This is a genomic window from Burkholderia sp. HAN2018 (assembly GCF_024704855.1).
GTDB classification, from domain to species: domain Bacteria; phylum Pseudomonadota; class Gammaproteobacteria; order Burkholderiales; family Burkholderiaceae; genus Burkholderia; species Burkholderia cepacia.
Genome location: NZ_QOBB01000002.1, coordinates 57,672 through 107,919, shown reverse-complemented (window position 1 = coordinate 107,919; position 50,248 = coordinate 57,672). Strand labels below are relative to the sequence as shown.

Below are 50,248 nucleotides of genomic sequence, written 5' to 3'. Positions count from 1 at the left end.
AAAATCGGTTTGGCAACGAGCTGCATACGCCGTCCGAAATCGAGTGGCTGAGCGACAACGGTTCGGGCTACACGGCCGACGACACGCGTCGGTTCGCAGTGGCCATCGGCCTGAAGCCATTGACCACGCCGGTATGCAGCCCGCAAAGTAACGGGATGGCCGAGAGCTTCGTGAAGACGATGAAACGCGACTACGTCGCCTTCATGCCGAAGCCGGACGCAGCGACTGCTGCACGCAACCTGGCCATCGCGTTCGAGCATTACAACGAGAAGCATCCCCATAGCGCGTTGAAATACCGCTCGCCTCGCGAGTTCCGGCGCTCGATGGATTCAGCAACCTTAGTGTGATGCTGTGTCCGGTATTACAGGGTCAACTCCAGACGGACCACGGCGGTGTTGTTCTGGAGGGCTTCTCTGGTGCCGACTTTAGTGGCAGACCTGCCGCCGGACCCGGCCATATGGTGTCTTGTCCGAAGTGGGGCGGTATATACGCATGCTGCGCTGCCAGGCTCGCCGCCTTGGTCTCGAGCGCTTCACGCAACGAGTACAGTTCTATGATCATTTGATGCGTGGGCCGCGCGACGGTCAGCGCCTCACCGCGGCTCGTACGTCAACAGGATTTCCGCCTCGACACCTGACGCATGGCGACAGAGATCCCGGATTCGACCGAGCATGTGCCCCTATCACCCGGGCGACCTGAGAGCAGCGATCCGTTCTGGATGTCGGTCGCGTCGAAGCGATCGGATAGCGCCTGTCGGCCCGGCGGCTGATCAAACGCAGCCTGTCGCAAGACGCCTGACGCGACCATTTTCCAGTGTACGACCTGCTAAATCGCTTGCGCCCCAGATCCTTGGATATGGGGCAAGACCGATCAGGTGAAGACCGAGCGTACCTCCCCCAGGGATCGTGCATGTGGAGCCGATTCGTCCGCGCGGCGTGGCGCAAAACTTGTGAATCCTTCCCCCAAGACGCCTAGAATTCAATCATGGCTGCATTCCACATCCACAAGGAGGCTGTCATGACTCAGTCGATGATTGGTTGGGTGGTTGGTCTTGCGGTGGTCGCGGTGGTTGCAGTCGCGTTGGCGCGCCGTTACCAGAGCGAACATTCAAGTAAGGAAGTCGTTCAGTGGCTGGACTCCCATCACTTGGGGTGGATGCACCGCAAACATTGACCTCTCGGCGCTGGCGGCGATAAACCCCGCCTTGCCGAAGTTTACCGGGAGCCGAACACACGGATGCAGGCAGGCGGGTGAAGTCTGCCATGTCGTTGTCTCGCCAGGGGTCCTGGCAAGGAAGGCATCATGGATGATGAAGTGTGTACGACCCACACGCACGTGGCACGCCTTCGCGTAATGCAGACCACGTCTGGGCGCTACCGCGGAATCGTCCACTTGCACCGCATCGGAGAGGATCCCGGCACCTCTGAGCAACACGATACCGAAGGGGATTTTGCATCGGACGTGGAGGCGCGTGACGCCGCACGAACGCTCGCACGCCGATTGCTCGAAGAGCAAATCCAGGGGTATGAAAAGGCGCGAGGCATCGATCGAATCTGTGTCGGCGGCCTGGTCGTTACGCAACGTTGATCGGCAACGCGACGTCCATCAGCGCGTAGCGCGCCAGTCGCACGATGCGGCCGCTCGTCCGTTGATCTGCCTTGAGAACACGGGACAGAAAGGAATGTCGGTGTTACGACGCGAGTTTCCCGCTGACCGGCAGCATGGCTTCGGCTCGCGCAATTTCAGATCGGGACGCGTGTCTCCGATTGATGCGCGCTCCGATGCGTTGCTGTTCAACAGCGAGCCGTGTCAAAGAACTGCGTCGAACATCCCATGTTCGCCTCGGTTCTGATCGATGATGTCTTCTGCGTAACGTTGCGAAGCCCGGCGTGCGTCACCGGCACTGGCAAACGGCGAACCGTCGACAAGCTTGAAGGTCTGGCTCCGGGTCAGCGTGGCGTCAGTGCCGCGCAGGCAAACCTTGACCGCCGCGTCGAAACCGGCTTCGTAGTTGTGAGCACGGCCAGAGCCTGTGTGAAAGTGAGGATAAATCAGCGGATATATTTCGAATCCGCGATAGGTACGCATACTCATGATGAACTCCTGGTGATTGATGGCGACGAATTGCGTAGACGAGCGCAATCAATCTTCTATCGGCGCTACGTGGTTAGCGTCGAACAAATCGGTTTCGAGGCACACCGGGCGAAGCCCGTTCGTCTTTGTGCCGGAAATTGATACGTCCTTTGGTGAGGTCATAGACCGACAATTCCAGCTTGACCCGGTCGCCGGCGAGAATACGGATGCGGTGTTTGCGCATGCGGCCCGATGCGTACGCCGCAACGACCGCGCCGTTTTCCAGGGTGACGCGAAACCTGCTGTCCGGAAGCACCTCATCCACGACGCCGTCCAATTCCAGCAATTCTTCCTTTGCCAAATCAATTTCTCCAATCAATGTGACGTGCCGCAATCGCGGCGGCGGGCGGATATCCGGTCCCCGACAGGGAGCGGTTTGCGTGCAAATATCGAAAACGCCCATGCGTGGGGGGCGCGTGCCAACGCGACATGCGGGCCGCACCTCGTCCGGGCGTTAACGTGTCTCGGTGGAACGCTTCTTGCCGCTCGATTTGATGGGCGCAGAGGGTGCATTCGGTGGCACCCAGTTCAGCGCCGTGCCGAGCACCGGCAAATCCTTGGCGCGCCGTGGTCTCGCGAGTGATCTTTTGTTGCGCGATTGACTCTTGGTCAAAGTTGCCTCTGTATGCGTCGATCGCGATCTCACGATGAATGAGCCGTCCGATCGTTCGCCACCGGATGCGCGGCATCCCCCACTTTCTTCCTTGGGGTGTACGTCTCGAGGCGAAACGGTAGCCTCAGCAGGACTGTGGGCGCCTGCGCGCGGATGCGAAAGATCCCCGACGTTGACTGCGTGGCCGATCCTGCACGCAGGATCGACTAATGATGTGGATTACTGAGGAACGATGTTCGAGGCCTGCAGCCCCTTGGGCCCGTTCTTCGTCTCGTAGCTGACCTTTTGACCTTCGGCCAGCGTCTTGAAGCCATCGCCGCGAATCTCCGAGAAGTGCGCGAACAGATCATCGCCGCCGCTGTCAGGCGTGATGAAGCCAAAACCCTTGTTGTCGTTGAACCACTTGACGGTACCGGTATCCATGGAAATTCTCCTGATATTGGACAAATGTATGCGCCCCGATAGGGGAGCACGAAAAAGGATCAAGGAGGGAGAGGACAACGAATACCGCGTTCCGCGGTCAGTGATGAGCAGCAATCGCGCTTCTTGAAGGCTTCGGACACCCACCCTACGCGGGGACCAACACCCTGTCAAGCTGTTTCAGTCGGAGCATTTCGGGTGGCAGCGCAAGAACACGCCGCGGCCGGCGAGGCTCGCCCCGGTTGTATACCCTTGGCGCCGCGGCTTCGATTTGCTTCGAATGTCTAATTGAAATTTCGACGATACCGTCGTGGCCCCATCTCCCCGCGTATCGGCGATTGTTCACGCGCGGCTGAGCCGGTTCGTCCCGCGCCCGATCGGGGCGGCATGCCATGCGGCGGCTCGTGCAGAACTTTCCCTGTACAAGTTCGCCAATGGGCGTAGGATGGGGTCGTTGACTGACTCACTACCGATTCCCGCGCCACTCAAGGCGCCTCCCTCCGAACGTGATTGGGCCTCTCATCTAAACCGCGCAATGCGGACGAGCGCGCCGCGTATCGGCTGCGTATGCGAAGCGCCTGATCGATGCCTGTCTACAGGACACGAGCGTGTTGGATAACGCGTCCTGATCCCTTCCTCGGTCCATCCTGTTTCTGCGTCCGCGGCGCCGCCACAGACTCAAACACACCTGGCGCATGGCGCGCCGGCAACGTCGGGAGGCTGGATATGAACAGGAATGACCTGCTGAAGTGGATTCAGCGCGATGGTTCCGGTGTCATCGAACAGTTCCTGCCGTATGACGCTCGTGCCGAAATGGATGGCGTCATTCTCGATCGTCGTCATGAAATCGATGAGGATGCCTTTCCGATGTTTTTCTCGATCCGCGCGCTGTTGCGCAAAGGCGGAACGGCGAGTTGCGAATCGGACCAGGAAGCAGGCCGGATCATGGCACGCCTCAAGCTTTGACTGTTCTGGTCGCGACGATACGCTTCGCGGTGGCCGCGGGCCCCGCGGCAACTGAAGGAGGAAGGAAAATGCAACTCGACTCAACCCGATTCCATATCGACCCGACACCGCGCAGGGCCGACGGGGAATACATGGCACACGCGCGGATCAGCATCGATCGTGCAGACGGCAGTAAGTGCGACGTTCAACTGAGCGGAGATCTGGCTGGCTTCGACGTGCGCGAGGATGCGATTGCCTTTGCGAAAAACTGGGCGCACGAATGGCTCGACGCGCATTTGGCCGACGATCTCCCAGCGTTGACGAATTGAAATTCGGGTGGCACGCCAGCCGCCCGAGCAATCAGGGCGTCGCCGGGATCGAGACCCACGGCAATACATGCTGCTGCCACAGCAAGTTGACGCGGTGTCGAAGGTCGGTCGAGAGGATGGCCATCCTTGGAGGGCCACAGACCAAGGCAGCAAGCACGCCCTCCAACGGCCTCGTCACCGCCAGATCGGGCCGCATGCGTTCCGCATCCTCGAAGTCCGCGACTCTCGTGAGCCGAACTTCCTCCCAAGTGCGGCACGTCGCGTCGGGATATCATTCCAGCCCGTCGAAGGCACCCGCTTCGAGATCTTTCCTGAAATGCTGTAGCCAGTCGCTTTCGTCGCCGATCACGTATTCCTTCGTAATCTGCGTCGAGAGCCTGGTGATGGTGACATAGCCCTGCAGACCGAGGTTCTCATCACCCTTCGGGTCGGTCGTATCCGTTTCCTGAAGATCGAAATCGCCCTCTGCCAAGCCACGGCGCTCCAAGGTCGCCAGAAAGTCTCTGTGTTCATCCGGTTCGATCAGCCGCATATCCGGCCCCCTCGTGTTCAGCGGAGATGTCGCGAGGCCGACGGCACGCGTTCGAGCGTTGAAATCATGCATACCGAACTCATGTGGAATACCTCACGATCCCCCACATACGGCGCTACCGGGAAACAGGCGTCATCACCTGCAGTTTTATCGTCTGGGTCCTTTCATGCTTTCCGACTCCATGGCCGCATTCCACTCCTCGCTCGCCTCGATAGGGTCCATCGCTTCGTCGACCGAAGCCGTTGCGCGCTCGGCGGCCGCTTTGGTTTCGTCCTCCGCGGAGTCGACATCGCTGTTGCCGTCACCCGGGGGTAGCAGCATGTCCTTGAGCATCGCGCTCAGCTCCGGCGTGTCCCATGGCAGGCCACGCCGGGTTCGGACCTTTATGTAGTGTTTCACTTCCGCGTCCTGCTCCGCGGTTAGCGGCAGGCCCCGGAAGGTGCTTTGGGGGTCGGAGTCTGTCATCGCTGTCTCCTACTGCTATAGCGTCTTCAGTGTAGTCCCATTGCGACCATGAGAGTCGTGGCCGAAGCGCTCATTCGTCGAATCAAATGCCGTGCGTCGCCGCGGCAGGCAACAGCCGGCCATCGGCTGTCGTTGGCTGCCTACGTCGCCATGACATTTGATCGGTTGAATCCACCTCAGTCAAATGACATTCCGTCCGTCCATGACCGACCGATCATGAAGGAATACGAATTGATATGAACACGCATTCAGACGATATTGAAGCGAAGCTGACCAGCGACGGCCCATGGCTGCAACTGACCGACGCGGTTCACGGGATGCATCGGCGATGCGGGCGATGACATGGCGCACGCAGGCCTTAACCGATCCATATGTGCGCAGCATGTTTACGTCAACGGAACAGGACACCAGGTCGAACCGCTACCGGCCGGCTTCGGCTTGTGGTTGCGGGCACGCCGGAGAGCGAACATCGAGCGTGCGAAGGAGTAAGGGCAGACGCCACCGATCGCCTATGCTGGAAGCTCACGAGGAGCCGACTATGACGCCACATGACGTGATGATGATTTTCGAGCGGAGGAACGCAGAGGGAAAGGCGGCCGCCGATCTGGATCATGCTTGTGCCGGATTCGCCGGCTGGTTGGCGGAGGCATGGAGTCGATTGAGTGAGGAGGAGATCGCAGTTCTGACGTCGATCGGCGCCTCGCTGTATCGCGAGGGGTATGCGAGGCGGTACTAGGCAGGCTCGGGGACCAGCGCGAATATATTGGGCGGAGCGGACCGAAAGGGCGTATAAAGTTCGAATGACTATCCCCTCCGTTACCGCCGAGTCGGTCCTGGGCCTGTTCCGGCTCATTGCCGGGAGGGAGGAGCGCCGGACTTCCGGCGAATCGGCAAGGATGGCGGCGCTCCAGGCTCTTGCCGAGCAACTTGCACGCAACCATCAGGCAATGACGGAAGACAGTTGGGATGCAGCCGTCCGTGTTGGCGGTCTGCTGTTGCGAGCGGAAATGATCAACAACGACGCTGACACGGTGGCGCTTGACCTGCTAAGCCGGCTGCGGCGGCGGAAATGAAAAGCTCGTTCGAGCGTATAGCAAGTCGCCCCCTGCGGAGTGGCCATCATGTCGACACACCTGCTTCTTCTCTACAAGGGGTACGAACTTCATCCCCTCGTCTTCGCCCGTACATTCAGTCGCTTTGACGGGCATTCCCGTTACGCCGAAGGGTATGACATCGCGGTACGGATATGCCGCCCGGGCGCGATAGCAACCTCCGCAGCGAGCCGTATTTTCAGGCTGGGCCAACCGCATACATACTCCGACTTTGGTATGGCAAGGCGTGCCGCCCGGCAGCAGGGAAAGGACATCATCGACGGAAAGGTGAGTGGAGCTTCGGTCATCGACATGTAGTTCGGTCAAACGCAGCGGTCGGCCACGACGACACGAGAAGCTGAACGCACGCATTCTTCCTCACCGGTATCGCCACCATGCAAAGTGATCGCAATGCGATTCCGTACTACCTCGTTTTACGGACTGACTGCCCACCGTATGTTCTGAACGCTGACCGCCTCGTGCTGCGCCGCGCGGCAAGCCCTCTCCTGCGAGCGTTCGCGAGAGCCCGCGGCGCGCCGACCTCGATCGCGGACGACGTATGGAGCGACTTTTCCGGCTCGGAATCCATTCCGCTCCTTGAGCGCATGGAGATGCGGGCCTACGCACTGGTTCGCGGGGCCGAAAGCGAACATCAACTCCGGATACTGGCCACTCTCTGACTGCACCAACGTGCGCATTCCTTGCAGACGGCGCGCTCAGCAGCCTATTCGAAACGAGGTGTGTTTGCGAAGGCATCCAGTCCGAAAAATCGTCGATGGCGGTGACATCGCTTTGCTCCGCGTAGCGGCACCAATTTTGCATCTGGAGGTTCATTGATATCGCCCGGCCGACGTCTTCGGTGCTGGTCTTGCCATGCCTCCCCAAGCAGCTCGCCGAAAAGATCGATGCAGTGGCGAAATCGCGCCATATGAGCCGCGAAGCGTTGGTGGCCGAGTGTACGGAAGGAATTGGCCACCCAGCGTTGCGATCCTCCTGCCACGAACCTGTGTTGGCGTAGCTGCCGAACGCGACTCGGCGAATTCATCTGCCCGGGTTGCGTCGCTTCACCGATGCGGGACAGTGATGCATGCGCCGTTTGTCGTCACGAGCGACACGCCAAAGTAAAAAGCCGGCGCTTGGCCGGCTTCGAGTTCCGCCTTGCTGGGGCGGCTCCACGTTCTGTTTGAGAGCGGGGAGTTTTGCTACACATATGCTACAGGTTCGGCAGAAAACCCATGCCCAGACGCTTCCTTGCATCGGAAATACGCTGCCTGGGTGTAACGGCTTTCCACGAATGGGCACGGCTTCTCTGCCGCTCCGGGTGAACCACGGGCATGCCATCGTCGGTCGCGCGTGCCTCCGCCTGTTCTTGCTGCTCGTCCTTCGCGTTTTTTTCCCATTTCGGGCAATCGTTCATCAACATGCTCCCTCCACAACCCCGGTTTCGTCATTGATTGGCTCGCGCCGCCCGAGTCGAGATAAAACTGCGCAAGCGATACGGATCGCGACGGCCCACTTCGATCGCAGCGTTTACATCTCGATGAAGTCTGCGGCCGATCTGCAGTCCGTGCGTCATGTGTCAGCTTGCGCGTGCGGGCGTCTGAAGTCGGTACGCTGCCGTACGGGCGGGATGGCATGGATGCGGGTCCGGCAGGAGCGTAGAAGTCGAGACGGTGCTTGTTGCGTTCGTGATAATCAAGCAGCGCATCCTTCGACCGATCCATGCCCCCTCAGCCCCGGAATACCCGCACACGCGGCGAGTGCAGGTCAGAAAGAAGACGCACGTAGGGTACGCGTGCAAACGGGGGCCGACCTCACGAGATCGTGTACCGGTTCTGAGGTCCTCCCTTGTAAAGGTCTCGGGCGAGTCCCAGAATCCGGTCGCGATTGCGGTCGAAGGCCGCAAGCAAGGCGGGCTCGCCAGAATCCATGTCGGAGTTCAGTTTCGCCAGCATCGCATCGTCGACCAGAAAGGTAATCTCGCGAGAATTGTCGTAGCCCCAGAAACACACACAGTGTCTGGAAGCGTCGTAGGAGCGACTGGGGTTCGGAAAGTTGAGCGTCACGGTGCTATTCGCCATCTAACTCTCCTGACAGATATAACGCCACTTGCTCGCGTTGACATCGATGCGGGCGTCATTTTCGCGCCGCTTCTCGGCACGCTCGCTGTCCGCGCGCTTCAGTGCCAAGGCACGCGCCTTTTTCACGTCAACGTAATCGCTGTGGCTGGCGGGCGTGGTTGGCTTCAGTGCGGTTTGCTTAGGCATGCCGGTTCCCAAAAGAGAATTTCAAATTTCAGGACCGTCGCGGTGACTGAATTTCATCGTCGGCCGCCCTATACGAGGACCGGACGACAACCCGCAGGCTTGCCGCCGACGGCATCTCTCGCGCACGGAACTGGCGGATCAAACCTCGGAGGGAGGCTCGGTTGACGCGCGAAGTTCGCAGCTTCGACGTTCGTGCGCAGGATCGTCGTGGTGAGCCTTCTGCTTAGCTGTGCGGACAGGGGGAAGCGTAAGGAGTCGGAGCAAAACCATCGGTCACGCACATCGAACGTCACGAGAATGCGCGCTATACCACGGCCATGCAAGCGCTTGTGGGCTCTCAGAAAAGGTGTCTTTGGCCCCCCTAGACAGATCAAGGACTTGGACATCTTTTCTGAGAATGCCGCATGCTTCTCGTCTCAGAAAAGATGTCCTTGGCCACCGAAATTCTCAGAAAAGTCGTCTTTGGGAATGTCACGGCCTTGCCTGGGCGTCTCAAAGGAGCTTGGCGACAAGCAGTGTCGTGAATGTACGTCTCAGCACCCGGCGGCGTCGAACTGGTTGTGCCATAAATTTGCAAATAGTGTGCATCGAGCAATCTGCCATGGATCCTGATCTAGCCTGCAACTCAACGCTGCCCCGTGGTTTCGACCAGTTCCCGGCGTCTTTGAGGGACTCGAAGAGCGCGGCGTCGATCGTCTCGGCATGACGCCTCGCAGGCGACCGCGAGTTCGAATGAAGCCCGAGGCAAAGCGCTGGCCTGACGAACAGCAAGCTTTACGTCGGGAGCGAAACAGCCGACGAGCGGTTGTTGACCGACATGACGACGTATCTGGCGACGTAACGCACCGGTGCATCGCCGGTGCGTTACGTCCGACCAGACTTGGATCAACTCTCCTTGACAGCCTCGACGATCTTCTCCGCAACCACGGTTACGACGGTCACGACGACTGCCTTCAGCAATTCTCCCCACATGGTGATCTCCTTTGCAATTTGACCAGCCTCTGGCAGGTCGTTGGGTTTGGGAAAGTGCGCGGACCGGGACCGGCCAGAACGCAAGCGGATTATTGCCCCTCAGTCTGCACGTTTGCAAAGCCCGTGCACACAATTCGCACTAGTGCAAAATTATGTGCACTTGTCAGTGCGCAACGGCCGCGAATACCATTGCCGGCGACAATCACTCAATGGCCGCGGAGACCATCAAATGGACAAGCCGATCGCAATACGCATAAAAAGAAAGTTCCGCTCCATCGACGCCTTCGCAGCCGAACTTGTGAAGTCGCGTCGCGAATTCGCTAGCATGACGCCGCGCAGCCTCAGCGCGCGAATCGGCGCGCTCGACAAGGGTGAAAACGTCTGGTGGGAAAAGCGGAAAGCTTGCCTGGACCGTCTACTCGAGGTGCTCAGAATGGAAGCGAGCGAACTCAAGACCCGAAGAGCCGCGAGTCGTTATATCTTCAGCTTTCCGGCATTCCCAGAGGTGCCGCCACTCGATTTCCGCCGCCACGAAACGTGGCAAATCGGCGAACCGACGCTGGCGCAGCCCGGCCCGCATTCGAACCACGACCGATATCGCGACAGGCCCGCGCTGCAATTCTGGTTCGAGAGCGCTGGGTTTGCGCCCGAGAAGATCCAGTGGCTACAGGTCGAAGACGCCGTCGAATATGAGATGCTCACGCGCCGGCTCGCCGCCATTGGCCGTCGAGAACTGCTCGCCACACCCAGCCTCGGAAACGCGATCGGCACCCATCTGGACCGGCTACTGGACACGTCGCCCCTCATACTCGTGTGCGAGTCGGCTTCTTACGATGACGTCTTGCAGCTCGTCGGAATGCACCGCTCTGGGTCACCGCGACTGATCGTATCGCCGCTTTCCGTGCCATCTCCTGACATCAATGCCAGCGCGCAAGAACGCTGCAACGTCTTCGACTCCGTGAGTCCGTCGGCATCCGGGTATCAAGCTGCTCCCCTACCAGTCGAAAAGTGGATCTGGAAGTTGAAGCGCGACTGGCGTGCGTTGATGCTTCAATGGCTCGAGCGGCATTTCAATGAGCACGAGGTCGGCACAGCGTTCAACTATGATCTGGCACGTACGCTACTAGATAAATTCGACCGTGACGCGCAATGGTTCTCCAATGTCTACGAGATACTGGTTCTGTGTCATGCGATCGATGGCTATGCTCAACAACCACTAGATGAGGCTCTGTCCAGTAAGAGGCGAGCTTCGGATCTGCTGCAGTTGCTGTTCGGTCGTGACAAGACGCAATTGAAATTGCTTCGACAATTGATCTCTGCACGCTGGAAACGCTGGGACCTGCCGTGGCTCGGTGGCATCGATGAAAGCGAGTGGCATGCTTTGAGCGACCGGCAGCACGATTTAGAGTCACTGACGGACAAGAAGATCATCGTGCGAATCGGGAACGGGTTTGACTTCGCAAATCCGATCGCAACACGATTGTTGCTCCGAGAACATCTCGACAGTGTTTTGCGCGAGGGCCAGACTGCTTCGTGGGCGCCAGCCTGTTTTGATGCTCAGCGCCGGCTCCTGCTGGATGCAGCGCTCGACGCTGTAGAGATCGACGTGCTCGACCGGCTCCCAGCACAACTTGACCGTGATTCGGACATGGTCGAGGCGCGCGGCGCGATCGAGGCTTTGTTTGTTGCGATCGGTCGGCGCCTGATCCGCGCGGACCCCGTCCACGAAAGCCAATTCGCTCTGGCAGACCTTGCGCTTAGGCAAGCCCACTGTGACCGCGGCCTCGCGCTGCCAATTTCGCGCTCGCTTGCGACCCACGATGTACAACTCGAATGGATCGCAGTGTGCTGGGCCTGGAGTCTTGCTGCCCCGCCGGTGGCAGGTTGGGAACATAGCTGGTTCTTCCCAGGCTGGCTTACAGAGCAGCCCGACCGCATGGACGAGCGCCTGACCATGCCCGAACGTTACGAGCAAGGCAGTACGACCGAACGCTGGGGCAATCTCGCGACACCGCTGCGAGCCTTTCTGTCGGTTGTTGCGCGGTGGATGAAAAATCAGACAACGCCACCGCAATACGACAATATGCCTTCCGTGTTTCAGATCGCGTTGCTCGCACACGCGGCAGCGGGCAAGTGGCCAGTGGATGTCAGTTGGTGGTACGGCATCCTCGGCATACCTGCGGCCGAATCGGCACTGTGCGATCTCGTCGATTCATGGGGCACGACTTCGGAGCGAACGATGGCGCAAACATGGTGGCCATCCCTCATCCGATGCCTCGAATTAGAGTCTCGCACTGGGGTGCCCTGGAATCGGTTCATGGGCAAATCTCCCCGATCAAAGCGTGCTGATTCGAAACAGCCGGCACTACTCGATCGTGTGATGGCCCGCCTCGAAGACGATGCCGATGCCGAACTGAGCCGGCTGAGTGAAGAAGACATACGTTTTCTGTGCCTACAGCCCGATGCTCTCTCGGCGCGGTTTAAACGCGCACTTATCCGACTCGTCATGCACGACAGCCGATTCATATTGGCGGACTGGGAAGCGCCAGGATTTCTACTGCGATTCGGTCCTGACATCGCCGCGGATCTGGAGTCGCTGCTCGATCACGATAAGCTCGGCCCCCATGCCGCGCAGTTACTGTGGGAGTGGCGCCCATCCGATCCGAGGCATCTGCTTGGTGCCAAAAGTCAGCTTTGTCGCTCGGGCATGCAGAACCTTTTGCTAACCAGCCCGCCCGACTCGATCGCTATCGCCATTGCGCGGCTGCAACGCCAACCGGACATCCTCGCGCCTCAAACGCGCCGTCAATGGGTGCTCGCGCGTCTTCCTGATGCCCGACAGCACGCACCCGCGTTGCTGCAGATGCTTTAAGTACTGGATGCGAAACCGTCCGTGGTCTCGCTTAGGCCCTTGACTGATTTTGCCGAGAGTCTTGGACACCCGTGAGTACTTGATGGGGATCATGGCAACTGCTGACCGGATGGACGCAACGCCCGGACCGCTCAGGTTTGGCCGAGACAAACTGTATATGCTGAATCGGACAGCAGCGCGATCTTAGGGGCATGAGCTAGGTAGCACCGCCCGTGCCCCATCTGCGGAGGAACGAGCCGGATAAGCTCCCGCACAAGCAATCGTATGCGGACTCCTCTTCAACTAGTTGTTCACGCGCGCAAGGACAGCTAGGTACTCGTGGCATCGTGAGATACGATGGCGGCGTACTGCCCCCCCCAATTCCGATCAGTCATTCTGCATTTATCAATCTACCCATGAGCCTGGATCGCGTTTGCTCCTCTTGCTTCTCCGATCATGACTTGCGTGCTTGGGTTCGGAACCAAGATGGCCCCCGTGGCTGCTGCGTCTGCAACAAGTTTGACTCCCCAACAGCGGAGTTCCACAAAATTGTGAATCGCATCGAAGAATGCCTTAGGCGTTACTACGGTAGAGCGGTTGATCAACTTGGGTATTGTTCAGCGGAAGGGGGATATTTAGGGGAGCACTGGGATTCGTGGGACATGCTCGCCAAGGTCGGGTTGGATTTTCCTCGAGACTATAGCGGAAGGCTGAACTCTGCTATTGCGGGCGCCATGACTGATGAGCCTTGGTGCGACTTCGATGTCGGCGCGCTTGACCTTGACCATGCGTTGTGGAGCAGTTGGGAATCGTTCTGCTCGACAGTAAAGCACGAACGGAGGTTCTTTTTTCACGCCAGCGGTAGGGACGACCAAGACTCGTTCACTCCGGCATCACTGTTGAGTAGCATCGCTCATGCGAGTGAAGACCTCGGTTTGATAACAGAGATTCCTCCCGGATTGGGATTTTGGCGTGCTCGGCCAGATCTTCAGAAGGGGCAGCGCGTCGGGGCATCGAATTTTGGCCCACCTCCAGCCCACCTCGCTCGTCAAAGCAATCGCATGAATCCTGCCGGTATCCCAATGCTATATCTCGCATCGTCGCAGGCGACAGCTCTAAAGGAAACTCGCACGGAACAAGCAAAGGTAGGGCGCTGGCGCACGGCGCGCTCGATACGGATTCTAGATCTTCGCTGCCTACCACCTGTGCCTGGCGTGTTTTCCGATTCCGCACGCGCACCAGCCCTGACGCTCAAATTCCTGCATGAATTTGCCGACGACATCATGAAGCCGGTCGCGCGGGACGAGCAGGTTCATATTGACTACCTGCCCTCACAGGTTGTTACTGAGTTCATGCGTGACCATTTGTTTAAAGCCGGAGCGCTGGACGGAATTGCATACAGGAGCTCCGTCCATCGCGGTGGTTGGAACCTCGCACTTTTCCTAGGAACGATCGATCTAGGGCTTGCGGAACGCGAATGGGGCCCCAGACGTCCACTCGCATTTACGTTCGACAAGTCGACGTGGGTCACTTCTGCCTAGGGCCGCATCCTACCAATAGCACTGGACAACGAGTGGTGCAGATTCGACCGTTCGGCGCGACTGAAATTGCGTTTTCAAAGAGATGGTCTAGGTGCGCTGAGGGGCGTACGTGGACCGCGTCTACAGATAGACCTGATCGTCGTCATCAGTACGCTTTTTGTCAAACAGCTTTCCGAATTGCTCAGAAAAATCAACGTCTTGGCTGGAGTCACGAATTTCTCGTAATCTCTCAATCTCCTCATTGAAGATGCCGCGAAATTCAGTCAGCAAATCGACTAGTCCAAGATTAGAAAGCGCGCGCTCCACTAAGTCAGGTCGAGCACAGACGCGTCTTGCCAGATAGGCAGGCTCGCGTTCGACATCGAACTGGCAAGCCGCATCATCATCGGTTGGCCGAGGCGTCAAGAAGAACTCGAACTGCTCCGGATACACGGAAGGTGATCCGGTCTCCAGAAGCCCAAAGATGATTGAACGCTCCCGCAGATCCAAGGATGCCAAGGCAGACTCACAACCCTTCGAGGCACTATGCAGGCGCAGGAAGGTGTCCCGATCCAAACCATCGACGGGGATCGACACGTCAATCAGAAGGGCGAGTGATCTTGTTTTCTGGATAATGTTACAAGCCCTTTGAAAGTCCCTGGAGCCCAGCTTATAGGTTGAACAGACATCGTCTCTCGCTTCAATGAAAGCGGCACTTCCCCATTGGCCACGAGGTGGCAATCGGCTAGCGATCACCACAAGCTGTTCACGATTCAGCTTGCTGGTAAAAGTGCCCGTCGAGTACTCAAACACCAGCGCATCAAGACAACGCTCTAGTTCCTCGAGCAACTCACACAGTTCAGCGTATCCTTCCGCAAAGTATTGGAGGTTGATATGCGGAGTATCACTTAGATGAAGACTCGAGTCCTCAGCATTTGAGGCATATCTGAACGTTTGACCGGATTTGTCGATCTCATCGATTCCAATAACGTACGGTTTTAAATTCTCCACGAGTACGCTCAGTCTCTGATCTGCAGCTTTGCTGCAGATCGCATCAAGGTCTGACCACACGTCCAGTACGCTGTGTGTGAGTTCCGTTGCCTGCGGCTTCGAGAGGCCGTGCGATGAGTTTGGCGATCGCATCTTGAAGATCTTCCACGCCCGTGGCAGAGCGCGCTTGAGTGCCAACTCGACATGGTGTCTGGCGGAGTAGCAGATCGGATAGACGAGCGTATCGATTAACAGACTTTCCCCCCAATGCTCATCCGCCGCAGCAGGCTTGGCTACACCCAGAAGCTTCAGCATCACCTCGGCAGCGGACTTGAACCCGTCGGCGTAGCCTATTGAGTTGTCAAACGATCCAGTGTTTTTGCCAACGCACGCGTTGAGATGCCAATTTTCTCCACGGCCCAGATAGGCCTTGATTAATTTGTTATCGGTATTCACATCGACGGGGAAGGTGCTCGAATTTTTGTCCATATCTATACGGTTAAAGCGTTGGCGGCACGGCGTCGTCACAAGGTCGCCTGTGGTCGGCGATTCCGTCGGTAGCGGAACGGCTCGATCACTTCGTCCATCCAATCGGCGAGGCGGTCCACGGCGTCCAGCACGCTCATCAAGTGATCACCGGTCACCGCAATCCGCGGCGCCATCAACCAGACGCTATCCCGGTTCATGTCAACGTCTGAGAGGAGGTTTCGTTCGAACTCGTCGAGAAAGAATGGGCTTTTCAGGCGAGCGAGTTCTCGCGTGGAATGGCTAGGGCGATTCATTGTGAGTGAATTCTGGTGCTGCACACGGTTGCGCACAAGCACCACTTGCTCGAGCAGTTCGAGGTCTATCCCGCTGTCGTCGAGGTGAACCCCCAGATGCGTCTCGAACAGGGCGCAATAGCCGGCGACGAAACCGCGCTTTTTCATTACCTTCGCCGTCTCGTCATCGACGGCGAGGCCCGTCAGACGTTTCCACGTATCGAAGAAGATTTTCAACGTGTCCGAAAGCATGGAAACGCATGAGTAACCAAGCACGTGCAGCGAATCGTCAGCCTCTTGCCATTCAACTTGAAACGGCGGCTCCCCGTCCTCGCTGTACGGCGGCTCGAACGGGTCCACACCCCGCTCGATCTGATCCTTGCGCTGCGCGTACGGCGCCGCTGACGTTTTGTAGAGTTGACGGATGAAGTTCACCCGCTCGTGCAGAAACCAGCCGACGTCCATCGAATTCTCCCCCGTTCCGTTTCAGAGACGGTAGCACGGATGAAGGCTGATCACGTCGTACGTAACTCAGCGCGATAGTCGCTCGGCGCGCGCCTGGCGCAAGACGGCCAGTCGATACCTCACGCCCGGGTTTCGGTCGATCAGACTATTGCAGTGCACGTATGCTACCCGGAATCTTGGATCGAACGTTTCGCTGCTTTTTTTCGTTGTCATCGTTGAATGTTCACAAAGGCCTTGTCGCGGGTTAGCTGACTATCATCAGACTGGCACGTTGCCATTTTAGAAGCATCGGCCGCCTCACCGCATAGCAACCACACGACGCCGCTCTCATCACCCCATAATCCCCTTGTCCATAGCCACCGCTCGCACCTCTTCCATTTCGACGAAGTGATAGATTTCCAATTTCATTGAATTTCAGAATAAAAATATCGAAAATAGAAATAAATTTGCAAATACGCCGAAGTTTCGCAGCCGATGCGAATTTTTATTCAAAGACAACTCATTGAGACTGCGGACATCTTTTTTGAGAAACAACAGCGCTATCTCGCGCCAGCGCGCGGGCGATCAAACCCCGTACCGGCAATCGTCAATCAAACTGTACCGGTACTGTACAGAAAACCGTCGCTAAACTGACCTCCATCCCAGTCCAGAACAGAATGGAGAATCCGCGATGGAATTCCTCACCCTGAGCGCGCTGCCCGCCGGCATGCTGTTTGCGCTCGTCACGTCGATCACGCCCGGCCCGAACAACACGATGCTGCTCGCGTCCGGCGTCAATTTCGGTTTCCGCCGCACCATGCCGCACCTGTTCGGCATCAGCACCGGCGTCGCGATCCTGATGCTCTGTGTCGGCTTCGGCCTCGGCGAAGCATTCAAGCGCCTGCCGCTGCTCTATACGATCCTCGAAGTCGCGAGCGTCGCGTACCTGCTGTACCTCGCGTGGCGCATCGGCACGTCGGGCGAAGTGAAGGCGCACGGCGGCAAGCCGCGGCCGATGACGTTCATCGAAGCCGCCGCTTTCCAGTGGATCAATCCGAAGGCATGGATGATGGTGCTGACCGCCGCGACGACGATCCGCCTGTCCGGCGACTACGGGATGAACGCCGCGTGGATGGCCGTCGTATTCATTCTGATCGGCTTTCCGTGCATCAGCCTGTGGGCCGCGTTCGGGCTCGGCCTGCGCCGCTTCCTGTCGAATCCCCGCGCGCTGCGCCTCTTCAACATGACGATGGCCGTGCTGCTGATCCTGTCGCTGTACCCCCTGATCGCGCACCTGCTGCCGCAGTGAGCGCTCACAGCGCGCCCGTTGAGATTCGTGCCATGCAGGCGTACCCTTTTGGTACGGGCGCGCGCAACCGCTTCGCCGGTTGCGCCGCTGCTGCCGGGAGAGTGCCGATGAAGCCACTGCTGAGGGCGGGTGAACACATCGAGGGGATGCACTGGATCGCCGAGTATCGCCCGCTCACGCACGAGATTCGTGTGTTGCGCGAAGACATCGAGATCGGCATCTATTGCGCACCGCCGACGATGTTCGGCGAAGAGGAAGACATGGGCGCCGCGAACCTCTCCGATCATCGCAGCCGGGAGGCTGCGCTGCGCGCGTATCTGCGCAACTTCGTGAAGGAACACGACGCGGAAGAATAACCGGCGGCCCGACGGCCGCCGTATCGGCGGGCCGGCGCATCGCACCGGCCCGCGCTTCGCTCAATGCCCGAGCGATTCGATCTTGCCTGCCGGCTGCGTCACGCCGTGCGGCCGCGCCATCTGCTTGATCAGCAGCGCGACACACGCGAGCAAGCCCGCGACGGCGATCGTCGCGAACACGCCCGCGAACGAGAAATGCCGGCGCGTCAGCTCGGCGACGAGGAACGATCCCGCAATCCCGCCGAAGCGGCCGACGCCGAGCATCCACGCGACACCCGTGCCGCGCCCCTCGGTCGGATAGAACGCGGCGGCGAGCGCCGGCATCGACGATTGCGCGGTGTTCATCAGCACGCCGGCCACGAACACGACCAGCACGAGCAGCCCGACGTTGCCGGCCGCCTGCCCGATCGCATACACGCTGACGGCCGTCAGCGCGTAGCACACGGCGATCACGCGGTTCGCGTTGAAGCGGTCCATCAGCACACCGCACAGCACGGCACCCACACCGCCGAGCGGGAACAGCGCGGAGATCAGCGTCGCGCTCTTCGGCGTCAGCCCGGCATCCTTCAGCAGGATCGGCATCCAGTTGATCGACGCGTAGAAGATCACGAGCCCCATGAAGTACGCGAGCCACAGCATCACCGAGCCGACGATGTACGAGCGCGACAGCACGACGCCGAGGCCCTTGCTGCCGGTCTGCGGCGCGGCTTCGGTCATCGCGAACGAACCGGCGTTCAGCGCTTCGCGCGAGATGCGCGCAAGCGTTGCGCGGATCTTGTCGACATGCTGGCCGCTCGCGACCATGAAGCGCACCGATTCCGGCATCTTCAGCAGCAACAGCACGCCGAGCAGCAGCGGCGTCACGCCGCCGAGGATCAGCACGCTGCGCCAGCCGAAATGCGGAATCATCCACGCGGCCAGGAAACCGCCGAACGCGGCGCCGAGCGGGAAGCCGCAGAACATCAGGTTGATCACGGTCGCGCGGCGCTTGTCCGGACAGAACTCGCCCATCATCGTGACCGCGTTCGGCATCGCCGCGCCCAGCCCGACGCCGGTGATGAAACGCAGGATCGTCAGATGCCCGATGGTCGTCGAGAATGCGGACATCAGGCATGCGACGCCGAACAGGAATACCGAGCCGAGCAGCAGCGAACGGCGGCCGAGCCGGTCGGACAGCGGGCCCGACACGAGCGCGCCGCACGCGAGGCCGAACAGCGCGGCGCTGAGTACCGGCGCGAGATCGGGCTTGGTGAGGTTCCATTCGCCGAGCAGCGACGGCGCGATGAAGCCGATCGCGGCCGTATCGAAGCCGTCGAGCAGCACGATCACGAAACACATGAGGAACACGAGCCATTGAAAGCCGCCGAACGGCTGCTCGTTGATGAAGGTCTGGACATCGACCACGGGTGCGCGATTCATCGCTAGTCTCCTGTGTCGATCCAAGCTGGCGCCTTGGCGCCTACCTGGATCCCATGCGTCGTGGTCGACCGGCGTTGGCGCGTCAGCGCTCACTCCGGTCCCATGCAACGCTAATAATGTATGAGCAATACGGCATGGCAGCCGCGCCCTTCCTTTGTTCGTCCACCAATCATCCGGTGTGCCGTGCGCCGATGCTCTGCCGGCGCGTTCATCGATTCCGTCGTCGACGGCCCGCTTGCGACAGCGGGCCACGCGATCGGTTGCGGCCGCCCTCAACCGGCCGCGCCTGACCGACCGTCTTACGCGGCCGCGTCCTGTTCCTTGAAGATCTTGTCCGCGAGATGGAACGCGGAATTCGCGGCCGGCACGCCGCAATAGATCGCGGTCTGCAGCAGCACTTCCTTGATCTCGTCGCGGGTCACGCCGTTGTTGCGCGCGGCGCGCAGATGGAGCGCAAGCTCCTCGCCGCGATTGAGCGCCACCATCATCGCGATGGTCAGCAGGCTGCGCGTATGGCGCGGCAGGCCGTCGCGCGTCCAGATCTCGCCCCATGCATAACGCGTGATCAGGTTCTGGAATTCGTCGGTCACCTCGGTACGGTTCTCGATCGAACGATTGACGTGCGCGTCGCCGAGCACCGCGCGACGCACCGTCATCCCTGCTTCGTAACGTTCCTGGTCGTTCATCGCCGGTGCCTCACGCGGTCAGGAAATCGAGCAGCGCGCGGTTGAAGCCGTCGGTGCACTCGATGTTCGAAATATGCGCGGCGTCGAATTCGACGTGCTGCGCACCCGGAATCGCGGCGGCGAGCGCGCGGCCCTGGTCGGGCGGCGTCGACATGTCCTTCGCGCCGGTCACGACGAGCACCGGCAGCGCGATGCCTTTCACCTCTTCGCGCAGGTCGGCGGCATTCAGCGCGTCGCAGTTCGCCGCATAACCGTCCTTGTCGGTATGGACGAAGGTGTCGCGGATCGCATCGAACAGGCGCGGCTCACGCTCGACGAATGCGTCGGTGAACCAGCGCGGCAGCACGGCGTCGGCGAGCGCGGCCATTCCTTCGGCGCGTGCCTTCTGCGCGCGCGGCGCCCACACTTCCGGCGAACCGATCTTTGCCGCGGTGTTCGACAGCACCGCGCGCACGATGCGCGACGGGAAGCGTGCGGCCAGCGCCGCGCCCGTCAGCCCGCCCATCGAGATCCCGCAGAAATGCGCGCGATCGATGCCGACGTGGTCGAGCAGGCCGATCACGTCGCCGGCGAGCTGCTCGATCGTGTACGAACCGGCCGGTGCGTCGGAATGGCCGTGGCCGCGCGTGTCGTAGCGCAGGATGTTGAAGTGCTGCGTGAGCGGACGGATCTGCGGTGCCCACATCTGCAGGTCGGCGCCGAGCGAGTTCGAGAAGACGAGCCACGGCGCGTCGTCGCGCGCGGCACGGTCGATCCGGTAATGCAGTTTCACGCCGTTGACAGTGGCGAAAGGCATCGAGGTTCTCCTGGTTATTGCGTGCCCGCGTGCAGCGCGAGCACGGCGTCGACGCAGGCCTGCGCCTCGCCGACGTAATGAGCGGGATCAAGCAGCCGCGCGAGCGCGTCGCGCGACAGGTGCGCCGACACGGTCGCATCGGCGGCGAGCACATCGAACAGCGTCGAGCCCGTGCGCACGGCTTCCTTCGACGCATGCTCGACGACGTGATGCGCGTCGAGCCGGCCGATCTTGTCGCCGAGCGCGAGCATCACCGCTTCGCCGAGAATCAGCCCGCGCGTCAGGTCGAGATTCGCGGCAAGGCGCTCGGTGTTCACGTCGAGGCCCGCGACGATCTGGGCGATCTGCGCAAGCGCGCCGCCGGTCAGGCGCGCGAGATCGGGCAGCGCGTCCCATTCGGCCTGCCAGCCGCCGAGCGCACGTTCATGTTCCTGGACCATGCCCGCGAACACCGTCGCGACGAGGTTCGGCGCGCGCACCGCGGCGGTAAGCACCGCCGCGCAACCGACCGGGTTGCGCTTGTGCGGCATCGTCGACGAGCCGCCCTTGCCGGCGGCGGCCGGTTCGCCGAGCTCGCCGACTTCGGTCTGCATCTGCAGCGACACGTCACGCGCGATCTTGCCGAGCGTACCCGTCAGCATCCCGAAGCAGGATGCGGCTTCCGCGATGCGGTCGCGCTGCGTGTGCCACGGCACGGCCGGTGCGGCGAGCTTCAGGTCCGCCGCCAGCGCGGCCGTGACGCCGGCCGCGTGCTCGCGCAGGCTCGCGAGCGTGCCGGCCGCGCCGCCGAACTGCAGCACGAGCGCGCGTTCGCGCAATTCGGCGAAACGCGCGCGATGGCGCAGCAGCGCGTCGAGCCATTGCGCGAATTTCAGGCCGAGCGTGATCGGCAGCGCCTGCTGCAGCCACGTGCGGCCGATCATCGGCGTCGCGCGATGCGTGCGCGCGAGCGCCGCGAGCGACGCACACGCTTCGTCGAGCATCGGCTCGAGCACGTCGAGCGTGTCGCGCAGCTGAAGGACGGTCGCGGTATCGATGATGTCCTGGCTCGTCGCCCCCCAGTGCACGAACTTCGCGGCCTCGGGGTCGTCGGCCTTCACCTGCGCGGTGAGCTGCTTCACGAGCGGAATCGCGAGATTGCCGCCGAGCGCCGCGCCGTGCGCGAGCGCGTCGGCGTCGAGCCGGCTTGCGTCGCACGCGCGCTCGATCGGCGCGACCGCGGCGGCGGGAATCACCTGCTGCGCGGCGAGCGCACGCGCGAGCGCGGCCTCGACGTCGAGCATCCGCTGGATCGTCGCGCGGGGCGACCAGATCCGGTTGAGCGGCTCGGTGCCGCAGATGAGGGAGGTCAGGCGGGCGCTGTCTTCGAGCATGGCATCAGATTGGGGAAACGGCGTGCGCCTATTGTCCACCCAAGCGTGCCGGCATGCGCGCAAGCGCACGCGCCGGCACGCCTGCGGTTCAGGCAGCCGCCTTTTGCGTCGCGTCGATCAGCGGCACGCCGGTCAGCTTCTGCAGTTCGTCGAACGACAGGTCGGTGAAGATCTCGCTCACGGCCAGCCCGCCGGCCGTCACGTCGAGCACGGCGAGATCCGTATAGATGCGGCTCACGCACTGCACACCGGTGACCGGATACGAGCACTGCGCGACGATCTTGCTCTCGCCCTGCTTCGTCAGGTGCTCCATCATCACGAACACCTGCTTCGCGCCGATCGCGAGGTCCATCGCGCCGCCGACCGCCGGAATTGCATCGGGCGCACCCGTATGCCAGTTCGCGAGGTCGCCGTTCGCCGATACCTGGAACGCGCCGAGCACGCAGTAATCGAGGTGGCCGCCGCGCATCATCGCGAACGAATCCGAATGGTGGAAATATGCGCCGCCGGTGAGCAGCGTCACGTGCTGCTTGCCGGCGTTGATCAGTTCGTCGTCTTCCTCGCCCGGCGCGGGCGCGGGGCCCATGCCGAGCAGGCCGTTCTCGCTGTGCAGGAAGATTTCCTTGCTCGGGTCGAGGTGGTTCGCCACCAGCGTCGGCACGCCGATGCCGAGGTTCACGTACGCGCCTTCGGGGATGTCCTGGGCGACGCGCTTGGCCATTTCATCGCGGGTCAGTCGTTTCATCTGAATATCTCCCTCAAGCGGCTTGCGATGCAGCATGTTCGGCAGCCAGCTCGGCCGCATGCGCGGCCTGCGGCACCTCGACGACGCGCTGGACGAAAATGCCCGGCGTCACGATGTGTTCCGGGTTCAGCGCGCCGAGCGGCACGACTTCCGACACCTGCACGATCGCGACCTTCGCGGCGCTGGCCATGATCGGCCCGAAGTTGCGCGCGGTCTTGCGATACACGAGATTGCCCCAGCGATCGCCCTTGTACGCCTTCACGAGCGCGAAATCGGCGTGGATCGGCGTCTCGAACACATACGGCTTGCCGTCGATCACGCGCGTTTCCTTGCCTTCCGCGAGCTTGGTGCCGTAACCCGTCGGCGTGAAGAAGCCGCCGATGCCTGCGCCCGCCGCGCGGATACGCTCCGCGAGGTTGCCCTGCGGCACGAGTTCCAGCTCGATCTCGCCGGCGCGGTACAGCCCGTCGAACACCTGCGAATCGCTCTGGCGCGGGAACGAGCAGATGATCTTGCGCACCTGCTTCGCCTTCAGCAGCGCCGCGAGGCCCGTCTCGCCGTTACCCGCGTTGTTGTTGACGATCGTCAGGTCGCGCGCGCCCTGTTCGATCAGCGCGTCGATCAGCTCGGACGGCATGCCTGCCGTGCCGAAGCCGCCGATCATGATTGTCGCGCCGTCGTGGATGTCGGCCACCGCCGACTGAAGCGATTCGAAAATCTTGTTGACCATGTCTCTTCCTGATACGAACCCGCGGCTCGATGCGCGGCCTGTCGAGGGGACACGCGCGTACCGCGTGTCGCGCCGGGGCCGATCTCGATCCCGGTATTTGTTCGCTAATCGAACCTAGATTCGATTAGCGAACGATGGGCCGATCATAGAGTCGCGCACAGCGCGTTGTCAAGGCGGGTTCCCTCGGGGGGCGTCGCGTCGTCGAACGGCAGCCCGACGTAGTTTTCGGCGAGCGACTGCGCGGCGGCCCGCGAGCGCGTCACGTATTTCAGCTCGGCAAACTTCAGGCGATTGACGAACGGCGAGTCTTCCGGCGACGAGTGCAGCATGTTCGTCATGAAGTACGAGAAGTGCTCGGCCCGCCACACGCGTTCGAGGCAGGTCGCCGAATATGTGTCGAGCAGCGTCGCGTCGCCGTTGCGATAGCGCGCGCCGAGCGCGCGGGACAGCGCGCGGACGTCGGCCACCGCCAGGTTCATCCCCTTCGCGCCGGTCGGCGGCACGATGTGCGCGGCGTCGCCGGCGAGAAAGAGGCGCCCGTGCTGCATCGTCTCCGACACGAAGCTGCGCATCGGCGTCACGCTTTTCTGCGTGATCCGGCCCTCGGTCGGCGTCCAGCCCGTGTCGTTCGAGAAGCGCGTGTGCAGTTCGTCCCAGATCCGCGCATCGGACCATTCGGTGAGGTCCTCGTCGGGCTTGCACTGCAGGTACAGGCGCGTGACCGTCGGCGAGCGCATCGAGAACAGCGCGAAACCGTTGTCGTGATGCGCGTAGACGAGCTCGTCGAGCGACGGCGCCGCGTCGGCGAGAATGCCGAGCCACGCGAACGGATAGACGCGCTCGAACGTGTTCAGCCGCTCGGCCGGGATCGTCTGGCGCGCGATGCCGTGGAAGCCGTCGCAGCCGGCGATGTAGTCGCAGTCGATGCGGTCTTCGCGGCCGTCCGCATGCTTGAACGTGACGAACGGGTGTTCGCCTTCGACGTCGTGCAGCGCGACGTCGCTGACTTCGAAATGCATCTGGTGGCCATGCTCGACGCCCGCCGCGATCAGGTCGCGCACGACTTCATGCTGGCTGTAGACGGTGATCGCGCGCCCGCCGGTCAATTCGGACAGGTCGATGCGATGGCGCTGCCCGGAGAACAGCAGCTCGATGCCGTGATGTTCGAGCCCCTCGCGGCGCATCCGCTCGCCGAGGCCGGCCTCGTTCAGCGTGTCGACCGTGCCCTGCTCCAGCACGCCGGCGCGGATGCGGTTCTCGCAGTATTCGCGCGAACGCGCTTCGACGAGGATGGAATCGACGCCTTGCAGGCGCAGCAGATGGGAAAGCAAAAGGCCGGACGGGCCGGCGCCGATGATGGCGACCTGGGTGCGCATTGTTCGTCTCCTGAACATTAATTCGAATCGTCGAACACATTTGAGCGCTTTCCCGACTATGCGGCAACGCGATTCAGGAGATATGTTGTATACGTTTTCAAGATACTGGCCCGGTGATGGAAGCGCTCGATCTGAACCTCATTCCCTACCTCGTCGCACTCGACGACACGCGCAACGTGAGCCGTGCCGGCGACCTGCTCGGCGTCAGCCAGCCGCGCGTGAGCACGGCGCTCGGCCGGCTGCGCGAGTACTTCGGCGATCCGCTGTTCGTGCGCACGTCGCGCGGGATGGAACCGACGCCGCGCGCGCTCGCGCTGCTGCCGGCCGCCCGCGACGCGCTCGCGCAGATCGAGCGCGGCCTCGTCGCGCCGCACGACTTCGACCCGGCCGCGAGCACGCATACGTTCTCGATCGCGCTGTCGGACGTGGGCGAGATCGTGTTCCTGCCGAAGCTGCTGCAGGCGTTCGCGACGCGCGCACCGCACGCGAACCTGCGCTCGGTCTCGCTCGCGCACGACGAAGTCGGTCGCGGCCTCGAAGCCGGGTCGATCGATCTCGCGGTCGGCTACTTCCCCGATCTCGACGGCAACAACTTCTTCCAGCAGCGGCTGTTCACGCACCGGTTCGTCTGCCTGATGCGGCGCGGCCATCCGTTCGAACAGGCGCCGCCGTTCACGGTCGAACAGTTCCTCACCTGCGGGCACGCGGTGGTGCGTGCCGAAGGGCGCAGCCAGGAGGTGCTCGAGAAATATCTCGCGAAGCAGCGCATGCAGCGCCGCGCGGTGCTCGAGACACCGCACTTCATGAGCCTGCCGTTCATCCTGAGCCGCACCGACCTGATCGCAACGGTGCCGCATGCGATCGGCTATGCGTATGCAGCCGAGCACGCGTTCATCGTGCCCGTAGAGCCGCCGCTCGCCCTGCCGCGCTTCGACCTGAAGCAGCACTGGCATCGCAAGTACCACAACGATCCGCGCACGGCGTGGCTGCGCGGCGTCGTCGCGTCGCTGTTCAACGACGAGCAGGACGAATGGCCGAAGTGAGTGCCGGGCCGCGCACGCGACCTGCGAAAGCATGAAACAATGCCCGGATTCCGCGCCGCCCCGGCGGCGGCATTCGATGGAGCAGATAGATGGCTAAAAAGAAGTCCGCGCGGCCCGAGCCGGCCGCATCCCGTCCGAGCCGCGAAGAAGCGGAAGACGCCGTTCGCGTGCTGTTGCGCTGGGCCGGCGACGATCCCGCACGCGAAGGCCTGATCGACACGCCCGCGCGCGTCGTGCGCGCCTACGAGCAGTTCTTCGCCGGTTACGCGCTGGAGCCGCGCGACATCCTCGCGCGCACGTTCAGCGAAGTCGACGGCTACGACGAAATGATCGTGCTGAAGGACATCCGCTTCGAGAGCTACTGCGAGCACCACATGGTGCCGATCATCGGCCGCGCGCACGTCGCGTATCTGCCGAACCATCGTGTGGTCGGCATCTCGAAACTCGCGCGCCTCGTCGACGCGTTCGCGAAGCGCCTGCAGATCCAGGAAAAGATGACCGTGCAGATCGCCGACACGCTGTTCGACGTGCTGCAGCCGAAGGGCGTCGGCGTGATCCTCGAAGCCGCGCACCAGTGCATCTCGACGCGCGGCGTGCACAAGCCGGGCGTCGAGATGGTGACGTCGCGCATGCTCGGCACGTTCCGCACCGATCCGTCGACGCGGCGCGAATTCCTGTCGATCGTCGCGAATCCTTCTTCAGTCAACCTGACGAATACGTAATGGAGTCGACGAAGCAAACGGCGCACGCGCCCGTCGTGCTCGTGACCGGCGCCGCGCGCCGGGCCGGGCGCGCGTTCGCCGAGTATTTCGCCGCGCACGGCTATCGCACCGCGGTGCACTACGACCGTTCGGCCGATGCAGCGCAGGCCGCGGCCCGCGCGATCGCCGAGCGCGGGCACGATTCGGTTGCGTTGCAGGCTGACCTGTCGGATGCCGAACAGATCACCGCGCTGATCGACCAGGTGTATGCGCGCTTCGGGCGCCTCGACGTGCTCGTCAACAACGCGTCGGTATTCTGGCAGGATCATTTCCCGAGCTTCGACCTCGCGGCGTTCGACCAGGCATGGGCCGTCAACTGCCGCGCGCCGATCCTGCTCACGCGCGCGTTCTACGAACGGGCCCGCGCGGCCGGTACGCAGGGTGTCGTCGTGAACGTGGTCGACCAGAAGATCAAGGAAAACTTTCACCGCGACCATTTCAGCTATACGGTCGCGAAGGCCGCGCTCGGCAACCTCACGCAGATGCTCGCGCTGTCGTCCGCGCCGGTGCTGCGCGTGAACGCGGTGTTCCCCGGGCTGATGCTGCCGAGCGACGACCAGACGCAGGCCGACTTCGAACACGCGAGCCGCGCATCGACGCCGCTCGCGCGCATCGCGGGCCCCGACGACGTCGCGAGCGCGATCCTGATGCTGACGGGCAACGCGTACAACGGCGTGGATTTCGTCGTCGATGCGGGGCAGAACCTGATCCGCGTCGACCAGGACGTGCTGTACAAGCACCGCGCGCCCGACAGCAAGCACTGACCGACGCGCGCGGCAGCAGGCAGCCGGTGCCCGCGCGCCGCGTTACGGCTTCTCGGTGCTCCCGCCTTCGCGAACCTTGCCCTGCGCGACGCTCGTGCCGGGCGGCACGCTGTGCGTGAGCCACACGTTGCCGCCAATCACCGAACCGCGCCCGATCGTCACGCGGCCGAGAATCGTCGCGCCCGCGTAGATCACCACGTCGTCCTCGACGATCGGGTGCCGCGCGTTGCCCTTGACCAGCGCACCGTCGCCATCGGCCGGGAAGCTTTTCGCGCCGAGCGTGACGGCCTGGTACACGCGCACGCGCTCGCCGATGATCGCCGTCTCGCCGATCACGACACCCGTGCCGTGGTCGATGAAGAAGCTCGGGCCGATCTGCGCACCCGGGTGGATGTCGATGCCGGTGGCCGAGTGCGCGATTTCATTGATGAATCGCGCAAGCAGCGGTACGCCAAGCTGGTGCAGCGCGTGTGCGAGCCGGTGGTGCATCATCGCCAGCACGCCGGGGTAGCACAGCAGGATCTCGGTGATGTGCTGCGCGGCCGGATCGCCCGCATAGGCGGCCTGGATATCGCTGACGAGCAGCGCGCGGACCGCCGGCAACTGCCGGCCAAATTCGCGCGCGATCTCGAACGCGCGTTCGTCGAGCTCGGCGAACGGCGTATCGGCATGTTCGGGCAGGAACGGCAGCGCGCGGCGGATCTGTTCGGACAGGATGCGCAGCGTGCTTTCGAGCGTGTGGCCGACGTAGAAATCGACGCTTTCGTCGGTCAGATCCGGTGCGCCGTAGTGCGTCGGAAACATCGAAGCGCGCAGGCCGGTCACAATCTTGCAGATCGCATCGCGTGACGGCAGTTCGCGGATGCCGCGCGGATGGCGCGTGCGATGGAGTTCCTCGCGCGACTCACGCAAGCCGGCGACGATTTCTTCCAGGCCCCACTGACGGGCGGGTGATGTCGACATATATCAATGCAGGCGGCCGCGCTCGGTCGCACGACCGCTAATAAAGTGACGGGTTCCGCAAGATTACCGCGTTTTGTGCCCGGCAGCGGCACGCCGGGGATCGGCCGGACGGCCGAGGGCACCGAATCGCGGCGGCGTCAGATCGTGATGCTGCTGGCGTCGATCCATCGCACGGCCCAGTCGCGCGCGTGCGCGATGGCGTCGCCTTCGTCGTTGAACTGGAGCTCGATCGGGAAAAAGCGGTTCGCAACGAGCTCTCCGTCGCTCGATCGGGAGATCACGACGTAGGGCTTGAATGAACCGTCGCTGGCACGCGCGGGCGCACAGTTCAACAGATAACCGCGGTGCGTGAAGGCAGTAGTCGCTTGCATGAATCCGCCACCTCTAGTCCCTTGCTTTGTTGTTCACTGCCCGTCTTTAAGGGTGCTGCAGCGCCCCGGCGCGGGCAGAGGCGGCGCGACTCAATCCCCTGTCGCCGCTTCGCAGGAAAAGAATCATACTCTGTAGAAAACGCGTCTTCTAGCTGAAATAAATCACGACAAATCAGTGCGCGTCGCGCGACCGCGGCGATCGCCCGCGCGCCTTTTCCCGTCATGTCCGGAACGGGATTTGCTTCGATCCGGAACGCTTCGCCGCGAGGAGAGCCGCGATGGAATCATCCGGTCAAACCGAGCGCTTGCGCCCACGCAGCATCGAGCTCGACAACGACGACACGCACGACAGCACGGTCGACACCGACGGCAAGAACCGCGAGGCGTCGCGTCTCGCCGGCGGCGGGCCGATCTCGCCCGACCAGATCACGCGCAGCAACGCGTCGCTCGTCAATGCGATGCCGGAAGCCGGCGACGGCTTCGCCGGGTTCGACAGCCGCCCCGGCGGCAACCATCCGGCGTTCGCGCTGCGTGCCGGATACATGGTGATCGAGAAAGGCTTCGACGCACCGCCGGCGATGAGCGATGCGCCGTTCGGCCCCGTCCACCGGATGTACGGCAGCACGTACTGGCCCGGCCACCAGCGGCGGCCGGAGCGCGTATTCGAGCTGACGGCCGTCCCGAGATAGCCGGCGCGGCGTTTGAATCGATCGTTCGTTTGCCAACCGGTATCGGCCGACAGCCGATGGCCGAGGATCGGCGCACGCGACGGTGCGCCGACCATGGACCGGCAACCGCGCGATGCAGGAACGAACGATTCCGCGCGACGGCGCCGGCGGTCTCATGCACGCCGTGAATCGCGCCGATGCAGATGCGTTGATCGAGGTCATGTCGAAACGGCGCGATTGCGATTGAATGGCGATGCGGGCGATGCATCCGCGTGACCGTCGCGCGGTGTCGCTTTGATCGGCGCGCGTGGCGATGCACATGCATGCGCATGTGCCGCGCGCGACAACGCTGCCCGCGCATACGTTTCCACCGACGATGCGGACGACGGCGGCGGCCACGCCGCACGACACGTCCCGCACGTCACTGCATGCACCCTGTGCATGGCGTGCGCCGCAAAATCGGAGGCGGCACCGCCGCGCGGCACGACCGGCACCTCGCTGCAAAGTCCCGGCCATTGGTTTACCCTGCCTCGCAGCATCTCGCATCGCCCCGCCCGATCGGCCATCCGGCCGACTTCGTTTCAACCCGCCACTCGGAGACACTATGTACAAGCGTATTCTGGTTGCCGTCGACGGCAGCGACACGTCCCGCCATGCGTTCGATGCCGCGCTGGCGCTCGCGAAATCGCACGGCGCCGAGCTGCAACCGTTCTACGTCGTCGAGAACGCCGCGATCTACTACAACGTCCCCGGCTACGATCCGTCCGTGCTGCGCGACCAGCTCGTCGCGCAGGGCGACGCGCTCGCGAAGGATTTCGCGACGCTGATGCAGGCAGCGGGCGTGAAGGGCGAGACGCGTCGGAGCGAAGCGACGTCGCTCAACGACGTATCGTCGCTGATCCTGGACGGCGCGAAAGCGTTCGGCGCCGATCTGCTGGTGCTCGGCACGCACGGCCGCCGCGGGTTCCGCCGTCTCGTGCTCGGCAGCATCGCCGAGCAATGCGTGCGCCACGCGACGCTGCCCGTGCTGCTGATCCCGGCGGCCGCCAACGTCGACGAGACGGCCGCGTGAACGGCGTTCGGCATACGCGGCCGGTCGCGACGTTTTGTCACCCGACAGCGGCAAGTTGCGGTGGGACAATGATTCCGTCGATTCAACGCCGGAGTAAACGATCATGCTGACGCCCGTCGCCACACGTCCCGCCGCCACGCCTCATGCCGGTAGCTGGGCGCCTCGCCAGGCCGCACACTGCTCGACGTGCGCGATGCGGCACCTGTGCATGCCGCAGGGGCTGGCGCCCGAAGCGCTCAGTCGCCTCGAATCGGTCATCTGCGCGGCGCGTCCCGTCAAGCGCGGCGAAGCGTTGTTCCGCGAAGGCGACGCGTTCGACAACCTGTACGCGGTGCGCTCGGGTTCGCTGAAAACCGTCGCGACGCGCCACGACGGCCGCGAGCAGGTCACCGGCCTGCATCTCGCCGGCGAAGCGCTCGGCCTCGACGGCATCTGCGACGACACGCATCCGCGCACCGCGGTCGCGCTGGAAGACAGCTCCGTCTGCGTGATTCCGTACAGCGCGCTCAAGGCATTGTGCTCGGAAGCCGGTTCGATGCAGTTGCGCATGCACAAGCTGATGAGCGAACAGATCGTGCGCGAAACGTCGCAAACGATGCTGCTCGGTTCGCTGAACGCCGAAGAGCGCGTCGCCGCGTTCCTGCTCGACGTATCGTCGCGTTACCTGAAGCGCGGCTACTCGCCGTCGGAATTCAACCTGCGGATGACGCGCGAAGACATCGGCAGCTACCTCGGCATGACGCTCGAAACGGTCAGCCGCACGCTGTCGAAATTCCAGAAGCGCGGCCTGATCGAAATGCAGGGCCGCCACGTCCAGATCGTCGATTTCGACGGCCTGCACCACGTCTGACGTGCTCCCGCACGGCGCGCATCTCGCGCGCCGCGCCGCCCGCGTCACGCGATCGGTCAATCGAGGAACAGCGCGGCGCGCGCCTTCAGCGCCGCGCTGAAATCGTCGAGCCAGCCGATCGACAAACGCCAGCTCTGCCAGTAAAGGTCGATATCGATCGTTCGCCCGCGCGACATGTCGACCAGTTCACCCGCCGCCAGCTGGCGATCGACCATCCGGTCCGGACACATCCCCCATCCCAATCCCGTCTCGCATGCGCGCAGATAGCCCGCGACGTGCGGTATCCAGTGCTGCGGCGGATCGAGATCCGCGCGCGTCACGCGCCGGATGAAACGCGCCTGCAGCCCGTCCTTCGGATTGAACATCACACACGGCGCGCGACGCAGCGCATCGCGGGTAATGCCCGCGCCGAAGTAGCGTTCGTAAAACGCCGGCGAGCATACCGCGCGATAGCGGATCCGCCCGAGCCGCTCCGATCGGCACCCCTGGATCGGTTCAGCCTGTGCGGTCACGGCGCCCTGCACGCTGCCGTCGCGAATACGCGAAGCCGTGTAATCCTGATCGTCGATCACGAGATCGAGCAACGTTTCGCGCTCCGTGCAGAACGGCCCGACCGCGTCGATGAACCACGTCGCGACGCTGTCGTCGTTGACGGCCACGCGCAACGTCGGCCATGCGCTCGCGATCTGACCCGGCAGTGCCGGCATCCGCCCGCCCAGCTCGGCCTCGAGCAGCTGCACGCGCTCGGTGTGACGGCACAGCAGCGCACCCGACGTCGTCGCGACGCACGGCTGCCCGCGCTTGACGAGCACGCTGCCGACCCGCTCCTCCAGCAATTTCACGCGCTGCGACACGGCCGACGGCGTGACATTCAGCTCCTTGGCCGCACGCTCGAACGAACCGTGCCGGATCACCGCCGCGAGGGCATCGAGCAACGCGTAGTCGAGCATTAGATTTCCTTAATCTGCATTAGGTGATTTAGCTTCTCTTATTTTCATGCTGACCGCAGACTAGCGCTACCCGATTCATCCGTCTACTGCTTCTCCTGCTGTCATCCATCATGAACTGGCTCGCTTTTTCCCACGGCGCCGCGCTCTGCGGGTCGCTCATCGTCACCATCGGCGCGCAGAACGCATTCGTGCTGCGGCAGGGCATCATGCGCTCTCATGTCGGCAAGATCGTGCTGCTGTGCGCACTGTCCGACATGATCCTGATCGGCGCGGGCGTCGGCGGCGCATCGGCGCTCGTCGAACGCTATCCGACCTTCGTCCATGCGGTGCTGTATGTGGGCCTCGCCTATCTCGCGTGGTTCGGCATCAACGCGCTGCGCCGCGCGTTCAAGCCGGGCCATGAAACGCTCGACGTGCGCGGCGATGCGGTCGCCCCGCCGCCGCAGAGCGGGCTCGCGATCGTGCTGATGACGCTCGCGTTCACGTGGCTCAACCCGCACGTGTATCTCGACACGTTCCTGCTGATCGGCACGGCCGGCGCGCGTGAACCGGAAGGCGCGCGGCTCGCGTTCGCGATCGGCGCGATGTCGGTCAGCGTCGTGTGGTTCCTCGGGCTCGGCTACGGGGCACGATTGCTCGCGCCGTGGTTCCGCAAGGCCGTTGCGTGGCGCGTGCTGGACGGCGCGATCGGCAGCATGGTGCTGTTTCTCGCGGCCGTGCAGTTACGGTAGGGAGGAGAGCGTCGCGGCAGATGCGGTCTGCCGCGACGTGAGGTCAGCCGGTCGCGATCGGCGTCAGGCCGTCGATGTCGTGTCGGGCAGCGTGCCGCCGATGGGCTGGTTGCTGGCCAGTTGGGGTTCGTCGGCGGCCATCGGATCCTGCTGCTTGGCCGGATCGGCCTTGGCGAGTTGCGTGGCGGCCTGCTCGGCCTTGTCGCCCTCGTAGCGCCAGTACAGGAACTTCTTGCCGCGCTTGCCCATGAAGTACTGGCGGTTGACCGTCCAGCGGCTCAATTCCGCAGCGCCGACGTAGCCGTCTTCCATCTGCTTCTTGAAACCTGCAATCGAATCGTGCACATAGTGGTCGAAGAACTTGTCGAACGTCGCGCGCGTCGCTGGATCGAGGCTACCCAGCCAGTTGCCGGCAACCCGGACGGCCGCGTCGATGGCTTTTTCCTGTTCCGAAACAGAGACAGTCAGGTATCCGCCGTTTGCATGACGCAAGCGATCCGTATCTTCATTCCACTCGCGATCGGTAATGACCATATGATCGTCCACGCCACCGGGTGGCTTCAGACGGCCGTCCTTCAGGCGTCGGCTTCTGCTGGCGCGCCACTGATAATAGCGGTTCATGTGCCAAATGACCTGCGCCTCGAGCCTGTCGCTGTTCGGCGCCACGCCCGCACTTTTGCCGCCCCCCTGACCCATGTAGACATTCCATGCGGCCTCCAGCTCCTTGGAAATCTCGAACTGTTGCCCAGCGTCCGCAAGCAGTTCCTTTGGTGAACGAAACGGGACGCCGGCCTTCCATGCTTCGATATAGAGATTGTTCAGCGCAACGTTGGCCAACTCGTTGGTTCGACCTTCCTGGTAGTTGTGCTCGTAACCACCGCCCACGTCCGAGTGCATGCCAGGGTAGTACACCTCGCGGCAGTTCGCGGGAATCTTCTGGTCTTCCCGCACCGAGTCACCGGGGAATTTTTCCCGCACCTCCTGCGACGCCACATAGTGAACACATTGCCGCACGTAGCCCGGAATGCGAATATCGTTCGCCCATTCCGCGTGACCGCCTTTGTCGATGTAGTAGAGGTAACCGCCGGCGAGCGGTCCGAAAAAAATGGTAGCGATGGCCGGTCCCGCAGCCTCGACACGGCTGCCGCCGAAGCCCGTTGACGAAACCGTATCAAGAATTCCAAGGAAATAAACGACCACTTCGGGGCGATGCCCCTTCATGTTCTTCTTGTTCCACCAGAGCCTCCCGCCGATATTCTCGGCGAGTTGCTCGGTCAGCATGCGAACGAAGGCACGCGCTTCCGTCGCGCCCCGCGAGAAACCGAATACGGCCAGGTTGATCTGGCTCACAGCGGGCATGTGACCGGTGACATGCCTGTCGAGTTCGTTGAGCATCCATCGGATGCGCAACTCGCCTTTTCTCGCGGCAGCCATACCGAGTGCGTTGTCGAGACCTTTTCCGGTATCTCCTACTTTGTCGCACGGCGTGCCGACACCTTCGACATAGCGTGCAACAGTCCGGGGGAACGCGTTGTCTTCAGCATGCGCAAACCGCCAGAGCTTCGCGATATTGCTGTACTTGGTCAGCTTGACATCCTTCAAACCACGGCCGTCCAGGTCGAAGTTGTTGCCCGTTCCGTCGAAGAATGCCGTGAACCACACGGGCTTCGGGCACTCCTTGCATTGCTCGATCAGCAGCGGATCAAGAATTTCTCGCTGGGCACTGCGGATGGCGTCCTCGGCGGGGGTGAGATCCGAGATGCGTCTGACAATGGGGGGATTGCTCACGGCAGTTTCGCTCCTGTTTCGGCAATGTGCCCAGCGTCAGTTCCATTGGGCCGGCTTCTTGCGCCCATAGAACGGATTGGGAATTTCCTTCAGGCAGGCACGACCGGTCAGCTTGCGCTGCTCGTCGCGCATTGAAAGCGCCACCTTCGGGACTGGGCCATCGACGTGGAAGTCCATATCACCTTCCACACGGCCATCGGGGAAGAAGTGCAACACGATACCGCCGCTCTTGCCCTTCACGGGCGGGCGCGTGATCGTGATCTCGCCTTCACACCATGCCATCCCGGGTCGGGTTTCTCGATGCGTATACTCGTCGTAATCGGGGGACGAGGCTTCCAATGCGCGCTTGTCGACCACGCGCTCCCACCACACTTTGAACTTGCGAGGCGTGGTCCATCGCAAATCCCATGCGAGGCTCGGTCTTTGCCCGCCGCCGCCTGTCCAGCGTGTCGCGCTCCGCGGCGTCGCGCTCTTCCCATCGGCGCTCGCCGCATCGTCGAGGCTGTTCTTGTCCGGCGGCAGGAGGTAAACGCCGTAGATATCGTAATCCGTATAGTTGAAAGACCCCGCCGTTATGACGTCGTAATTCGGGTCATTCCACTTGCTCGCGTCGCCGGGGGCCAGGCTTTCCTTTTCAGCATCGCCCGTGGTTTTGCTGCACGCAGCCGTGGAAAAGACCATCACGGACAGCAAGCTGATCCAGCAGCGGTTCATATTGAACTTCCTTCTCTTCCAGTCGATTTCATTCGAGTCGCGTCGCGCACGCGCCATCACGCGGCCGCTTCCTGCATTCGCCGCCAGTCTTCCGCCGGCACCAGCGCCAGCGCCTCCGGAAACGCCTGCCCCTGCGCCACCGCGTCGAACACGGCGGCCATCGCCGGATCCTCGTCGAAGCGCGCGCCGTACCGCAACGCCAGTTCGCAATAGATCAGCAGCGACGCCGCGCTGTCGGCGCCGTGCGCGCGGCAGCGCGCCAGTTGATCGCGCACGAAGCCGTAGTGCTGTGCGGCCGGCAACGACGCGAGCAGCGCGGGCTTTTCGGTACGCAGCCGCTCGAGCATCGTGTACGGATAGCAGGCGGCGAGCAGATCGTCTTCCTGAGCCTGGGTCAACTGCAGCGGAAACTCGGCGGCCTGCCTGACGTTGGCGGGCGCGGCGATGTCCGCCGTCCGGAGCTGCAGCGAGGTATCGCGGTGAATCCAGTGCCGCACGCCCTGCGCCAGATACGCGCGATGCGCGGCGGGCAGCATGTCGAGCCAGAACGGCAGCACGCGCGGATCGAAGAAGCGCATCAGCATCACGCTCTCCATCTGCTCGAGCTGGACGTCCACCATCGGCGCCAGATGCGCGGCCAGTCGCTCGAGCGACAGCGGCGACACGAGCACGCTCGCTGCCGGCCACGGAATGCTGCGCGGCTCGATCGCGTCCGCGGCATCGGCACCGTCGGCGCCGGGCTGCCATTCGAACAGCAGCGGCCCGACGATTCTCGCCTCGTCGTCGGCGGCGTCGTCGAGCAGCGAGGCCGCGACGAACGCGGGCCACGACGCCTTGTCATCGTCCGGCAAGGTATCGAGCAATGCGCCGTCGATCAGGACGTAAGCGCGCAGCCCGTCCTGCGACGACAGCGCCGCCTGCAACGCGTCGGCCGCCTGCGCGGCAATCAGGTCATTCGTCATGCGCTGCCCTGCCTCACGCCTTGGCCGCGAACGGCGACGCCATCGATGCCGCGTTGACCATGCACGGCGCACACGCCGTGCCCGGGAGCGCGCGCGCGGGCACCGGCAGGCTGTCCGGCCCCATGAACGTATGCGACGCGGCATGCGCGGTGAATTCGCCCTTGGTCCCGTGCACGATGCCGCTGCCGTTCCAGCGCGTATAGCTGGTGCCGCCGTTGATCAGGACTTCTTCCTTCGCGGTGATGGTGATGCGGTTCGCATCGACCTTCACGTCCAGCTTGGCCAGCACGTTGATGCTGTCCTTCAGCGCCTGGATGTCGATGTCGGCGGCGGCGGCCACGAGCCGGATGCCTTTTTCGAACGCGGCGACGCGCACGGCCTCCTGCGCGCTAACCAGCATGCTCTTGCCCGCGCCGATGCTCGTATGGGCGCCGCTCGTCAACGCGACGTGCTGGTCGCTTGCGACATGGGTCGACCCCGTCGTCGTGGCCAGGATCCCGGCCGGGCTGGCGAGCGCGAGAAACGGCTGCGCGAACTCCGGAAACTCGCCTTGCTGAGGATTGCCGCCGGTACCTCTCAGGCCGTCGTTCTGCGTGCGGAGCGCCTGATGGACGGCATCCTGGTCGCCGGACTCCTGCGCCTTCACGTCGTGCGCGGAACCCGACAACGATTCGTGCAGGTCGTGCGCCTTGTCGAGGCGCGCGACGGTTTCGTCGATGTCCGTCGCATGGGCGCGCGCGTCGTAGCGCGCTTCGCTGGTCACCAACAGGCCCTTGGCCGCCCGAACCGCACCGTACGCGTCGGTCCGCAACTCGAACCCGCGCGCGCGCTGGTCGGTGCGCCCCTGCGTATTGTCGATGCGGACGTTGTGTCCCAGGGTCAGTTCGCTGGCGTCGGTATCGCTGCGCAGCTTCAACTGGAGCTGCTGCGGCGTGTCGTCGAGCAGCACGTGGTTCGAGCGGCCGCCCGCCGCGTTACTGGCGTCGCCCGACAGCTCGCGGCTGCGCAGCCCCGTCAACACCTGCTGGTCGGGCAGCGCCCATGGCGGCATCCGTTCCGCGTTGTATGTGGTACCCGCCACGATCGGCCGGTCGGGATTGCCGTCGAGGCACATCACGACCACCTCGCTGCCCACGCGGGGATGCGCGATCATGCCCTTCTCGCCGCCGGCCCAGCCGGCAGCCACGCGAATCCGTGCGCTGGTCTGCGCTGCACGATCCCAGTGGTAGACGATGCAGACCCGACCGTATTCGTCGACGTCAACGCTGCCGGCGCCCTTCGCGCCCGCGACGGTCGCGGTTTGCGGCGCCAGCACGCGCACGGGCTCGCTGTTGAAGCCACGGCCCGGGCGCCAGGGCGTATGCCGATGGCCCGCGACGAAGCGGTTGCGATACTCGGGCTTGCCGTCCGCCTGCAGGTAGTTGTTCGCTGCTTCGTGACGGGCTTCGAGAATCAGGTACTCGTGATCCTGCGGGCTGCCCGACGCCGCGCTGAAGTGATCGGACAGCTGGAACCAGCGTCCGGGCAGGATGCCGTGATGGTTGCCGGCCGCGTCGAAACGCGTCGCGGCCGCCTCGATCTCCTCCATCCGCACGCGTGCGAGCGCATCGCCGGCGCGCGTCTGTTTCGCGAAACCGTAGTGCCCCACGTATTCGTGATGCTCGACCTGCGGCGCGACACCCGGCGGATGCAGCGTCGGAATCTGCGCATTGGCCGCATGCGGCGCCTTGAAATCGAACGCGGTCGCGCTGTAACTGCCGGCGGACAGCAACCGCACCGCGGACCATTGCGAAATGGCGTCGGCGGCCATCGGACCGTCGTGCGTCTGGAAACGGATCACGGGCGAGCGACCGTCGACGGCCGGGCACTGCACCGTGCTGTCGTCGCCGACGATCAGCTTCAGGCCTTTCTCGTCGTGCTCCCACCAGTACAGACACCCGACGGCTTCCAGATGGCGGACGATGTAGTTCCAGTCGCTTTCGCCGAGCCCACCGCCCTGGACGTTCATCGTGCGCGCGGGATCGTCGCCGCGCACGCGCCACTCCCACGACGGCGCGAGCCCCTGGTAATCGGCGAGCAGCGTGCCGATCTGCTGCTGAAGCGATTGGCCGAGGAACAGGCGGTTGTTCACGCGGGTCCGCAGGAAATGGCTCCACGGGCGCAGCACCGCGCGATATTCCGCAACCGAATCGTCGTTGCGGACCAGCGAAAACTCGGTGCAGTAACCGGTGAAATAACGCAGGCCGCCATCGGGGCGCACCATCGACACCGCGAGCAGCTTGCCCAGCATGTCGTCCAGCGTGACGCCGGCCTCGCCGGACAGCAGCGTCAGTTCGAACGTGAAGTCGATCCCGAGCCCCTCGTGCGCGACGAGCCGCTCGACAACCAGCCGCGCCGGACGATGCCGGCCGTACGAGTCGGTGACCGAAGGCGCGTCGTCGTGGGGGAAAGACAGCGTGAGCAAGCGCTTGTCTTGCAGGAAAAACGGAGGGCGAATAAATGCTGCAAGGTCAGCCATGACCGCCTCAGAATGATCTTTCGTTCGAATGGCAGCGGCGCGCTGCCTCCCTATTTTTGGGATGAAAGGATATCGTAGAGCGCAACCAGCGACAACGCTGACACGGCCCGGTAATTTCTTCGCCTCTCGCAAGAAATCGGTAACAAATACAATATCTTGCGGCGTACCGGGCGACGCTCGAACGGATGGCGCATCCATGATGATGCCGCTTGATCCGGCATCCCGACACACGGCCTCCGAACATGTCGATTTGCGTGCTGCAGGAGGAACCTCGTGCTGCGCTTCGCCGTCTCAACGCGACCGGCTTCATCTCCCGCAGTCCAATCCCCTGATCCCGCAGCACCCGGAGAGAAACATGGCACACCGCCCCCTCGGCACATCGAACATCCAGGTTTCGCCGCTCGCGTTCGGCGGCAACGTCTTCGGCTGGACCGTCGACGAGAACACGTCGTTTGCGCTGCTCGACGCGCTCGCCGACACCGGCATCAACTTCATCGACACGGCCGATGTCTACTCGGCCTGGGCCCCCGGCAACAGCGGCGGCGAGTCGGAAACGATCATCGGCAAGTGGCTCAAGCGCTCCGGCAAGCGCGAGCAGGTCGTGATCTCGACCAAGGTCGGCCTGCTGGCCGCGCGCGCGGGGCTGACGAAAGACAACATCCTGAAAGCCGCCGACGATTCGCTGCGCCGCCTGCAGACCGACTACATCGACCTGTATTTCTCGCACAGCGATCTCGCCGACACGGCCCCGCTCGAGGAAACGCTCGGCGCGTATCAAACGCTGATCGAAGCGGGCAAGGTGCGGATCATCGGCGCATCGAACTACAGCGGCGCGCGGCTGCGCGAAGCCGCCGACATCAGCCAGCGCGACGGCCTGCCCGCGTACCAGGTCATCCAGCCCGAATACAACCTGTTCGATCGTGCGGACTACGAACGCGATCTCGAACCGGTCGTGCGCGACCTGAAGCTCGGTGTCGTCAATTACTACGCGCTCGCGAGCGGCTTCCTGTCGGGCAAGTACCGCAGCGAGGCCGACCTGAAGAAGAGCGTGCGCGGCGACCGCGTCGCCGGCTACCTGAATGAACGCGGGCTGCGCATCCTCGCGGCACTCGATGCGGTAGCCGCGAAACACGGCACGCAGCCGGCCGCGATCGCGCTCGCCTGGCAGATCGCGCGGCCGACAATCACCGCACCGATCGCAAGCGCGACGTCGCTGGCGCAGCTGGAATCGCTCGGCGACGCGATCCGCGTCACGCTCGATCAGGACGACATCCGCCGGATCGACGAGGCCAGCGCGGCCTGAAGTCGTCGGCAGCGGGCCGGTCGACCGGATCGCGCGGCCTGCGCGGTTCCGCGACCGGCGCGTGTCGCGTGCGCGCCCTTGTCACCGCATGCGCGGAGGCGGGGCATTCGGGTGGGGCGGATGGATACAATGGCGGCGCACGGGCGGCCCGCCGCGCGGCTCGACGCGGCCGGACCGATATCCGTGACGCCCGGACCCACACCACGCACAAAAAACGCCCATGCCCCGGAACACCCGTCGCGCCCGCTACGCCTCCCCGTTCGCCGCCGTGCTCGCCGTGCCGTTCGCCTGCGCGCCGGCCGCGTCTTATGCAGGCTGGTACGAAGTCGTCAACTACACCGGCACGATCGGCACCGCGCCGGTCCACGTGTCGCTGCAGACCTACGACGCAATCAACCGCAACGACGCGGGCCGCTGGCGCGTCGACGGCAGCTACTACTACGATGCGCATCGCAAGCCGATCCCGTTGCAGGGCCGCCGTGAGCCCGATGGCCGCATGACGCTGTGCGAAGCATCGCCGCCGGCATCGAACGCCGACTCGCCGGTCGTGCCCGCCGCATCGCCGTCGCGGCCGAAGCCCTGCCCGATCGCGCTGAACGTCGCCGGTCAAACGGCAACCGGCACCTGGGACGACGGCCGCAAGACATTGCCGATCACGCTGAATGAAGTCGGGCGACTGAACGACAACGATCAGGATCACGTCCGGCTCGACGGCACCGTCGACATTCCGATGTGGTATCGCACGAAGACGCACATGCTGGTCGGCGTCTATGCGCTGTCCGACAAGTGCGGCCTCGCGATGCAGTCGCTGCGGGCCGTGAACATCGCGACGGGCCGCATCGACCGCACGATCGCGCTCGACTGCGACGCCGGAATGGTGATGACGTCGATCTACGCGAACGTCACCGACGCGCGGCGGGCCGGCTACGTCAGTGTCGAGTACCGCGGCGGCAAGATGGGCTACGAGCAGGACGTGTCGCTCGGGCTGCCGTCGTCTCCGTCGAAGTAACCCGGCACGACCTAACCCGAAATCGCACACGTGTCTTGACTCACGCAGCCGCTTCCCTTGACTCGGCCGGACATCGATCGCGCCTGCGCCCGCCATGCCCCGCTGCAAGGGCGTCACAGGCGTGTCCCGGGTCTTTCACGGATTGACCACGCGCTCCGACGTACCCGAGACTGCGCCGCTCAGGCGGTCATCGGGAGAACGTCATGCCGGACACCAGCACGGAGATCGCCACGATCTCGACGCGCGCCGTGCGCGGCCACGAACGCGTCGACTTCTGGGTCGACCATGTGGCGCGCACGCTCGTGCGGATCGAATGCAGCGGCAAGTCGTCGGAAGGCATCGACGCGACACTGCGCAAGCGCGATCTCGGGCTGTTCGGCGCCTGCGACATCGTCGCGAACCGGCACGCGGTCGTGCGCACGCCGCACAACATCCATGCGGACCAGCGCGATGCCGTGTTCATCTGCCTGATGCACGCAGGGCAAGGCTATACGTTCCAGGACGTCGACTGCATGCAGCACGGGCCCGGCGACCTCGTGCTCTACGACACGTCGATGCCGTACGGCCACGGTTTTCCCGCCGACATGGCGATGACCGTGCTCGACGTGCCGCGCGACGTATTCGAGGCGCGCGTCGGCCCGTGGCGCTACCGCAGCCTCGTCAAGATCGACCGTGACGACGGCGTCGCATCGTGGGCCGTGCGGCAGGTGTATGCACTGCTCGCCGCGCCGCAGGAGCCGACGCCCGGTGCGCGCGAACGGCGCGCCGCCGCGATCCTCGATCTCGTGCAGTCGATGCTGCGGCTGCGCGACGGCGACGCGTCGCCGACCAAGTCGACCGTCCACACGCTGTCGCGCGCAAAAGCGTTCATCGACAGCCATCTCGCCGACGACGATCTCGACAGCCAGTCGGTGAGCCGCGCGATCAACCTGTCGCCGCGCCAGCTCGCGCGCGTCTTCGAGATCGAAGGAACGCCGCTCACGCGCTACATCCTTGCGCGGCGGCTCGAACGCTGCCGCGCCGACTTGCGCGACCGGTCGCTGAAGCACCTGACGGTCAGCGAAATCGCGTTCCGCTGGGGCTTCAACAACAGCGCGCACTTCAGCCGCAGCTATCGCGCGCGCTTCGGCGAGACGCCGAGCGAGTCGCGTGCGTCGGCGCCGGCGCCGGCCGACGCGCGGTAGCCCGCCACCGTCCACCCGCCGCCGTGTCCCTGCGAGGCAAACACCACGTCCGTCCCGGTCAAACGGGGCCGCATGGCGGCCGCTAAGCTGGCTTCCTGCGCGGCGGCACTCGTTTCGCCGCCCGACAGCAAGGAGAAGAAGCGGGATGGAGACGTACGACCATATCGTCGTCGGCGGCGGCTCGGCCGGCTGCACGGTCGCGCACCGGCTGGTGAAGGCCGGCAGGCGCGTGCTGCTGCTCGAGGACGGCCCGAAGGACGACAGCCTGTTCATCCGGATACCGGCGACGTTCATTCGCGTGCTCGGCACGCGCCGCACGGTCACGTTCGAGAGCGAGCCGCAAGCCGGTGCGGCGGGACGCAAGACCTACGTGCCGCAAGGCCGCACGCTCGGGGGCGGCAGTTCGGTCAACGCGATGCTGTACGTGCGCGGCACGCGCGACGACTACGACGACTGGGCCGCGCTCGGCTGCACGGGCTGGGGCTGGGACGACGTGCTGCCCGTGTTCAGGCGCGCCGAATCGCACCTGCGCCTCTCCGAGCCGTTTCACGGCACCGACGGGCCGCTGAAGGTCGGCGACACGCGCTTCAGGCATCCGTTGAGCCTCGCCTTCGTGAAAGCCGCGCAGGAAACCGGCATCGCCTACAACGACGATTTCAACGGCGCCGCGCAACAGGGCGTCGGGTTCTACCACACGACGATCTTCGACGGCCGGCGCGGCAGTACCGCGGCCACCTATCTCGCCGACGCGCTGCGGCATCCGAACCTGCGCGTGCTGACCGGCTGCCGCGTGACGCGCATCCTGTTCGACGGCCGGCGTGCGACCGGCGTCGAATGGCGGACGGCAAGCGGCGCGACGGGTTCGGCCGCCGCGCGCGCCGACGTCGTGCTCGCGGCCGGCGCGCTGAGCACGCCGAAGCTGCTGATGCTGTCGGGCATCGGGCCCGGCGCGCACCTGCACACGCACGGCATCGACGTGCTGCACGACAGCCGCGACGTCGGCGCGAATTACCAGGATCATCTCGAAGTCTCGATCTACGGCCGCAGCCACGCACCCGTGAGCCTGCTGGGCGAGGATCGCGGGCTGAAGGCATTGCGGCACGGGCTGCAGTGGATGCTGTGCCGCACGGGCCTGCTGACGTCGAACGTCGTCGAATCCGGCGCGTTCGTCGACACGACCGGCAGCGGCCGCCCGGACATCCAGTTCCACGTGCTGCCGACGCTCGTCGGCGACGTCGATCGCGAGCCGCTGCCCGGCCACGGCCTGTCGATCAACCCGTGCCTGCTCAGACCGCGCTCGCGCGGCTCGGTGCAACTGCGCGGCAACGATCCGGCCGCGCCGATCCTGTTCGACAGCGGCGCGCTGTCCGACCCGGCCGATGTCGACGGTCTCGTGCGCGGCGTCGCGCTCGCGCGGCGGATCATCCGCGCGCCGTCGCTCGCGCGCATCGTGCGCGAAGCCGAGACGCTGACCGATACGGCACTCGCCGACTACGTGCGGCGCCGCGCGAAAACCGTCTATCACCCGGCCGGCACCTGCCGCATGGGCAACGACGAACACGCGGTCGTGACGCCGCGCCTCTCGGTGCAGGGCGTCGACGGCCTGCGGATCTGCGATGCGTCGGTGATGCCGCGAATCGTGTCCGGCAACACGAACGCGCCGACGATCATGATCGCGGAGCGCTGCGCCGAATTCATGCTGGCGGAATGACACGACGCGGCGCGGCGCATCTGCGCCGTCGTTCGCTGCACGAAAAAACGGCGCGTGGGACACGCGCCGCCGCTCCATCCGTATCGGCTGCCGGTATCAGCGGCCGGCCGCGTGCGCCGCGTCGCGCAACGCCATCGGCGACGCGCCGTAGCGCTCGCGAATCGCCCGGCTGAAGTGCGCCTGGCTCGAGAAACCCCAGCGAAACGCGATCTCGCCGATGCTCGTCTTGCGCAGCCGCGCATCGGTCAGCTCGCGATGCGCGTGCGCCAGCCGCTCTGACCAGATGTGCTGCGTGATCGACTCGCCTTCGGCCGCAAAGAGCCGGCTCAGATGGCGCAGCGACAGCCCGACCGCGTCGGCAACCGCCTGCGGCCCGAGCTCCGGGTCGCCCAGGTGCGTCGCGACGTACTGCTTCGCGGTCAGCAGGTACGACAGCGACGCGCGCGACGCGCCCGCGCCGTTCACTTCCGCGTCGACGAGTTCCGCGATCAGCGTGCGCGTGTGCTCGGCGAATCGCGCGGCATCGCGCTCGACCGGGTCCTTCATGAACCGCTCGACGCTCGCGCGCAACGTTGCGCCGAGCATCGCGCCCGCGCCCGGCTTCGGCGCGATCCGCAGCGGCAGCGCCGCCAGTTCCGCATCGAGCCGGTCGTCGAGCGTCGTGACCGGGATATCGATCAGCAACTGCCGCATCGGTGTCAGGAATCCGAACAGATAAGGCACACGCGTGTCGTAGACGACGACATCGCCGGCTTCCGCGAGCAGGCACCGGTCGTGCTGGATGAAATACGCACGCCCGCTCAGGATCTGGCACGCGAACAACGACTCCTTCGGCAACTGGCGCACCAGCGCGGGGCTGCGTTCGATCACGTGATCCTGGCCGCTGATGTCGGCGATGCCGAGGCCCGGCAGCGCGATGTCGGTCTTCTCGACCTCGAGCCCGGCCGGCGACAGCGACGAGCAGCGCAGGCCGACCAGCGTCTCTGCATTGAACGCGTCCCAGTACGCCATCCGGTCGCGCACCGGCACATCGGCCGTCGAGCCTCGCGTGCGTGAAAAAACGGTCGAATTCGTCACGTCGCCTCCTGCTGGCGCCCGTCGTGCGGAGCGCCATGCAATGCGAAATTGGGGGATGGATCGTTTAAACGTCGTGCGGTGCGATGTCCGGCCCGATCAAGCAATTCGTCCAGCCCAGTCAAGAGCGGCACGCACCTGCTGGCTAAAGTCGAGCCCACGACATCCAAACACAAGGAGACGAACCGTGGTCGACCAAGCCGTAGCCGAATTCTGGCAAAACATCCCGCCGATTGCCAATCCGTTCAAGCCCGATGCGCTTCCGGAAGCCTACATCGCGAACGCGGCCACCGACGACGAGCGCTATTACGTTCCGTTCACCGAAACGGTTTCGTCTCGGCCGCTATGGATCTCGCCGTCGCAGAACAAATGGTGCGACATCCTGATGGCGAAGGAAGCCGGGCTCGTGAACCGGCACTATCACCCGCACGAGGTGTTCGCTTACACGCTGTCGGGCAAGTGGGGTTACCTGGAGCACGAATGGACCGCGACGCGCGGCGATTTCGTCTACGAGACACCGGGCGAGGGCCACACGCTCGTCGCATTCGATCACCCCGAGCCGATGCGCGCGTTCTTCATCGTCAAGGGGCCGCTGATCTGGCTCGACGACGAAGGCCAACCCGACGGCTACTTCGACGTGCACTCGTACATCGCGATGTGCAAGGCGCACTACGAGAAGGTCGGCCTCGGCGCGCAAGCGATCGAGAAGCTGTTCCGCTGACGCGCGGCGAGGCTCACCATGACATCCCCTTCCTCCTCCAGGCCCGCCTGGACGTACGAGAACAGGCTGCTGCTGATCCTGTTCATGACGTTCGGTTTCGTGTTCTTCGACCGCCTCGCGCTGTCGTTCCTGTTCCCGTTCATGTCCGCCGAGCTGCACCTGACGAATGCGCAGCTCGGCATGGTGTCGTCCGCGCTCGCGCTCACGTGGGCGCTGTCGGGCGCCGCGACCGGCGCGTGGTCCGACGCGCGCGGCACCCGCAAGCCGCTGCTGATCGCCGCCGTGATCGGCTTTTCCGTGTGCTCGGCGCTGTCGGGGCTCGTCGGCGGTTTCGCGAGCCTGATCGCGTTCCGCGCGCTGATGGGCATCGCCGAAGGCCCGGTGCTGCCGCTCTCGCAGTCGCTGATGGTCGAGAGTTCGACGCCGAGCCGCCGCGGGCTGAACATGGGCCTGCTGCAAGGCTCCGCCGCCGGCCTGCTCGGCGCGATGATCGGCCCGCCGGTCGTGATCGGCATCGCGACCGCGCACGGCTGGCGCCACGCGTTCTTCGTATCGTGCATTCCCGGCTTCCTGATCGCGTTCTGCATCTGGCGCTGGGTGCGCGAGGTGCCGCCCGGCGGCGCACGGCATGCGCAGGCCGACACCGTCGGCGCACCGGCCGCGGGCGGCGCGGCGATCAGCCGCTGGGCGCTGCTGAAGGAACGCAACATCCTGCTTTGCGTGCTGATCAGCTGCTTCTTCCTCACGTGGTTCATCGTGATCATCTCGTTCGCGCCGGTGTTCCTCGTCGACAGCCGCCACCTGTCCCCTGCCGACATGGGCGTCGTGATGACCTGCCTCGGCGCCGCGTGGGTGTTCTGGGGTTTCGCGGTGCCCGCGATCTCCGACCGGATCGGCCGCAAGCCGACGATGATCGTGTTCGCGCTGGTCGCCGCCGCGTGCCCCGTCGCGATGATTCACGCGAATTCGCTGTGGGCGCTCTGCGCGCTCGTGCTCGCGACCTACACGGGCCTCGGCTGTTTCACGCTGTTCATGGCGACGATCCCGGCGGAAACGGTGCCGCCGCGCGCGATCGCCAGCGCGCTCGGGCTGATCATGGGCGCCGGCGAGCTGATCGGCGGCTTCGTCGCGCCGACCGTCGCCGGCTTCGCCGCGGACAAGTACGGCCTGCAGTTCGCGATGTGGACGTCGGCCACCGGCGCGATCCTCGCGTGCGTGCTGTCGTTCGGCCTCGTCGAAACCGCGCCCGCCGTGCTGCGCAAGCGCGCGCTCGCCGGCACGGGCGCGACCCGTCTCGATACACAGAACCTCGGAGGACGCTGACATGCGTGCACTTCAATGGCATGGCCCGCGCGACGTCCGTCTCGTGGAAATCGATACGCCGCGCCCCGGGCCGGGCGAGGTGCGCATCGCGGTCGCGTATTGCGGCATCTGCGGCAGCGACCTGCACGAATACGCGGACGGCCCGCACGCGATTCCGGTCGACACGCCGCATCCGCTGTCGCGCCGTACCGCGCCGCTGACGCTCGGTCACGAATTCTGCGGCACCGTCGTCGAAGTCGGCGAAGGCGTGACGACGCTGAATCCGGGCGATTGTGTCGCCGTCGAGCCCGAATATCGCTGCCAACAGTGCGCGTACTGCCGCTCGGGGTCGTACAACCTGTGCGTGTCGATGGGCTTTGCCGGGCTGATGGGCGACGGCGGGATGGCCGACTTCGCGGTCGTGCCCGCCTACATGCTGCACCGGCTGCCCGACGGCGTGAGTCTCGAGCAGGCCGCCGCGATGGAACCCGCGGCCGTCGCGCTGCACGCGCTGCGCCGCGCCGAGCTCCGGCTCGGCGACACGTGCGCGGTATTCGGGCTCGGGCCGATCGGCCTGCTGCTGATCCAGCTCGCGAAGCTGCAGGGTGCGACGACCCTCGTTGCGGTCGACGTGTCGACCGAGCGCCTCGCGGCCGCCGCGCGCTTCGGCGCGACGCACACGTTCAATGCGCGCACGCTCGACGCGTCCGTGCTGCGCGATGCGATCCACGAGGCATCGGGCGGGCTCGGCGTCGACGCGAGCTTCGAGGCGGCCGGCTTGCCGGCCACGTTCGAGGCGGCGATGCAGGCGCTGCGCAAGGGCGGTCGCGTCGTGATGGTCGGCCTGATGCCGCAGGCGGGCTTCGACGCGTTCCGCGCGGTCAACGACGAGCTGACCTTCACGGCGAGCGTCGGCTACCGGCATGCGTACGAGGACCTGCTGCGCATCGTCGCGTCGGGCGCGCTCGATCTCACGTCGATCGTCACGCGCACCGTGTCGCTGGAGGACGCCGTCGCCGACGGCTTCGACGCGCTGCTCGCCGATCGCACGCAGATCAAGATCCTGGTTTCCCCCGCGCAGCGGCATGCGCGCTCCACCCACGCCGTCGAGAGTGTCGAACATGAGTCGCCAGTGGTTATTTGAGGGAAGGACCGTCGCGGTAACCGGCGGTACATCGGGCATCGGCGCAAGCACGGCGTGGCGTTTCGCGGAAGCCGGCGCATCGGTCGTTGCGCTCGGGCTCGACGCTACCGGCCCGCACGCGCCGGTGCATCCGCGCGTCCGGTGCATGGAACTGGACGTGACCGACAGCGACGCACTGACGCGCACGATCGCCGCATTGCCGCGGCTCGACGTGCTCGTCAACGGCGTCGGCATCAGCCGGCACGCCGACGAATACCGGATGGACCAGTTCGAACTCGTGCTGAACGTGAACCTGACGTCGGTGATGCGCGCCTCCGACGCCGCGTTGCCGGCACTGTCCGTACAAGGCGGCAGCATCGTCAACGTCGCATCGATGTACACGTACTTCGGCAGCAAGGATCGCCCCGCGTACAGCGCGAGCAAGGGCGGCATCGCACAGCTCACGCGCTCGCTCGCGCAGGCGTGGGCCGATCGCGGCATCCGCGTGAACGCGGTCGCGCCCGGCTGGATCGACACGCCGCTCAGCAGCGGCCTGATGGCCGACGCGCAGGCGTCACGACGCATCCTCGAACGCACGCCGCTCGGGCGCTGGGGCACGGCCAACGAAGTCGCGGACGTGATCCTGTTCCTGTGCTCGCCCGCCGCGTCGTTCGTGACAGGTGCGGTCGTGCCGGTCGACGGCGGGTATTCGACGGTCTAGCGCGCGCTCGACAGGCATCGGCCGGCATCGGCGGGCACGCGGTTCCAGCCGATGCCGGCCGATGCCAGCCGCACACCGGTTCGCTCCGGTTGCCACCGAACCGGGAATCGCCCGGCTCGGGTTTTATTCATATCAATCAGTAGTCCAATTAAAAATATCCGGCCTGACCGGAAACATGTGAGGAGCACATTGGAGATGACGAAAAAGACCCTTCTGGCGCTCGCGGCATGCGCCCTTCCCGCCGTGTCGTTCGCGCAGAGCAGCGTGACGATGTTCGGCCTGATGGATGCCGGCATCAGCTACGTCAGCAACGAAGGCGGCCACGGCAGCGCGAAGTTCGACGACAACATCTTCTTTCCGAACCTGCTCGGTTTCGAAGGCAAGGAGGATCTCGGCGCGGGCACGCGCGCGATCTTCCGGCTCGTGAACCAGTATTCGCTCGGCAACGGCTCGATCATCGGCGGCGGGCTGTTCGCTCGGCAGGCCTATGTCGGGCTGGAGAACGACCGCTACGGCAAGCTCACGCTCGGCAACCAGTACGAGTTCATGGTCGATGCGCTCGCCGCCGGCGGCAACGAGATCGCGCAGGATCTCGTCGGCCTGTACGGCTTTCGCAACGGGCCGTTCGACAAGCTCGCCTTGCCGAACAACCCGACCGGCGCGTTCGACTGGGATCGCGTCGCGGGCAGCAATCGCGTCGCGAATTCCGTCAAGTACACGAGCCCGTCGCTGTCGGGCCTGACCTTCGGCGCGCTGTACGGTTTCGGGAACGTCGCGGGGTCGGTCGGTGCGAACAACACGGTCAGCGTCGGCGCGAGCTAC

The 50,248-nt window shown here is 64.0% G+C and carries 56 protein-coding genes (1 of these 56 running past the window's edge); 31 read left to right on the top strand and 25 right to left on the bottom strand.

Features of this window, described 5'->3' with window-relative positions; all coding sequences use genetic code 11:
• From DPV74_RS01090 to DPV74_RS01080, 4 genes are all read left to right on the top strand, one after another.
• A partial coding sequence (locus tag DPV74_RS01090) for an integrase core domain-containing protein (protein WP_162922917.1) occupies positions 1-347 on the top strand: 347 nt, incomplete at its 5' end.
• The gene (locus DPV74_RS42070; protein WP_374708949.1) at positions 347-565 is read left to right on the top strand and encodes a PAAR domain-containing protein; all 219 of its coding nucleotides are present in this window, start codon (positions 347-349) and stop codon (positions 563-565) included. The genes DPV74_RS01090 and DPV74_RS42070, both read left to right, overlap by 1 nt.
• A 419-nt stretch (positions 566-984) precedes the next feature.
• The gene (locus tag DPV74_RS01085) at positions 985-1,173 is read left to right on the top strand and encodes a hypothetical protein (RefSeq protein WP_034195989.1); all 189 of its coding nucleotides are present in this window, start codon (positions 985-987) and stop codon (positions 1,171-1,173) included.
• A 129-nt stretch (positions 1,174-1,302) separates the two neighbouring features.
• The gene (locus tag DPV74_RS01080; protein WP_240439897.1) at positions 1,303-1,587 is read left to right on the top strand and encodes a hypothetical protein; all 285 of its coding nucleotides are present in this window, start codon (positions 1,303-1,305) and stop codon (positions 1,585-1,587) included.
• A 222-nt stretch (positions 1,588-1,809) separates the two neighbouring features.
• On the opposite strand, the gene DPV74_RS01075 is transcribed toward DPV74_RS01080, so the two are convergent.
• The gene (locus DPV74_RS01075; RefSeq protein ID WP_059699281.1) at positions 1,810-2,094 is read right to left on the bottom strand and encodes a hypothetical protein; all 285 of its coding nucleotides are present in this window, start codon (positions 2,092-2,094) and stop codon (positions 1,810-1,812) included.
• 73 nt (positions 2,095-2,167) lie between these two features.
• A complete protein-coding gene (infA, locus tag DPV74_RS01070) occupies positions 2,168-2,434 on the bottom strand; it encodes a translation initiation factor IF-1 (protein WP_027790083.1) in 267 nt (88 codons plus the stop codon).
• Between the two features lie 166 nt (positions 2,435-2,600).
• On the opposite strand from infA, the gene DPV74_RS01065 reads away from it, so the two are divergent.
• A complete protein-coding gene (locus DPV74_RS01065; protein WP_257942887.1) occupies positions 2,601-2,735 on the top strand; it encodes a hypothetical protein in 135 nt (44 codons plus the stop codon).
• 230 nt (positions 2,736-2,965) lie between these two features.
• Here DPV74_RS01065 and DPV74_RS01060 read toward each other — a convergent pair whose 3' ends face one another.
• On the bottom strand, positions 2,966-3,169 hold the full coding sequence (locus DPV74_RS01060; protein ID WP_011548695.1) for a cold-shock protein: 204 nt from the start codon (positions 3,167-3,169) through the stop codon (positions 2,966-2,968).
• A 723-nt stretch (positions 3,170-3,892) separates the two neighbouring features.
• Between DPV74_RS01060 and DPV74_RS01055 the strand changes: the two genes are divergently transcribed.
• Positions 3,893-4,132: a hypothetical protein gene (locus tag DPV74_RS01055; protein WP_119336351.1), complete on the top strand. Its 240-nt coding sequence runs from the start codon at positions 3,893-3,895 to the stop codon at positions 4,130-4,132.
• A 68-nt stretch (positions 4,133-4,200) separates the two neighbouring features.
• Complete coding sequence (locus DPV74_RS01050; RefSeq protein WP_059699232.1) at positions 4,201-4,440, top strand: hypothetical protein; 240 nt, start codon at positions 4,201-4,203, stop codon at positions 4,438-4,440.
• Positions 4,441-4,711: 271 nt separating this feature from the next.
• On the opposite strand, the gene DPV74_RS01045 is transcribed toward DPV74_RS01050, so the two are convergent.
• Both DPV74_RS01045 and DPV74_RS01040 read right to left on the bottom strand, forming a co-directional pair.
• The gene (locus tag DPV74_RS01045) at positions 4,712-4,972 is read right to left on the bottom strand and encodes a hypothetical protein (protein ID WP_060175077.1); all 261 of its coding nucleotides are present in this window, start codon (positions 4,970-4,972) and stop codon (positions 4,712-4,714) included.
• Positions 4,973-5,119: 147 nt separating this feature from the next.
• Entirely contained in the window at positions 5,120-5,437 is a 318-nt protein-coding gene (locus DPV74_RS01040; protein ID WP_060083184.1) for a hypothetical protein, read from the bottom strand.
• A 538-nt stretch (positions 5,438-5,975) separates the two neighbouring features.
• Here DPV74_RS01040 and DPV74_RS01035 point away from each other — a divergent pair.
• From DPV74_RS01035 to DPV74_RS41940, 4 genes are all read left to right on the top strand, one after another.
• Positions 5,976-6,173 (top strand): hypothetical protein, encoded by a 198-nt coding sequence (locus DPV74_RS01035; RefSeq protein ID WP_027790087.1) that lies wholly within the window; start codon positions 5,976-5,978, stop codon positions 6,171-6,173.
• Between the two features lie 64 nt (positions 6,174-6,237).
• Positions 6,238-6,510, top strand: a complete 273-nt coding sequence (locus DPV74_RS01030; protein ID WP_027790088.1) for a hypothetical protein — start codon at positions 6,238-6,240, stop codon at positions 6,508-6,510.
• Between the two features lie 48 nt (positions 6,511-6,558).
• Positions 6,559-6,846: a hypothetical protein gene (locus DPV74_RS01025; RefSeq protein WP_027790089.1), complete on the top strand. Its 288-nt coding sequence runs from the start codon at positions 6,559-6,561 to the stop codon at positions 6,844-6,846.
• 77 nt (positions 6,847-6,923) lie between these two features.
• The gene (locus DPV74_RS41940) at positions 6,924-7,208 is read left to right on the top strand and encodes a hypothetical protein (RefSeq protein ID WP_119336349.1); all 285 of its coding nucleotides are present in this window, start codon (positions 6,924-6,926) and stop codon (positions 7,206-7,208) included.
• Between the two features lie 533 nt (positions 7,209-7,741).
• Here DPV74_RS41940 and DPV74_RS01020 read toward each other — a convergent pair.
• The 3 genes from DPV74_RS01020 to DPV74_RS01010 all read right to left on the bottom strand — a co-directional run bounded on the left by DPV74_RS01020 (position 7,742) and on the right by DPV74_RS01010 (position 8,795).
• The gene (locus DPV74_RS01020; RefSeq protein ID WP_226150733.1) at positions 7,742-7,951 is read right to left on the bottom strand and encodes a hypothetical protein; all 210 of its coding nucleotides are present in this window, start codon (positions 7,949-7,951) and stop codon (positions 7,742-7,744) included.
• A gap of 391 nt (positions 7,952-8,342) precedes the next feature.
• On the bottom strand, positions 8,343-8,609 hold the full coding sequence (locus tag DPV74_RS01015; RefSeq protein WP_059684822.1) for a DUF1488 domain-containing protein: 267 nt from the start codon (positions 8,607-8,609) through the stop codon (positions 8,343-8,345).
• Positions 8,610-8,795, bottom strand: a complete 186-nt coding sequence (locus tag DPV74_RS01010; RefSeq protein WP_119336348.1) for a hypothetical protein — start codon at positions 8,793-8,795, stop codon at positions 8,610-8,612.
• A gap of 1,201 nt (positions 8,796-9,996) precedes the next feature.
• Between DPV74_RS01010 and DPV74_RS01005 the strand changes: the two genes are divergently transcribed.
• Both DPV74_RS01005 and DPV74_RS01000 read left to right on the top strand, forming a co-directional pair.
• On the top strand, positions 9,997-12,639 hold the full coding sequence (locus DPV74_RS01005) for a hypothetical protein (protein ID WP_119336347.1): 2,643 nt from the start codon (positions 9,997-9,999) through the stop codon (positions 12,637-12,639).
• 395 nt (positions 12,640-13,034) lie between these two features.
• Positions 13,035-14,159, top strand: a complete 1,125-nt coding sequence (locus DPV74_RS01000) for a HEPN-associated N-terminal domain-containing protein (RefSeq protein WP_119336346.1) — start codon at positions 13,035-13,037, stop codon at positions 14,157-14,159.
• Between the two features lie 120 nt (positions 14,160-14,279).
• Here DPV74_RS01000 and DPV74_RS00995 read toward each other — a convergent pair whose 3' ends face one another.
• Positions 14,280-15,656 carry a hypothetical protein gene (locus DPV74_RS00995; protein WP_257942886.1) on the bottom strand — a complete coding sequence of 459 codons (1,377 nt, stop codon included), beginning with the start codon at positions 15,654-15,656 and terminating at the stop codon, positions 14,280-14,282.
• Positions 15,653-16,354 carry a hypothetical protein gene (locus tag DPV74_RS00990; RefSeq protein WP_119336344.1) on the bottom strand — a complete coding sequence of 234 codons (702 nt, stop codon included), beginning with the start codon at positions 16,352-16,354 and terminating at the stop codon, positions 15,653-15,655. Before DPV74_RS00990 ends, DPV74_RS00995 begins: the two co-directional genes overlap by 4 nt.
• A 670-nt stretch (positions 16,355-17,024) precedes the next feature.
• Here DPV74_RS00990 and DPV74_RS00985 point away from each other — a divergent pair.
• On the top strand, positions 17,025-17,642 hold the full coding sequence (locus DPV74_RS00985; protein WP_091923880.1) for a LysE family translocator: 618 nt from the start codon (positions 17,025-17,027) through the stop codon (positions 17,640-17,642).
• A gap of 107 nt (positions 17,643-17,749) precedes the next feature.
• Entirely contained in the window at positions 17,750-17,998 is a 249-nt protein-coding gene (locus DPV74_RS00980; protein WP_027790093.1) for a hypothetical protein, read from the top strand.
• Positions 17,999-18,058: 60 nt separating this feature from the next.
• Here the strand turns inward: DPV74_RS00980 and DPV74_RS00975 are convergent, their stop codons facing one another.
• From DPV74_RS00975 to pobA, 7 genes are all read right to left on the bottom strand, one after another.
• Complete coding sequence (locus tag DPV74_RS00975) at positions 18,059-19,417, bottom strand: MFS transporter (RefSeq protein ID WP_060083163.1); 1,359 nt, start codon at positions 19,415-19,417, stop codon at positions 18,059-18,061.
• 299 nt (positions 19,418-19,716) lie between these two features.
• Positions 19,717-20,103, bottom strand: coding sequence for a 4-carboxymuconolactone decarboxylase (gene pcaC / locus DPV74_RS00970; protein ID WP_119336343.1), 387 nt, complete (start codon positions 20,101-20,103; stop codon positions 19,717-19,719).
• Between the two features lie 10 nt (positions 20,104-20,113).
• Positions 20,114-20,899 carry a 3-oxoadipate enol-lactonase gene (gene pcaD / locus DPV74_RS00965; protein ID WP_027790095.1) on the bottom strand — a complete coding sequence of 262 codons (786 nt, stop codon included), beginning with the start codon at positions 20,897-20,899 and terminating at the stop codon, positions 20,114-20,116.
• Positions 20,900-20,913: 14 nt separating this feature from the next.
• On the bottom strand, positions 20,914-22,272 hold the full coding sequence (locus DPV74_RS00960; protein ID WP_059699223.1) for a 3-carboxy-cis,cis-muconate cycloisomerase: 1,359 nt from the start codon (positions 22,270-22,272) through the stop codon (positions 20,914-20,916).
• A gap of 88 nt (positions 22,273-22,360) precedes the next feature.
• Positions 22,361-23,017: a CoA transferase subunit B gene (locus DPV74_RS00955; protein WP_119336357.1), complete on the bottom strand. Its 657-nt coding sequence runs from the start codon at positions 23,015-23,017 to the stop codon at positions 22,361-22,363.
• 13 nt (positions 23,018-23,030) lie between these two features.
• Positions 23,031-23,747: a 3-oxoacid CoA-transferase subunit A gene (locus DPV74_RS00950; RefSeq protein ID WP_021157587.1), complete on the bottom strand. Its 717-nt coding sequence runs from the start codon at positions 23,745-23,747 to the stop codon at positions 23,031-23,033.
• 143 nt (positions 23,748-23,890) lie between these two features.
• Positions 23,891-25,123 carry a 4-hydroxybenzoate 3-monooxygenase gene (pobA, locus tag DPV74_RS00945; RefSeq protein WP_119336342.1) on the bottom strand — a complete coding sequence of 411 codons (1,233 nt, stop codon included), beginning with the start codon at positions 25,121-25,123 and terminating at the stop codon, positions 23,891-23,893.
• Between the two features lie 116 nt (positions 25,124-25,239).
• Here pobA and DPV74_RS00940 point away from each other — a divergent pair, with 116 nt between their 5' ends.
• The 3 genes from DPV74_RS00940 (at position 25,240) to DPV74_RS00930 (ending at position 27,691) form a co-directional block, all read left to right on the top strand.
• Complete coding sequence (locus DPV74_RS00940; RefSeq protein WP_034189749.1) at positions 25,240-26,166, top strand: LysR family transcriptional regulator; 927 nt, start codon at positions 25,240-25,242, stop codon at positions 26,164-26,166.
• A gap of 89 nt (positions 26,167-26,255) precedes the next feature.
• Entirely contained in the window at positions 26,256-26,888 is a 633-nt protein-coding gene (gene folE / locus DPV74_RS00935; protein WP_021157584.1) for a GTP cyclohydrolase I FolE, read from the top strand.
• On the top strand, positions 26,888-27,691 hold the full coding sequence (locus DPV74_RS00930) for an SDR family oxidoreductase (RefSeq protein WP_060083160.1): 804 nt from the start codon (positions 26,888-26,890) through the stop codon (positions 27,689-27,691). Before folE ends, DPV74_RS00930 begins: the two co-directional genes overlap by 1 nt.
• Before the next feature lie 42 nt (positions 27,692-27,733).
• Here the strand turns inward: DPV74_RS00930 and epsC are convergent, their stop codons facing one another.
• The gene (gene epsC, locus DPV74_RS00925) at positions 27,734-28,654 is read right to left on the bottom strand and encodes a serine O-acetyltransferase EpsC (protein WP_021157582.1); all 921 of its coding nucleotides are present in this window, start codon (positions 28,652-28,654) and stop codon (positions 27,734-27,736) included.
• 137 nt (positions 28,655-28,791) lie between these two features.
• Positions 28,792-29,025, bottom strand: coding sequence for a hypothetical protein (locus tag DPV74_RS00920; RefSeq protein WP_011356723.1), 234 nt, complete (start codon positions 29,023-29,025; stop codon positions 28,792-28,794).
• Positions 29,026-29,303: 278 nt separating this feature from the next.
• Between DPV74_RS00920 and DPV74_RS00915 the strand changes: the two genes are divergently transcribed.
• The 3 genes from DPV74_RS00915 to fnr all read left to right on the top strand — a co-directional run bounded on the left by DPV74_RS00915 (position 29,304) and on the right by fnr (position 31,615).
• Positions 29,304-29,714: a DUF3005 domain-containing protein gene (locus tag DPV74_RS00915; RefSeq protein WP_059684808.1), complete on the top strand. Its 411-nt coding sequence runs from the start codon at positions 29,304-29,306 to the stop codon at positions 29,712-29,714.
• A 583-nt stretch (positions 29,715-30,297) separates the two neighbouring features.
• A complete protein-coding gene (locus tag DPV74_RS00910; protein WP_060193157.1) occupies positions 30,298-30,765 on the top strand; it encodes a universal stress protein in 468 nt (155 codons plus the stop codon).
• Positions 30,766-30,868: 103 nt separating this feature from the next.
• On the top strand, positions 30,869-31,615 hold the full coding sequence (fnr, locus tag DPV74_RS00905) for a fumarate/nitrate reduction transcriptional regulator Fnr (protein ID WP_059523493.1): 747 nt from the start codon (positions 30,869-30,871) through the stop codon (positions 31,613-31,615).
• A 56-nt stretch (positions 31,616-31,671) separates the two neighbouring features.
• On the opposite strand, the gene DPV74_RS00900 is transcribed toward fnr, so the two are convergent.
• The gene (locus tag DPV74_RS00900) at positions 31,672-32,565 is read right to left on the bottom strand and encodes a LysR family transcriptional regulator ArgP (protein ID WP_039344521.1); all 894 of its coding nucleotides are present in this window, start codon (positions 32,563-32,565) and stop codon (positions 31,672-31,674) included.
• 110 nt (positions 32,566-32,675) lie between these two features.
• Between DPV74_RS00900 and DPV74_RS00895 the strand changes: the two genes are divergently transcribed.
• Complete coding sequence (locus DPV74_RS00895) at positions 32,676-33,296, top strand: LysE/ArgO family amino acid transporter (protein ID WP_021157577.1); 621 nt, start codon at positions 32,676-32,678, stop codon at positions 33,294-33,296.
• Between the two features lie 63 nt (positions 33,297-33,359).
• On the opposite strand, the gene DPV74_RS00890 is transcribed toward DPV74_RS00895, so the two are convergent.
• The 4 genes from DPV74_RS00890 to DPV74_RS00875 are packed head-to-tail and all read right to left on the bottom strand — an operon-like array spanning position 33,360 to position 39,224.
• Positions 33,360-35,084 (bottom strand): DUF2235 domain-containing protein, encoded by a 1,725-nt coding sequence (locus DPV74_RS00890; protein ID WP_060357192.1) that lies wholly within the window; start codon positions 35,082-35,084, stop codon positions 33,360-33,362.
• 36 nt (positions 35,085-35,120) lie between these two features.
• Positions 35,121-35,855 carry a DUF3304 domain-containing protein gene (locus DPV74_RS00885; RefSeq protein ID WP_226150976.1) on the bottom strand — a complete coding sequence of 245 codons (735 nt, stop codon included), beginning with the start codon at positions 35,853-35,855 and terminating at the stop codon, positions 35,121-35,123.
• Positions 35,855-36,760: a DUF4123 domain-containing protein gene (locus DPV74_RS00880; RefSeq protein ID WP_059699212.1), complete on the bottom strand. Its 906-nt coding sequence runs from the start codon at positions 36,758-36,760 to the stop codon at positions 35,855-35,857. The genes DPV74_RS00885 and DPV74_RS00880 overlap by 1 nt, the downstream gene beginning before the upstream one ends.
• A gap of 13 nt (positions 36,761-36,773) precedes the next feature.
• Positions 36,774-39,224: a type VI secretion system Vgr family protein gene (locus tag DPV74_RS00875; RefSeq protein WP_240439896.1), complete on the bottom strand. Its 2,451-nt coding sequence runs from the start codon at positions 39,222-39,224 to the stop codon at positions 36,774-36,776.
• 409 nt (positions 39,225-39,633) lie between these two features.
• On the opposite strand from DPV74_RS00875, the gene DPV74_RS00870 reads away from it, so the two are divergent.
• From DPV74_RS00870 to DPV74_RS00855, 4 genes are all read left to right on the top strand, one after another.
• Positions 39,634-40,581, top strand: a complete 948-nt coding sequence (locus DPV74_RS00870; protein WP_060175074.1) for an aldo/keto reductase — start codon at positions 39,634-39,636, stop codon at positions 40,579-40,581.
• Positions 40,582-40,801: 220 nt separating this feature from the next.
• Positions 40,802-41,590, top strand: a complete 789-nt coding sequence (locus DPV74_RS00865) for a hypothetical protein (protein WP_205571874.1) — start codon at positions 40,802-40,804, stop codon at positions 41,588-41,590.
• A gap of 203 nt (positions 41,591-41,793) precedes the next feature.
• Entirely contained in the window at positions 41,794-42,774 is a 981-nt protein-coding gene (locus DPV74_RS00860) for a helix-turn-helix domain-containing protein (protein WP_027790110.1), read from the top strand.
• A gap of 145 nt (positions 42,775-42,919) precedes the next feature.
• Positions 42,920-44,485 (top strand): GMC family oxidoreductase, encoded by a 1,566-nt coding sequence (locus DPV74_RS00855; RefSeq protein WP_060193143.1) that lies wholly within the window; start codon positions 42,920-42,922, stop codon positions 44,483-44,485.
• Positions 44,486-44,581: 96 nt separating this feature from the next.
• On the opposite strand, the gene DPV74_RS00850 is transcribed toward DPV74_RS00855, so the two are convergent.
• The gene (locus tag DPV74_RS00850; RefSeq protein WP_021157569.1) at positions 44,582-45,562 is read right to left on the bottom strand and encodes a helix-turn-helix domain-containing protein; all 981 of its coding nucleotides are present in this window, start codon (positions 45,560-45,562) and stop codon (positions 44,582-44,584) included.
• A 184-nt stretch (positions 45,563-45,746) separates the two neighbouring features.
• Between DPV74_RS00850 and DPV74_RS00845 the strand changes: the two genes are divergently transcribed.
• The 5 genes from DPV74_RS00845 to DPV74_RS00825 all read left to right on the top strand — a co-directional run.
• Complete coding sequence (locus DPV74_RS00845) at positions 45,747-46,280, top strand: 2,4'-dihydroxyacetophenone dioxygenase family protein (protein ID WP_021157568.1); 534 nt, start codon at positions 45,747-45,749, stop codon at positions 46,278-46,280.
• Between the two features lie 18 nt (positions 46,281-46,298).
• The gene (locus tag DPV74_RS00840; protein WP_119336338.1) at positions 46,299-47,603 is read left to right on the top strand and encodes an MFS transporter; all 1,305 of its coding nucleotides are present in this window, start codon (positions 46,299-46,301) and stop codon (positions 47,601-47,603) included.
• A 1-nt stretch (position 47,604) separates the two neighbouring features.
• Positions 47,605-48,726 carry a 2,3-butanediol dehydrogenase gene (locus tag DPV74_RS00835; protein ID WP_119336337.1) on the top strand — a complete coding sequence of 374 codons (1,122 nt, stop codon included), beginning with the start codon at positions 47,605-47,607 and terminating at the stop codon, positions 48,724-48,726.
• Positions 48,704-49,426 (top strand): SDR family NAD(P)-dependent oxidoreductase, encoded by a 723-nt coding sequence (locus tag DPV74_RS00830; protein WP_060193137.1) that lies wholly within the window; start codon positions 48,704-48,706, stop codon positions 49,424-49,426. Before DPV74_RS00835 ends, DPV74_RS00830 begins: the two co-directional genes overlap by 23 nt.
• Positions 49,427-49,621: 195 nt before the next feature.
• Positions 49,622-50,248: the 5' portion of a porin gene (locus tag DPV74_RS00825; protein ID WP_119336336.1), read on the top strand. 465 nt of this gene lie beyond the right edge of the window; only the first 627 of its 1,092 coding nucleotides appear in the window; its start codon is at positions 49,622-49,624; its stop codon lies beyond the right edge, outside the window.

What these genes read in the sequence shown, in the direction of transcription:
- DPV74_RS01030 (WP_027790088.1), top strand. Translation starts at nt 6,238, where the DNA reads ATGACTATCCCCTCCGTTACCGCCGAGTCGGTCCTGGGCCTGTTCCGG.
- DPV74_RS01010 (WP_119336348.1), bottom strand. Translation starts at nt 8,795, where the DNA reads ATGCCTAAGCAAACCGCACTGAAGCCAACCACGCCCGCCAGCCACAGC.
- pcaC (WP_119336343.1), bottom strand. Translation starts at nt 20,103, where the DNA reads ATGAACGACCAGGAACGTTACGAAGCAGGGATGACGGTGCGTCGCGCG.
- DPV74_RS00975 (WP_060083163.1), bottom strand. Translation starts at nt 19,417, where the DNA reads ATGAATCGCGCACCCGTGGTCGATGTCCAGACCTTCATCAACGAGCAG.
- DPV74_RS41940 (WP_119336349.1), top strand. Translation starts at nt 6,924, where the DNA reads ATGCAAAGTGATCGCAATGCGATTCCGTACTACCTCGTTTTACGGACT.
- DPV74_RS01045 (WP_060175077.1), bottom strand. Translation starts at nt 4,972, where the DNA reads ATGCGGCTGATCGAACCGGATGAACACAGAGACTTTCTGGCGACCTTG.
- DPV74_RS01085 (WP_034195989.1), top strand. Translation starts at nt 985, where the DNA reads ATGGCTGCATTCCACATCCACAAGGAGGCTGTCATGACTCAGTCGATG.
- DPV74_RS00920 (WP_011356723.1), bottom strand. Translation starts at nt 29,025, where the DNA reads ATGCAAGCGACTACTGCCTTCACGCACCGCGGTTATCTGTTGAACTGT.
- DPV74_RS01020 (WP_226150733.1), bottom strand. Translation starts at nt 7,951, where the DNA reads ATGTTGATGAACGATTGCCCGAAATGGGAAAAAAACGCGAAGGACGAG.
- pobA (WP_119336342.1), bottom strand. Translation starts at nt 25,123, where the DNA reads ATGCGCACCCAGGTCGCCATCATCGGCGCCGGCCCGTCCGGCCTTTTG.
- DPV74_RS00980 (WP_027790093.1), top strand. Translation starts at nt 17,750, where the DNA reads ATGAAGCCACTGCTGAGGGCGGGTGAACACATCGAGGGGATGCACTGG.
- folE (WP_021157584.1), top strand. Translation starts at nt 26,256, where the DNA reads ATGGCTAAAAAGAAGTCCGCGCGGCCCGAGCCGGCCGCATCCCGTCCG.
- DPV74_RS00860 (WP_027790110.1), top strand. Translation starts at nt 41,794, where the DNA reads ATGCCGGACACCAGCACGGAGATCGCCACGATCTCGACGCGCGCCGTG.
- DPV74_RS01055 (WP_119336351.1), top strand. Translation starts at nt 3,893, where the DNA reads ATGAACAGGAATGACCTGCTGAAGTGGATTCAGCGCGATGGTTCCGGT.
- DPV74_RS00885 (WP_226150976.1), bottom strand. Translation starts at nt 35,855, where the DNA reads ATGGCGCGTGCGCGACGCGACTCGAATGAAATCGACTGGAAGAGAAGG.
- DPV74_RS01040 (WP_060083184.1), bottom strand. Translation starts at nt 5,437, where the DNA reads ATGACAGACTCCGACCCCCAAAGCACCTTCCGGGGCCTGCCGCTAACC.
- DPV74_RS00865 (WP_205571874.1), top strand. Translation starts at nt 40,802, where the DNA reads ATGCCCCGGAACACCCGTCGCGCCCGCTACGCCTCCCCGTTCGCCGCC.
- DPV74_RS00835 (WP_119336337.1), top strand. Translation starts at nt 47,605, where the DNA reads ATGCGTGCACTTCAATGGCATGGCCCGCGCGACGTCCGTCTCGTGGAA.
- DPV74_RS00830 (WP_060193137.1), top strand. Translation starts at nt 48,704, where the DNA reads ATGAGTCGCCAGTGGTTATTTGAGGGAAGGACCGTCGCGGTAACCGGC.
- DPV74_RS00985 (WP_091923880.1), top strand. Translation starts at nt 17,025, where the DNA reads ATGGAATTCCTCACCCTGAGCGCGCTGCCCGCCGGCATGCTGTTTGCG.
- DPV74_RS00950 (WP_021157587.1), bottom strand. Translation starts at nt 23,747, where the DNA reads ATGGTCAACAAGATTTTCGAATCGCTTCAGTCGGCGGTGGCCGACATC.
- DPV74_RS00870 (WP_060175074.1), top strand. Translation starts at nt 39,634, where the DNA reads ATGGCACACCGCCCCCTCGGCACATCGAACATCCAGGTTTCGCCGCTC.
- DPV74_RS01050 (WP_059699232.1), top strand. Translation starts at nt 4,201, where the DNA reads ATGCAACTCGACTCAACCCGATTCCATATCGACCCGACACCGCGCAGG.
- DPV74_RS01005 (WP_119336347.1), top strand. Translation starts at nt 9,997, where the DNA reads ATGGACAAGCCGATCGCAATACGCATAAAAAGAAAGTTCCGCTCCATC.
- DPV74_RS00855 (WP_060193143.1), top strand. Translation starts at nt 42,920, where the DNA reads ATGGAGACGTACGACCATATCGTCGTCGGCGGCGGCTCGGCCGGCTGC.
- DPV74_RS00910 (WP_060193157.1), top strand. Translation starts at nt 30,298, where the DNA reads ATGTACAAGCGTATTCTGGTTGCCGTCGACGGCAGCGACACGTCCCGC.
- pcaD (WP_027790095.1), bottom strand. Translation starts at nt 20,899, where the DNA reads ATGCCTTTCGCCACTGTCAACGGCGTGAAACTGCATTACCGGATCGAC.
- DPV74_RS01080 (WP_240439897.1), top strand. Translation starts at nt 1,303, where the DNA reads ATGGATGATGAAGTGTGTACGACCCACACGCACGTGGCACGCCTTCGC.
- DPV74_RS01035 (WP_027790087.1), top strand. Translation starts at nt 5,976, where the DNA reads ATGACGCCACATGACGTGATGATGATTTTCGAGCGGAGGAACGCAGAG.
- DPV74_RS00990 (WP_119336344.1), bottom strand. Translation starts at nt 16,354, where the DNA reads ATGGACGTCGGCTGGTTTCTGCACGAGCGGGTGAACTTCATCCGTCAA.
- epsC (WP_021157582.1), bottom strand. Translation starts at nt 28,654, where the DNA reads ATGTCGACATCACCCGCCCGTCAGTGGGGCCTGGAAGAAATCGTCGCC.
- DPV74_RS42070 (WP_374708949.1), top strand. Translation starts at nt 347, where the DNA reads ATGCTGTGTCCGGTATTACAGGGTCAACTCCAGACGGACCACGGCGGT.
- DPV74_RS01025 (WP_027790089.1), top strand. Translation starts at nt 6,559, where the DNA reads ATGTCGACACACCTGCTTCTTCTCTACAAGGGGTACGAACTTCATCCC.
- DPV74_RS00900 (WP_039344521.1), bottom strand. Translation starts at nt 32,565, where the DNA reads ATGCTCGACTACGCGTTGCTCGATGCCCTCGCGGCGGTGATCCGGCAC.
- DPV74_RS01075 (WP_059699281.1), bottom strand. Translation starts at nt 2,094, where the DNA reads ATGAGTATGCGTACCTATCGCGGATTCGAAATATATCCGCTGATTTAT.
- DPV74_RS00880 (WP_059699212.1), bottom strand. Translation starts at nt 36,760, where the DNA reads ATGACGAATGACCTGATTGCCGCGCAGGCGGCCGACGCGTTGCAGGCG.
- DPV74_RS01015 (WP_059684822.1), bottom strand. Translation starts at nt 8,609, where the DNA reads ATGGCGAATAGCACCGTGACGCTCAACTTTCCGAACCCCAGTCGCTCC.
- DPV74_RS00840 (WP_119336338.1), top strand. Translation starts at nt 46,299, where the DNA reads ATGACATCCCCTTCCTCCTCCAGGCCCGCCTGGACGTACGAGAACAGG.
- DPV74_RS00940 (WP_034189749.1), top strand. Translation starts at nt 25,240, where the DNA reads ATGGAAGCGCTCGATCTGAACCTCATTCCCTACCTCGTCGCACTCGAC.
- DPV74_RS00895 (WP_021157577.1), top strand. Translation starts at nt 32,676, where the DNA reads ATGAACTGGCTCGCTTTTTCCCACGGCGCCGCGCTCTGCGGGTCGCTC.
- DPV74_RS00960 (WP_059699223.1), bottom strand. Translation starts at nt 22,272, where the DNA reads ATGCTCGAAGACAGCGCCCGCCTGACCTCCCTCATCTGCGGCACCGAG.
- DPV74_RS00930 (WP_060083160.1), top strand. Translation starts at nt 26,888, where the DNA reads ATGGAGTCGACGAAGCAAACGGCGCACGCGCCCGTCGTGCTCGTGACC.
- fnr (WP_059523493.1), top strand. Translation starts at nt 30,869, where the DNA reads ATGCTGACGCCCGTCGCCACACGTCCCGCCGCCACGCCTCATGCCGGT.
- DPV74_RS01060 (WP_011548695.1), bottom strand. Translation starts at nt 3,169, where the DNA reads ATGGATACCGGTACCGTCAAGTGGTTCAACGACAACAAGGGTTTTGGC.
- DPV74_RS00955 (WP_119336357.1), bottom strand. Translation starts at nt 23,017, where the DNA reads ATGAAACGACTGACCCGCGATGAAATGGCCAAGCGCGTCGCCCAGGAC.
- DPV74_RS01000 (WP_119336346.1), top strand. Translation starts at nt 13,035, where the DNA reads ATGAGCCTGGATCGCGTTTGCTCCTCTTGCTTCTCCGATCATGACTTG.
- DPV74_RS00915 (WP_059684808.1), top strand. Translation starts at nt 29,304, where the DNA reads ATGGAATCATCCGGTCAAACCGAGCGCTTGCGCCCACGCAGCATCGAG.